General features: G+C 72.8%; 54 protein-coding genes and 1 pseudogene (2 of these 55 running past the window's edge). 35 read left to right on the forward strand and 20 right to left on the reverse strand.

Annotation, left to right across the window (positions count from 1 at the left end):
* Positions 1–114, reverse strand: the 5' portion of a protein-coding gene (locus ACFYL4_RS20295) for a hypothetical protein (RefSeq protein ID WP_357759785.1). It extends 60 nt beyond the left edge of the window; 114 of the gene's 174 nt are visible here — the first part of the coding sequence; it begins with the start codon at positions 112–114; its stop codon lies beyond the left edge, outside the window.
* On the opposite strand from ACFYL4_RS20295, the gene ACFYL4_RS20300 reads away from it, so the two are divergent.
* Both ACFYL4_RS20300 and ACFYL4_RS20305 read left to right on the forward strand, forming a co-directional pair.
* The gene (locus ACFYL4_RS20300; RefSeq protein ID WP_387519935.1) at positions 113–853 is read left to right on the forward strand and encodes a maleylpyruvate isomerase family mycothiol-dependent enzyme; all 741 of its coding nucleotides are present in this window, start codon (positions 113–115) and stop codon (positions 851–853) included. The two genes, ACFYL4_RS20295 and ACFYL4_RS20300, sit on opposite strands and share 2 nt — an antisense overlap.
* An 84-nt stretch (positions 854–937) precedes the next feature.
* Positions 938–1,912, forward strand: coding sequence for a phosphotransferase (locus ACFYL4_RS20305; RefSeq protein WP_387519937.1), 975 nt, complete (start codon positions 938–940; stop codon positions 1,910–1,912).
* Positions 1,913–1,931: 19 nt separating this feature from the next.
* On the opposite strand, the gene ACFYL4_RS20310 is transcribed toward ACFYL4_RS20305, so the two are convergent.
* On the reverse strand, positions 1,932–3,404 hold the full coding sequence (locus ACFYL4_RS20310; protein ID WP_387519939.1) for a phosphatase PAP2 family protein: 1,473 nt from the start codon (positions 3,402–3,404) through the stop codon (positions 1,932–1,934).
* 318 nt (positions 3,405–3,722) lie between these two features.
* Here ACFYL4_RS20310 and ACFYL4_RS20315 point away from each other — a divergent pair, with 318 nt between their 5' ends.
* From ACFYL4_RS20315 to ACFYL4_RS20340, 6 genes are all read left to right on the forward strand, one after another.
* A complete protein-coding gene (locus ACFYL4_RS20315; protein ID WP_387519941.1) occupies positions 3,723–4,046 on the forward strand; it encodes a hypothetical protein in 324 nt (107 codons plus the stop codon).
* Between the two features lie 196 nt (positions 4,047–4,242).
* Positions 4,243–6,255, forward strand: a complete 2,013-nt coding sequence (locus ACFYL4_RS20320) for a hypothetical protein (RefSeq protein ID WP_387519943.1) — start codon at positions 4,243–4,245, stop codon at positions 6,253–6,255.
* Between the two features lie 119 nt (positions 6,256–6,374).
* A complete protein-coding gene (locus tag ACFYL4_RS20325; RefSeq protein ID WP_387519945.1) occupies positions 6,375–7,667 on the forward strand; it encodes an NAD(P)/FAD-dependent oxidoreductase in 1,293 nt (430 codons plus the stop codon).
* Complete coding sequence (locus ACFYL4_RS20330) at positions 7,661–8,449, forward strand: DUF1365 domain-containing protein (protein ID WP_387519947.1); 789 nt, start codon at positions 7,661–7,663, stop codon at positions 8,447–8,449. The genes ACFYL4_RS20325 and ACFYL4_RS20330 overlap by 7 nt, the downstream gene beginning before the upstream one ends.
* Positions 8,446–9,705, forward strand: coding sequence for a class I SAM-dependent methyltransferase (locus tag ACFYL4_RS20335; RefSeq protein WP_387519949.1), 1,260 nt, complete (start codon positions 8,446–8,448; stop codon positions 9,703–9,705). The genes ACFYL4_RS20330 and ACFYL4_RS20335 overlap by 4 nt, the downstream gene beginning before the upstream one ends.
* The gene (locus tag ACFYL4_RS20340; RefSeq protein ID WP_387519950.1) at positions 9,702–10,505 is read left to right on the forward strand and encodes a DUF1295 domain-containing protein; all 804 of its coding nucleotides are present in this window, start codon (positions 9,702–9,704) and stop codon (positions 10,503–10,505) included. The genes ACFYL4_RS20335 and ACFYL4_RS20340 overlap by 4 nt, the downstream gene beginning before the upstream one ends.
* Positions 10,506–10,573: 68 nt before the next feature.
* Here ACFYL4_RS20340 and ACFYL4_RS20345 read toward each other — a convergent pair whose 3' ends face one another.
* The 7 genes from ACFYL4_RS20345 to ACFYL4_RS20375 form a co-directional block, all read right to left on the reverse strand.
* The gene (locus tag ACFYL4_RS20345; protein WP_387519952.1) at positions 10,574–12,052 is read right to left on the reverse strand and encodes an aldehyde dehydrogenase; all 1,479 of its coding nucleotides are present in this window, start codon (positions 12,050–12,052) and stop codon (positions 10,574–10,576) included.
* 1 nt (position 12,053) lies between these two features.
* Entirely contained in the window at positions 12,054–12,305 is a 252-nt protein-coding gene (locus tag ACFYL4_RS20350) for a 4-oxalocrotonate tautomerase family protein (RefSeq protein ID WP_387519954.1), read from the reverse strand.
* Positions 12,306–12,384: 79 nt separating this feature from the next.
* On the reverse strand, positions 12,385–13,365 hold the full coding sequence (locus tag ACFYL4_RS20355; protein ID WP_387519956.1) for an ABC transporter substrate-binding protein: 981 nt from the start codon (positions 13,363–13,365) through the stop codon (positions 12,385–12,387).
* A gap of 75 nt (positions 13,366–13,440) precedes the next feature.
* Entirely contained in the window at positions 13,441–14,259 is an 819-nt protein-coding gene (locus tag ACFYL4_RS20360) for an ABC transporter ATP-binding protein (protein ID WP_357759748.1), read from the reverse strand.
* Between the two features lie 10 nt (positions 14,260–14,269).
* Positions 14,270–15,190: an ABC transporter permease gene (locus tag ACFYL4_RS20365; RefSeq protein WP_387519958.1), complete on the reverse strand. Its 921-nt coding sequence runs from the start codon at positions 15,188–15,190 to the stop codon at positions 14,270–14,272.
* On the reverse strand, positions 15,187–16,014 hold the full coding sequence (locus ACFYL4_RS20370) for an ABC transporter permease (RefSeq protein WP_387519960.1): 828 nt from the start codon (positions 16,012–16,014) through the stop codon (positions 15,187–15,189). Before ACFYL4_RS20370 ends, ACFYL4_RS20365 begins: the two co-directional genes overlap by 4 nt.
* Positions 16,015–16,129: 115 nt before the next feature.
* On the reverse strand, positions 16,130–16,867 hold the full coding sequence (locus tag ACFYL4_RS20375) for a FadR/GntR family transcriptional regulator (RefSeq protein WP_387519962.1): 738 nt from the start codon (positions 16,865–16,867) through the stop codon (positions 16,130–16,132).
* Between the two features lie 168 nt (positions 16,868–17,035).
* On the opposite strand from ACFYL4_RS20375, the gene ACFYL4_RS20380 reads away from it, so the two are divergent.
* Positions 17,036–17,716, forward strand: coding sequence for a class II aldolase/adducin family protein (locus ACFYL4_RS20380; RefSeq protein ID WP_387519964.1), 681 nt, complete (start codon positions 17,036–17,038; stop codon positions 17,714–17,716).
* Positions 17,713–18,609 (forward strand): VOC family protein, encoded by an 897-nt coding sequence (locus ACFYL4_RS20385; protein WP_357759734.1) that lies wholly within the window; start codon positions 17,713–17,715, stop codon positions 18,607–18,609. Before ACFYL4_RS20380 ends, ACFYL4_RS20385 begins: the two co-directional genes overlap by 4 nt.
* Before the next feature lie 47 nt (positions 18,610–18,656).
* Here the strand turns inward: ACFYL4_RS20385 and ACFYL4_RS20390 are convergent, their stop codons facing one another.
* On the reverse strand, positions 18,657–19,442 hold the full coding sequence (locus tag ACFYL4_RS20390) for an SDR family oxidoreductase (protein ID WP_357759730.1): 786 nt from the start codon (positions 19,440–19,442) through the stop codon (positions 18,657–18,659).
* 301 nt (positions 19,443–19,743) lie between these two features.
* Here ACFYL4_RS20390 and ACFYL4_RS20395 point away from each other — a divergent pair.
* Positions 19,744–20,073 (forward strand): annotated as a pseudogene (locus ACFYL4_RS20395) (aminoglycoside phosphotransferase family protein); the annotation flags it as partial.
* On the opposite strand, the gene ACFYL4_RS20400 reads toward ACFYL4_RS20395, so the two are convergent.
* Positions 20,074–21,123, reverse strand: a complete 1,050-nt coding sequence (locus ACFYL4_RS20400) for an NAD(P)-dependent alcohol dehydrogenase (RefSeq protein ID WP_357759726.1) — start codon at positions 21,121–21,123, stop codon at positions 20,074–20,076.
* A gap of 233 nt (positions 21,124–21,356) precedes the next feature.
* Between ACFYL4_RS20400 and ACFYL4_RS20405 the strand changes: the two genes are divergently transcribed.
* Entirely contained in the window at positions 21,357–21,740 is a 384-nt protein-coding gene (locus ACFYL4_RS20405; RefSeq protein WP_357759723.1) for a VOC family protein, read from the forward strand.
* Between the two features lie 85 nt (positions 21,741–21,825).
* On the opposite strand, the gene mgrA is transcribed toward ACFYL4_RS20405, so the two are convergent.
* Positions 21,826–22,821: an L-glyceraldehyde 3-phosphate reductase gene (gene mgrA, locus ACFYL4_RS20410; protein WP_357759720.1), complete on the reverse strand. Its 996-nt coding sequence runs from the start codon at positions 22,819–22,821 to the stop codon at positions 21,826–21,828.
* A gap of 272 nt (positions 22,822–23,093) precedes the next feature.
* On the opposite strand from mgrA, the gene ACFYL4_RS20415 reads away from it, so the two are divergent.
* The 3 genes from ACFYL4_RS20415 to ACFYL4_RS20425 all read left to right on the forward strand — a co-directional run bounded on the left by ACFYL4_RS20415 (position 23,094) and on the right by ACFYL4_RS20425 (position 26,319).
* Positions 23,094–24,827, forward strand: a complete 1,734-nt coding sequence (locus ACFYL4_RS20415; protein WP_387519967.1) for an MFS transporter — start codon at positions 23,094–23,096, stop codon at positions 24,825–24,827.
* Positions 24,824–25,222 carry a VOC family protein gene (locus tag ACFYL4_RS20420; protein ID WP_387519969.1) on the forward strand — a complete coding sequence of 133 codons (399 nt, stop codon included), beginning with the start codon at positions 24,824–24,826 and terminating at the stop codon, positions 25,220–25,222. Before ACFYL4_RS20415 ends, ACFYL4_RS20420 begins: the two co-directional genes overlap by 4 nt.
* A 95-nt stretch (positions 25,223–25,317) precedes the next feature.
* Positions 25,318–26,319: a sigma-70 family RNA polymerase sigma factor gene (locus ACFYL4_RS20425; RefSeq protein ID WP_387519971.1), complete on the forward strand. Its 1,002-nt coding sequence runs from the start codon at positions 25,318–25,320 to the stop codon at positions 26,317–26,319.
* Here the strand turns inward: ACFYL4_RS20425 and ACFYL4_RS20430 are convergent.
* Positions 26,316–26,960, reverse strand: a complete 645-nt coding sequence (locus ACFYL4_RS20430; protein ID WP_387519973.1) for a PadR family transcriptional regulator — start codon at positions 26,958–26,960, stop codon at positions 26,316–26,318. The genes ACFYL4_RS20425 and ACFYL4_RS20430 overlap by 4 nt on opposite strands.
* Positions 26,961–27,043: 83 nt before the next feature.
* On the opposite strand from ACFYL4_RS20430, the gene ACFYL4_RS20435 reads away from it, so the two are divergent.
* The 10 genes from ACFYL4_RS20435 to ACFYL4_RS20480 all read left to right on the forward strand — a co-directional run bounded on the left by ACFYL4_RS20435 (position 27,044) and on the right by ACFYL4_RS20480 (position 38,058).
* The gene (locus tag ACFYL4_RS20435; RefSeq protein ID WP_387519975.1) at positions 27,044–28,255 is read left to right on the forward strand and encodes an FAD-dependent monooxygenase; all 1,212 of its coding nucleotides are present in this window, start codon (positions 27,044–27,046) and stop codon (positions 28,253–28,255) included.
* A gap of 191 nt (positions 28,256–28,446) precedes the next feature.
* Entirely contained in the window at positions 28,447–29,622 is a 1,176-nt protein-coding gene (locus ACFYL4_RS20440) for a glycosyltransferase (protein WP_387519977.1), read from the forward strand.
* 349 nt (positions 29,623–29,971) lie between these two features.
* Positions 29,972–30,754, forward strand: coding sequence for a type I-E CRISPR-associated protein Cas6/Cse3/CasE (cas6e, locus tag ACFYL4_RS20445; RefSeq protein ID WP_387519979.1), 783 nt, complete (start codon positions 29,972–29,974; stop codon positions 30,752–30,754).
* 128 nt (positions 30,755–30,882) lie between these two features.
* Entirely contained in the window at positions 30,883–31,236 is a 354-nt protein-coding gene (cas2e, locus tag ACFYL4_RS20450) for a type I-E CRISPR-associated endoribonuclease Cas2e (RefSeq protein ID WP_387519981.1), read from the forward strand.
* A 263-nt stretch (positions 31,237–31,499) separates the two neighbouring features.
* Complete coding sequence (locus ACFYL4_RS20455; protein WP_387519983.1) at positions 31,500–32,345, forward strand: endo alpha-1,4 polygalactosaminidase; 846 nt, start codon at positions 31,500–31,502, stop codon at positions 32,343–32,345.
* 224 nt (positions 32,346–32,569) lie between these two features.
* Positions 32,570–33,217, forward strand: a complete 648-nt coding sequence (locus ACFYL4_RS20460) for a VOC family protein (RefSeq protein ID WP_357759694.1) — start codon at positions 32,570–32,572, stop codon at positions 33,215–33,217.
* A gap of 79 nt (positions 33,218–33,296) precedes the next feature.
* Entirely contained in the window at positions 33,297–35,156 is a 1,860-nt protein-coding gene (locus ACFYL4_RS20465; RefSeq protein ID WP_387519986.1) for a hypothetical protein, read from the forward strand.
* A gap of 171 nt (positions 35,157–35,327) precedes the next feature.
* A complete protein-coding gene (locus ACFYL4_RS20470; RefSeq protein WP_387519988.1) occupies positions 35,328–36,497 on the forward strand; it encodes an SDR family NAD(P)-dependent oxidoreductase in 1,170 nt (389 codons plus the stop codon).
* Positions 36,498–36,518: 21 nt separating this feature from the next.
* Entirely contained in the window at positions 36,519–36,725 is a 207-nt protein-coding gene (locus ACFYL4_RS20475; protein ID WP_357759685.1) for a hypothetical protein, read from the forward strand.
* Between the two features lie 241 nt (positions 36,726–36,966).
* On the forward strand, positions 36,967–38,058 hold the full coding sequence (locus tag ACFYL4_RS20480) for a glycoside hydrolase family 5 protein (protein ID WP_387519990.1): 1,092 nt from the start codon (positions 36,967–36,969) through the stop codon (positions 38,056–38,058).
* Positions 38,059–38,160: 102 nt separating this feature from the next.
* Here the strand turns inward: ACFYL4_RS20480 and ACFYL4_RS20485 are convergent, their stop codons facing one another.
* Positions 38,161–40,653 (reverse strand): ATP-dependent Clp protease ATP-binding subunit, encoded by a 2,493-nt coding sequence (locus ACFYL4_RS20485; protein WP_387519991.1) that lies wholly within the window; start codon positions 40,651–40,653, stop codon positions 38,161–38,163.
* Between the two features lie 227 nt (positions 40,654–40,880).
* On the opposite strand from ACFYL4_RS20485, the gene ACFYL4_RS20490 reads away from it, so the two are divergent.
* Both ACFYL4_RS20490 and ACFYL4_RS20495 read left to right on the forward strand, forming a co-directional pair.
* Entirely contained in the window at positions 40,881–42,197 is a 1,317-nt protein-coding gene (locus tag ACFYL4_RS20490) for a bifunctional o-acetylhomoserine/o-acetylserine sulfhydrylase (protein ID WP_387519993.1), read from the forward strand.
* Entirely contained in the window at positions 42,194–43,426 is a 1,233-nt protein-coding gene (locus ACFYL4_RS20495) for a homoserine O-acetyltransferase (RefSeq protein ID WP_387519995.1), read from the forward strand. The genes ACFYL4_RS20490 and ACFYL4_RS20495 overlap by 4 nt, the downstream gene beginning before the upstream one ends.
* Before the next feature lie 30 nt (positions 43,427–43,456).
* Here the strand turns inward: ACFYL4_RS20495 and ACFYL4_RS20500 are convergent, their stop codons facing one another.
* Together ACFYL4_RS20500 and xylB are read right to left on the reverse strand one after the other, a co-directional pair.
* Positions 43,457–44,404, reverse strand: a complete 948-nt coding sequence (locus ACFYL4_RS20500; protein ID WP_387519997.1) for an aldo/keto reductase — start codon at positions 44,402–44,404, stop codon at positions 43,457–43,459.
* A 120-nt stretch (positions 44,405–44,524) separates the two neighbouring features.
* Positions 44,525–45,937 (reverse strand): xylulokinase, encoded by a 1,413-nt coding sequence (xylB, locus tag ACFYL4_RS20505; protein WP_387519999.1) that lies wholly within the window; start codon positions 45,935–45,937, stop codon positions 44,525–44,527.
* Between the two features lie 161 nt (positions 45,938–46,098).
* Here xylB and ACFYL4_RS20510 point away from each other — a divergent pair, with 161 nt between their 5' ends.
* On the forward strand, positions 46,099–46,518 hold the full coding sequence (locus ACFYL4_RS20510) for a hypothetical protein (RefSeq protein WP_387520001.1): 420 nt from the start codon (positions 46,099–46,101) through the stop codon (positions 46,516–46,518).
* Positions 46,519–46,549: 31 nt separating this feature from the next.
* Here the strand turns inward: ACFYL4_RS20510 and ACFYL4_RS20515 are convergent, their stop codons facing one another.
* The 3 genes from ACFYL4_RS20515 to ACFYL4_RS20525 all read right to left on the reverse strand — a co-directional run bounded on the left by ACFYL4_RS20515 (position 46,550) and on the right by ACFYL4_RS20525 (position 49,280).
* Positions 46,550–47,026 carry a flavin reductase family protein gene (locus ACFYL4_RS20515; protein WP_387520073.1) on the reverse strand — a complete coding sequence of 159 codons (477 nt, stop codon included), beginning with the start codon at positions 47,024–47,026 and terminating at the stop codon, positions 46,550–46,552.
* A 94-nt stretch (positions 47,027–47,120) separates the two neighbouring features.
* The gene (locus ACFYL4_RS20520) at positions 47,121–47,663 is read right to left on the reverse strand and encodes an NADPH-dependent FMN reductase (RefSeq protein ID WP_387520002.1); all 543 of its coding nucleotides are present in this window, start codon (positions 47,661–47,663) and stop codon (positions 47,121–47,123) included.
* 366 nt (positions 47,664–48,029) lie between these two features.
* Entirely contained in the window at positions 48,030–49,280 is a 1,251-nt protein-coding gene (locus tag ACFYL4_RS20525; RefSeq protein ID WP_387520004.1) for an SfnB family sulfur acquisition oxidoreductase, read from the reverse strand.
* A gap of 610 nt (positions 49,281–49,890) precedes the next feature.
* On the opposite strand from ACFYL4_RS20525, the gene ACFYL4_RS20530 reads away from it, so the two are divergent.
* The 4 genes from ACFYL4_RS20530 to ACFYL4_RS20545 all read left to right on the forward strand — a co-directional run bounded on the left by ACFYL4_RS20530 (position 49,891) and on the right by ACFYL4_RS20545 (position 52,357).
* Complete coding sequence (locus ACFYL4_RS20530; protein ID WP_387520006.1) at positions 49,891–50,433, forward strand: cysteine dioxygenase; 543 nt, start codon at positions 49,891–49,893, stop codon at positions 50,431–50,433.
* Positions 50,430–50,828, forward strand: coding sequence for a rhodanese-like domain-containing protein (locus tag ACFYL4_RS20535; protein WP_357759656.1), 399 nt, complete (start codon positions 50,430–50,432; stop codon positions 50,826–50,828). Before ACFYL4_RS20530 ends, ACFYL4_RS20535 begins: the two co-directional genes overlap by 4 nt.
* Positions 50,829–51,002: 174 nt before the next feature.
* Entirely contained in the window at positions 51,003–51,143 is a 141-nt protein-coding gene (locus ACFYL4_RS20540; RefSeq protein WP_387520008.1) for a hypothetical protein, read from the forward strand.
* Complete coding sequence (locus ACFYL4_RS20545) at positions 51,140–52,357, forward strand: YeiH family protein (RefSeq protein WP_387520010.1); 1,218 nt, start codon at positions 51,140–51,142, stop codon at positions 52,355–52,357. The genes ACFYL4_RS20540 and ACFYL4_RS20545 overlap by 4 nt, the downstream gene beginning before the upstream one ends.
* Before the next feature lie 157 nt (positions 52,358–52,514).
* Here the strand turns inward: ACFYL4_RS20545 and ACFYL4_RS20550 are convergent, their stop codons facing one another.
* A complete protein-coding gene (locus tag ACFYL4_RS20550; RefSeq protein WP_357759646.1) occupies positions 52,515–53,054 on the reverse strand; it encodes a winged helix-turn-helix domain-containing protein in 540 nt (179 codons plus the stop codon).
* Positions 53,055–53,294: 240 nt separating this feature from the next.
* On the opposite strand from ACFYL4_RS20550, the gene ACFYL4_RS20555 reads away from it, so the two are divergent.
* The 3 genes from ACFYL4_RS20555 to ACFYL4_RS20565 form a co-directional block, all read left to right on the forward strand.
* Positions 53,295–54,164, forward strand: a complete 870-nt coding sequence (locus ACFYL4_RS20555) for a MetQ/NlpA family ABC transporter substrate-binding protein (protein WP_387520011.1) — start codon at positions 53,295–53,297, stop codon at positions 54,162–54,164.
* Positions 54,165–54,397: 233 nt separating this feature from the next.
* On the forward strand, positions 54,398–55,447 hold the full coding sequence (locus ACFYL4_RS20560) for an ABC transporter substrate-binding protein (RefSeq protein WP_357759640.1): 1,050 nt from the start codon (positions 54,398–54,400) through the stop codon (positions 55,445–55,447).
* A gap of 120 nt (positions 55,448–55,567) precedes the next feature.
* Positions 55,568–56,230 carry the 5' portion of an ABC transporter substrate-binding protein gene (locus ACFYL4_RS20565; RefSeq protein WP_387520013.1) on the forward strand. Its footprint extends 387 nt past the window's final position, so the window shows 663 of its 1,050 coding nt (coding positions 1–663); it begins with the start codon at positions 55,568–55,570; its stop codon lies off the right edge, out of view.

Raw genomic sequence — 56,230 nt, forward strand, 5'->3', positions numbered from 1 at the left:
CAGGGGCGGAAGGAGACGGCCCAACGGTGCGTCTTCGAACCCGACCGCGCCCGCCCCGCCGCCGAGGTTCCCGGTCCCGCCGTTGTCGTCACCGGGTGCTAGCGTCCCCGTCATGGACACCCCTCGATACCTCACCGTCCTCCGCGAGAGCGGTACCCTGCTCGCCGACGCCGCTGAGGGCCGCTTCCACGCGCACGTTCCCACCTGCCCCGAGTGGAACGTCGCCGACCTGGTCTGGCACGTCGGCGAGACGCACCACTTCTGGCGGTCGATCGCCTCGGGCGAGATCCAGGACCCCGATGACGGGTACGTCCAGCCGGAGCGCCCCGACGAGGACACGCTCCTGGACTGGTACCGGGAGGGGTTGGCCGAGACACTCACCGTCCTCACCGCGCTGGACCCCGAGGCACCGCGCTGGACCTGGTCCGCGCGTCAGGACGGCGGGTTCATCCACAGGCGCATGGCCCAGGAGACGGCGGTGCACGCCTGGGACGCGCTCCGCGCGATCGGCGGCCCGGCCGCGCTGCCCGTCGACGTCGCCGTCGACGGCGTGGACGAGTTCCTCGCCTACTTCCTCGGACTGGCCGAGGCCCTGGACCTGCCCCGTGAGCCGGTCGGCCCGGTCGGCGTGGTCGTGCTGACCGCCACCGACGCCGACCTGTCGTGGACGGTGGACCACACCGGCCAGCACTGGCGGGTCGCCCACGGCGCGCACCGGGCCGACACCACGGTGGAGGGCACCGCCTCCGACCTGCTGCTGGCGCTGTGGCGGCGCATCGGGACCGACACCCTCAGGATCGACGGGGACGGTGAGGCCCTCGCGCGGTTCCTCAGCGTGGCCGAGACCGAGTGAACCCGGTGCCCTGTGCCGGTCGGCCGGGGCACCGTACCGAAAACCCCGTGCCGGTCGGCGGCCTCGCATGTTAGCGTCGCCGCCATGTTGGACAGGCCCGCGAACGTCGACGAACACCACCTCCGGGACGCGCTGGCGGACTGGGGCATCCACACGGAGGCGCTGGCGCACCTACCCCTGGGGTTCGGCGACCACCACTGGAGCGCCACCGACACCTCGGGTCGGCGCTGGTTCCTCACCCTGGTCGACCTCGAACACAAACCCTTCCTCGGCGGGGACGCCGACACCGTCCTGCGGAACCTGCGACGGGCCATGGACACCGCCGCGGACCTGCACGACGGACACGGCCTCGGTTTCGTCGTCGCGCCGCTGCGCTCGGGGGAGGGGGCCACGGCCGTGCGGATCGGCGACCGCTACGCCCTCAGCGTCTTCCCGCACACACAGGGCACTCCCGGCGACTTCGGGCAGGAACTCACCGCCGACCAGCGCGGGCGGGTCCTGGACACCCTCGCCCGCCTGCACCGGCGCACCCCGCCGAGCGGCCTGCGGGCCACGCCGCCGACCCTGGAGGGCGCCGACCGGCTGGCGGAGCTCGCCGCGGACCCCGACGCGGTCGGTGACCACGGGCCCTTCTCCGCGCCGACCGCCGAACTCCTGGCGGAACACGGGGCTCTGCTGGGGGCGCGCCTGGACGAGTTCGGCCGACGCGCGGCCCGGGTCACCCCCTCCCGGAAGGTCACCACGCACGGCGAACCCCACCCGGGCAACCTCCTGTGGCGTTCGGCCGGACCGCTCCTCGTGGACTGGGACACGGTGGGGCTGGCCTCCCCCGAACGCGACCTGTGGCTGGTCACCGACGACCCCGACGAGCTCACCCGCTACACCGAGGCCACCGGCTACCGGCCCGACCCCGGGCTCCTGGCCCTGTACCGACTGCGGTGGGACCTCCAGGACGTCGTGGAGTTCGTGGACTGGTTCGCCGCCCCGCACCAGCGCGGCCCCGACACCGAACAGGCCTGGCGGGACCTCGGCTCCCTCGTACGGGGGCTGGCGGGCTGAGAGCCCGGCAGCGGCCCCGTCAGCCGCCCACCAGCGGCACGAACACCCGCAGAGCTCCAGGGCGTTTGCGGAAGACCACCTCCGGCGCACCCTCCACGACCTCGCCGTCCACGGCGAGCAGGCGCGGCTCGTCCGGGATCGCCAGGGTCAGCGAGCCCGTCAGGCGCTCCGAGTAACCGGCCCCCGACGCGGTACGCGCGAACAACACGTCCGCCACGGCCCGGAGCCGGGGGAACGGTGACCGCGCGCACAGCACCCGCACGTCCAGGCGCCCGTCGTCCAGGCGTTCGCGCAGCCCCGGCACCCGGGCGTGCGTCCGGTACCGGCAGTTGCCCACGAACGCCCACCAGACCTTCACGGGCCGGCCGTCCACCAGCGCGGGGGTGGGGCGCACCTCCCGCAGGTCGCGCCAGAGGGCGAGTGCGAACGCGGGCCACTTGCCGATCCGTTCGGCCCACCGGTCCCGGCGCTCCACCATGCGCGGGTAGGACCCGAACGACGACGTGTTGAGAAAGACGCGTCCGTTCACCTCTCCGACGTCCACCCGCCCCAGCCGGGCCCCGGAGTAGGCGCGCAACGCGGTCTCCACCGAGGTCAGGCCCAGGGTGCGCGCGAAGTTGTTCAGGGTGCCGTCCGGCAGTACCAGGAGCGGCCGGTCGTGCCTCAGGGCCGCGACGGCCCCGGCGTTCACCGTGCCGTCACCCCCGGCCACGGCCAGGACGGCGCTGTCGCGGGCCGCCTCGTCCATCACGGCGGCGACGTCGTCGTCGGCGGACAGCGGCACGATGCGGGCTCGGGGCAGCTGGCGCGCGACCCGGGTGGTGGTGTCGGCGGTGGTCAGTGAGGGCACCCCGGTGTCCCCGCCGCGCGGGTTGACGACCACGGTCACGCCCGCGCCCTCCGGGTCCGCGTCGGCCTCGCCCGCGGGAACGGTGTCCGCGCCGAAGACGAGCTCGGGGCGCGGCGGGAGCAGTGCCCGGGCGAGCAGCGCGGAGGCGGCGCCGACCGCGACCCCGCCGAGGACGTCGCCGGGATAGTGGACCCCGCTGTGCACACGGGAGAAGGCGACCGCGCCCGCGATCACCGACACCAGGGCGGACAGCGGAGCGGGGGCGTCGGAGATCACCCCGCCCGCGTAGCCCGCCGCTGCCGCGGTGTGGCCGGACGGGAACGACGAGCTGGTGTAGGTGCGGTAGGGGACGCGGGCGGCGGGCACTCCCGAACTGTCCGGTCGGGGGCGGCGCGCCAGGTACTTGATCGCGGTGGCCCCGGCGTTGGCCAGCCCGGCGGCGACGATCGCCCGCAGCGCGGTGCGGCGCAGGCGTGGCCCGCCGGTGACCGCGAGGGTGGCCGAGACCAGGACCCAGGGAGCCATGTTGTCGGTGCTCTGGACGAACTTCGGCGTGTGGCTGTCGAGGGCGGGGACACCCACTCGCGTCACCCGGTCGTACACGCGTCGGTCGATGCGGTGGAGTCGAGGGAGGAACGGCATGGGGCCAGCCTGACCCTTTGGGGGTGAGATGTCGATCAGGCGCGCTTCGTCCCCTCCGGACCGGCGTCAGCGCGGGCGGGGCGGAACCCGGGGATGACGACTGGGGAAGGGCCGTCGCCCCCGGGTACCGCGGCCCGGTCGCCGCCGTCACCCGTGTGGGTCCTCTCTGAGGTTAGCCTGTCCTACTCGGCTGGGGGTGGGATTCTCGTCACTGTCCGAGTTCGCCCCTGTGTGGCCGGTTCCGGCCCTGGGGAAGACGTTTCGGAGGGGGCCACGGAGAGTACGTCCATGGGCGTTCCCCCCACAGGAAGGGCACCCATGTCCACCACCGAGACCCCCGACCCGATCCACGTCGTGGTCCTGCACTCCGAACAGCCGATCACCGAGGACCTCGCCGAGCTCCACCCCGACCGCAGGGTCACCGTGCTCACCGACGGCGCGCCCGGTGAGGTCGGCGACGGTGCCGAGCTCGTCGACGTCGTGTCCATGCCGCGTGCGGAGTGGACCGACCAGCTCGCCCGCTGGGCCAGGGGCGGTGAGGTGGACGTGGTGAGCGCCGACGCGACCTGCCAGGAGGAGTGCGCCGCGCTCCGGGCCGGTCTCGGGCTGGAGCCCCGGCCCGCCGCTCCCGCGGACCGCTGAACCCCGGCCCCTCCCACACCCCCGGGGTACCAGCCGGGGGCCCGAGCCGCCACTGCTAGGTTGTCGTGGCGCGACGGTCGGCCGTGGCGAACGAGGCTCGGCCCGGTGCCCCGCACGGAGCCGGGGCGTCGAACCCGCCGGGCCGCGCGACATCCGGCGCGCCCCCTCCTCCGCCGCACACCCGTGGGAAGTACGCGTGAGCACCACCTCCACCCCGAAGCCCTCCGCCGAGACGGGGGCCGGTTCCACTCCCGCAAGACGGGCCGACCGCGTCTGGGAGGTGGTGGGCTGGGTCGGGTTCGGCCTGGTCGTGGGATCGTTCCTGGCCGCGTTCCTCGTGCTCCGGCGGGTGGAGGGCGACGACTTCGGTTGGGCGCTGCTGCTCCCCGAGGAGGGACGCGGAGTCTGGCAGTTCCCGCTCTTCCTGGCCGCGGTGGTGGCCTACGCGCTCGTCCGCCGGAACCTGCGCGAGCCCGACCCGGACGGGCTGGTCACCCCCGGGTTCTTCGCACTCCTGTTCTCCGTGCTGGCGCTCCTCCAGTTCACCCTCTGGACCAACCTGCCGCAGTCCTCCTTCGTGTTCACCGCCGAGCTGTTCGACAAGCGGTACGGCGTCCGGCCCGGCGACGTGGCGTTGTGGGGGATCGCCCTGCCGCTGTTGTTCGGCCTGATCCTTCTGCTGGCCTCTCACCGCTGGCCCCGGACCGGGGCCAGCACCCGGCGCTGGTGGCTGGCCCCGTTCGTGATCGGTGTCGCGCTCTCCCTACTCGCCGACCCCGCGGCGCGGGCCCTGTCCGAGTACGTGCCCACCCGACACACCTCCCTGGGCCAGGTCCCGGACGCGGCCCCCTACCCCGACTCGGTCACGCGACTGGGCTGGGAGTGGCGGCCGCCCGAGGGAGTCTCCGTGCGGCATGTCGAACGCGGGCCCCTCGGACCGGTCGTCGCGATCTCCGACGGCGTGGTCGGCCTGGACGGCGGGACGGGAGAGGAGCTGTGGAGCTACCGGCGCCCGGGCGGTGACGTCCAGGTGACCCTGCACCCGGGGTCGGACCGCGCCCAGGTGGTCCTGCGGTCGAACGAGACCGCCGTTGGCTGGAACGAAGGGGGCGACCACCTGCGCGGCGGCGTGGTGGTCCTGCTCGACACGTCCACGGGCCGGATCGAGGAGGAGTTCGACGCGGACTCCCTCGGCTCGAGCGACGACACCGAGCGCCTGCTGCCCGGGTTCGTGCTCGCGGCCGGTGAACGTTTCGGTGACATGGAACTGGGCGTGAGCGCGACCGGCGACTCCGACCGCCTGTGGTCGTTCCCGGTCCCCGGTGGCCGGGACGAGGTCGAGGACGGCATGGTGTGCGGCACCGTCGAGCTGCGACTCGACTCCGGGACCGGGGGGAGCAATCTGCTGGTGCGGGGCGACCAGGTCCTGGTCTCCTACCGGTGCGCCGACATGGGCGACTTCGAAAGCGAGTGGGAGGCCCGTGACCTGGTCAACTCCTCCGACGAGCGGTTCGTCACCCACCTGGTCGCCCTGGACCTGCGCACCGGTGAGGAGCGGTGGCACCGCACCTGGGACGCCTCCGACGGGGCCTACGGCCAACGCGTCTACCTCAGCGACGGCGGCCCGGTCCTGAACCCCGGGGCCGCACCGGTCGTCGTGGTGGGGAACATGCTGGACGAGGGGTCCGTCATCCTGGACGCGCGGGACGGCTCGGACGTGCTCACCAACGAGGACAACGCTCGGTTCACGGGGGTCGTCCAAGCCGACACCGAGGGTGCGGTCACCGCCGAACTCGACCAGAGCCCGGACCGGGAGGAGGACTCCGACCTCGTCGTCGAACGGCGGGACTCCTCCGGAGAGGTCGTCGGAACGGTCCGCCTTCCCGCGTCGATCCGGCCCACCAAGAACTCCGGGGCCACCGAGGGCAGCACGGTGGGCCTCACCGGCGGGGTGGCCCAGGCGGCCCTGGACGCCCGGGAAGCGCAGAAGCGGGGTGCCCTCGTGCTCACCGCCGCGGACTTCCGGGTCACCGACCCCGGGTTCGGTGAGCCGACCGCCGGCACGGGTGTGCTGACCGGACAGGTCGAGCGCTGGGAGAGCTCCCTCCGCCTGAGCGACGGTCCCCGGCCGCGTGCGCTCGCGGTCCCCGGAGCGGTGGTCTCCTACCTGAGCCGGGAGGGCGGGCACGTGTACGGCTGGCAGTCCTGACCCACCCGAAGCAGCTGCCCTCTCGGTTTCCGTGAAACTTTTCCGAAAGGGACCCATCCGCTCCGCGACCCGCTCCGAATCACCGGTACCAGCCACACACCGGTTTCGCGAGAGGGCACATGAGCACACACCACACGGGGCGCCGCCGGGTCGCGGTCATCGGCGGCGGGGTCTCCGGACTGACCGCCGCCCACGTCCTGGCCCGCCACGACGACGTCACGCTGTTCGAGGCCGACGACCGCCCCGGCGGGCACGCGCACACCCACCGGATCGCCGCGCCCCACGGCACCGAACTGGGCGTGGACAGCGGCTTCATCGTGCACAACCGGCGCACCTACCCCCACCTGCTGCGGCTCTTCGACGAACTCGGCGTGACCACCCGGCCCACCGAGATGAGCCTGTCGGTGAGCTGCGGGGGGTGCGGCCTGGAGTACGCGGGCGCGCGCGGGCCGCGCGCCCTGTGGCCGTCCGGGTCCCGGCGCCGCGTCGCCCACGTCCGGATGCTGCTCGACATCCCTCGGTTCCACGGGGCCGCCCGCCGCCTGCTCTCCGTCGCGCGCAGGGCCGACCCCGAGGGCACGGCGGTCGGCCCCACCCTGGGGGAGTTCGCCGAGCGCCACCGGTTCGGACCGTACTTCACCGGGCACTTCCTCCTGCCCCTGGTCTCGGCGGTCTGGTCCTGTCCGGCCGGGACCGCCCTCGACTACCCGGCCCGCCACCTGTTCACCTTCCTCGACCACCACGGCATGCTCGGAATCTGGGGCTCACCGCGCTGGCGCACCGTGGAGGGCGGCTCCCACACCTACGTGGAGCGCGTGCTCAAGGGCCTGCACACCGTCCGCCTCGGCACTCCGGTGCGCGGCCTGGCCCGCGACGGCGACAGAGTGCGGCTGCGCACCGACACCGAGGAGCTGCTGTTCGACGCCGCCGTGGTCGCCACGCACGCCGACCAGGCCCTGGCACTGCTCGACGCCCCCACGGACGACGAGCGGGAGGTGCTGGGCGCCTTCACCTACGCCCGCAACCGCGTCCTGCTGCACACGGACACCTCGGTCCTGCCCTCGGACCCGGCCACCTGGGCCTCCTGGAACCACCGGCTGGCCACGTGCGAGCCGGGCCGCGCTCCGGTACGCGTCAGCTACCACATGAACCGCCTCCAGGGGCTGCCCGGCGACACCGACTACGTGGTCACGCTCAACGACGACGACGGCGTCGACCCCGACCGGACCGTCGCCGCCATGGACTACGCCCACCCCGTGTTCACCCCCGAGTCGGTCGCCGCGCAACGACGCCTGCGCACCCTCGACACCCCACTCGTGGCCTTCGCCGGAGCCCACCACGGCTGGGGCTTCCACGAGGACGGGTGCCGGGCCGGGGTCGAGGCCGCCGCGGCCCTGGGGAGGCGGTGGTGACCCCCGCTCTCTACGAGGCGGAGGTACGGCACACCCGTGCCGCACCCCTGCGGTACGCGTTCGCGCACCGCACCCACTACTGGCTGGTCGACCTGGACGACCCGCCCCGCCTCCCGTGGCCGTTGCGCGCGCTGGCCGGGTTCCACCCCGCCGACCACGGGGACGGCCGCTCCGCCACCCTGAGGTCCGACATCGTCGCCCACCTGCGCGCGCACGGGGTCGACCTGGAGGGCGGGCGGGTGCTCATGCTGGCGCACGCGCGCGTGTTCGGCCACGTGTTCAACCCGCTGACCGTCTACTGGTGCCACGACCCCGACGGCGCGCTCCGCGTGGTGGTCGCCGAGGTCCACAACACCTACGGCGACCGGCACCGGTACCTCCTCCATCCGGACGAGCACGGGCGGACCACCGTGCCCAAGGCCCTGTACGTGTCCCCCTTCAACGCGGTGGACGGAGAGTACCGGCTGGCTCTGCCCGTCCCCGGGGAGCGGCTCGCGCTCACCGTCGCGCTCCACCGCGAGGGCCAACCGCCCTTCACCGCGTCGGTACGCGGGCGCCGCCGACCCGCCACACCCGGCCAGCTCCTGCGCCTGTCCCTGCGCCACCCGCTGGCACCGCTGGTCAACGCCGTGCGCATCCGCCTTCACGGCGTGCGGCTGTTCCTGCGCGGCCTCCCGGTGCGGCCCCGTCCCGCCCCGGGCGCCCGCACCGCCCCCGCACCGTGCCCGGAACCGGTCCCGCACGGTCCCGGACACCCACGACGACGAGGAAAGCGACCATGACCACGACCCACCCCCGCCCGACCGGCCCCGCCGACCCGCACCGTTGGCCCGACGTCGCCCGGGTCCCGTCCGGCGCCCTGCGCACCGCCGTGGCCCGTCTGCTCGCCGACCGCGCGCTCCCCGCGGCCGGGGTCCACCGGCACGAGGGCCCCCAGCCGCCGCCCGCGGCCCTCACCCGGGACGGCGCTCCGGTGCTGTGGCTGCGCGACCCGGACGCCTTCCACGCGCGCCTGGCCCACGACGGCCTGATCGGGTTCGGCGAGTCGTACATGGCGGGGGAATGGGACTCCCCTGACCCCGTCACCGTGCTCACCCGACTCGCCGAGCGCTACGAGGACCTCGTCCCCCGGCCGCTCCAGCCCCTGCGCCACCTCACCCTGCCGCGTCGACCGGCCTCGGACCGCAACACCCGCGACGGCGCCCGCCGCCACATCAGCCACCACTACGACCTCTCCAACGAGCTCTTCGCGCTCTTCCTCGACCGCACCATGACCTACTCGTCGGCGCTGTTCACCGACGACGACCCGCGCGACTCCGAAGGCCTGGCCCGGGCACAGGAACGCAAGACCGACCGACTGCTGGACGCGGCGGGGGTCACCGACGGCACCAGCCTGCTGGAGATCGGCACCGGCTGGGGGGAGCTGGCCGTGCGCGCCGCGCGCAGGGGCGCCCGCGTCACCTCCCTCACCCTGTCCACCGAACAGCGCGACCACGCACGCGCGCGCGTGGCCGCGCTGGGACTGTCCGACCGGGTGTCCGTCGAACTGTGCGACTACCGGGACGCCACCGGCAGCCACGACGCCGTGGTCAGCTGCGAGATGGTCGAGGCGGTCGGCGCCCGCTACTGGCCCGCCTACTTCCGGGCCCTGGACCGGCTGGTCCGGCCGGGCGGGCGCGTCGCCCTCCAGACCATCACCATGGAGCACCGGCTCATGCGGGCCTCCCGGGGCTCCTACACGTGGATGCACAAGTACGTGTTCCCCGGCGGGCTGATCCCCTCGGTCACCGCCATCCGCGAGCGGATCGCGGACGGGACCGGCCTGCGGATCACCGACCGCCTCGCCTTCGGCCACGACTACGCCGACACCCTCAGGGTGTGGCGGGAGAACTTCACCGGGGCGGCCGAAGAAGTCCGCGCCCTCGGGTTCGACGACACCTTCCGCCGTATGTGGTCCTTCTACCTGGCCTACTGCGAGGCGGGCTTTCGCTCGGGGATCATCGACGTCGAGCAGATCACCATGGAGCGTGCCCGATGACCGCCACCGCGCCGCTGCTCAACCTCGCCGTCACCGCCGCCGTGGTCGGCGCGGTCATGCTCACCGCGTTCGCCTTCGGCGTGCGGCTGGGCCGCCACAGCGTGGTCGACGTCGCCTGGGGGCTCGGCTTCGTGGGCGCCGCCCTGTCCACGGCGGTGCTGGCCACCGCCTCGGGCGCGGGCGACCCCGCTCGGACCTGGCTGCTGGCCGCCCTGACCACCGTGTGGGGCGTGCGCCTGGCCGCGCACATCGGGCTGCGCGCCCGTGGGAAGGGGGAGGACCCCCGCTACGAGCGGTTCCTCGCCCGGGCGCCCGGGAACCCGCACCTGTACGCCCTGCGCGTGGTCTACCTGCTCCAGGGTTCCCTGGTGGTGCTGATCTCGCTCCCCCTCCAGGTCGCGGCGTACACCGCGGGTCCGCTGGGATGGCTGGCCCTGCTGGGGGTGCTCGTCTGGCTGGCCGGATTCCTCTTCGAGTCCGTGGGAGACGCCCAGCTGGCCCGGTTCAGAGCCGATCCCGCTCACCGGGGCCGGATCATGGACCGGGGGCTGTGGGCCTGGACCCGGCACCCGAACTACTTCGGGGACGCTCTCGTGTGGTGGGGTCTGTTCCTGGTCGCGTCCGGGTCCTGGTGGGTGCTGATCACCCTGCCCGCGCCCCTGGTGATGACCTACCTGCTCACCCGCGGCTCGGGACAGCGCCTGCTGGACGAACACATGAAGGGCCGCCCCGGCTGGGCGGAGTACGCGCGACGCACCAGCGCCTTCCTGCCCCGGCCCCCGAGGCGGGCCGACGGGTGACGGAAAGGAGCCCCCGGCCGACAGGTGTGGAGTGGCCCGGCCGGGGGCGGTTCGTGCGGCGGGAGCGCTCAGGCGCCCGCGCCGGTGTCCGTGTCGTCGCCGATCCGCACGACCACGGCCTTGGGCTCGGTGAAGAACTCCCGGCTGTAGGTGCCGCCCTCACGACCCAGTCCGGAACGCCCGACCCCGCCGAAGGGCGCGCGCAGGTCGCGGACGAAGAAGCAGTTGACCCACACCGTGCCCACCCCCAGCGAGGCGGCCACACGGTGGGCCCGGGACAGGTCCTCGGTGAACAGCATCGCGTTCAGGCCGTAGGGGCTGTCGTTGACCTCCGCCACCACCTCGTCCTCGGTGTCGAACGGGGTGACCGTCACCAGCGGGCCGAAGATCTCCTCCGTACGGTGGGGGGCGTCCTTCGGCAGGCCCGTGACGACCGTGGGCCGGACGAACAGCCCCGAACCGGCCCCGCCGGTCTCCACGGAGCCGCCCCACGCGGTGACGGTGTCCAGGTACCCGGTCACCTTGTCGTGGTGGGCTTCGGAGGAGAGCGGACCCAGCAGGGTGCCCGGGTCCTTGGGGTCGCCCGGCACCAGCCGTTCGGCCGCCGCGCACAGGCGCCGGGTGAACTCCCCGACCACCGACCGGTGCGCGTACAGGCGCGACCCCGCCAGGCACACCTGTCCGGCGTTGGTGAAGGCGGCGCGCACCGACCACTCGACGGCCTGGTCGAGGTCGGCGTCGGCGAACACCACGTTGGCGCCCTTGCCGCCCAGTTCCAGGCTGACCGGGGTGAGGTGGGTGGCGGCCGCCCGCGCGACGGCCACCCCGGTGGAGCTCTCGCCGGTGAAGGTGATCCGGTCGACCCCCGGGTGGGCGGTCAGCGCCGCGCCCGCCGAGTCGGGGCCGTAGCCGTGCACCACGTTGAGCACCCCGGGCGGCATCCCGGCCTCCAGCGCCAGCCGGGCCAGGATCGTCACCGAGACGGGGGAGTCCTCCGCGGGCTTCAACACGACCGTGTTCCCCCAGGCCAGCGCGGGCGCGATCTTCCAGCTCGCCAGCATGAGGGGGAAGTTCCACGGCGCGATCGCCACCACGACCCCGGCCGGTTCGTAGCGTGTGTAGGCGTGGTGGCCGGTGTCGGAGGGGTAGACCTCGGCGGGGGTGAGACAGGCGTGGTCGGCGAAGAAGCGCAGATTCTCGGCGGTGCGCGGAACGTCCTTGGTGAGGCTCTGGGTCACCGGTTTGCCCATGTCACGGGTGTCTGCCAGGGCCAGGAGCTCGCGGTTCTTCAGGACCAGATCGGCCAGGCGGTGCAGGATCGTCCGCCGCTCGGCGGCGCCCATGCGGGGCCAGGGGCCGGTGTCGAACGCGCGTCGGGCGGCGGCCACGGCCAGGTCGGCCTCGGCGGCCCCGCCCAGGGGCAGGCGTGCCCAGGCCGTGCCGGTGTAGGGGTCGACACTGTCGAAGTGCGCGCCGTCCCCGGCGGTGACCTCCTCACCGCCGATGACATGACCGAACACCTCGACGTCCGGATGTTGCCCGGCCATGTCAGTTCCCCTTCGACGTGTGTCTGTCGACGGCGTCGCCCGCGTCGGTGCCGGGCGTTTCCAGGCCGCGCCGCTCGGCCAGGGTGGTGCCCCCGGCCGACCACAGGGCGGGCGGCACCTCGCGGACGATGACGCGGACGCTGCTGGCGGGGGTGTCCAGGCTCGTCTCGACCGCCTCGTGCACCGCCTTCATGAGCGCGCGCAGCCGGGCGGGGTCCCGGCCCTCGGTGAGGGTCACTTCGATCAACGGCAAGGGAACTCTCCTGTGCGGGGGTCGGGCCGGTGCAGGGCCGGGTCGGGGACGGCGCGGCCGCCGCCCCCGACCGGCCGGGTCAGTCCTGGAGGGTCAGCTCGGACATCTCGATCGGTTCGTGCAGGACACCGGTGGCCAGCAGCAGGTCGTTCCAGCGGGCCAGTTCGTCAACGTCCACCGCGCCCTCGGTCCACACCGGCAGCTCCATGGCCTCGGCCTGCTCCTCGGTGGTCTCGGAGTAGGTCTGCACGATCTCGGCGGCGATGGCCGGGTCCTCGGCGAGCATGCCGTTGGCGCGCTCGATCGCCCGCGCGAAGCCCTCGACGGTGGTCGGGTTGGCGGCCACGAACTCGTCCGCCATGCCGATGCCCGAGACCGGGATGGCCTCCGCGACGCCGGTGTAGGAGGAGAACACCTTGCGGGCCCCGTCCTTCTCGGCGCCGCTGCGGAACGGCTCGACCAGCCAGACCGCGTCCACCGCGTCCGACTCCAGGGCGGGCAGCATGTCCGGGAAGGGGTACTCCACGAACTCGATCCCGGCGGTCTCCACCCCCTGCTCCTCCAGCGCGGCGGAGATGCTCACGTCACCGATGTTGTTGAGGGTGTTGACCGCGATGGTCGTGCCGGCGAGGTCGGCGGGTCCCTCGATGGACGAGTCGTCGTTGACGTAGATGCCCGCGGTCTCCTCGGTGCCGCGCACGCCCTCGGCGACGATGGTGACGCCGATGTACTGGCTCTCGGCGAGGAAGAAGGACGGATAGCTCGCGAAGGCCGCCTGGAGGTCGTCGGAGACCATCGCCGGAACGGCCGCCGCTCCGCCCTGGACGGGCTGGGCGGAGACGTTCAGGCCCTCCTCGTCGAAGAAGCCCTCCTCGATGGCGATGAAGACGGAGGCGTGGTCGATGATCGGCGTGATGCCCACGATCAGGGTCGTGACCTCGTCGGTGGGGCCGTCGTCGGACTCGGCGGAGGAGCCGGAGCAGGCGGTGGCGGCGAGCGCGAGGGCGGCGCCCGCGCAGGCGAAGGTCCAGCGCCCGCTCTTCGGGGTGTTCTCGGTCATAATCATCATGATGGATAAGCGCCTAGGGGGTTGGCAGGGCACGGCCGGGGGCCGCGCTCCCGGCGGGTTGCTCGGTCAGTGGTTGCTGGGCTGGTGGTGGAGGGGTTCCGGCACCCGCTCGGAGGGGCGCCGGATCAGGCGTGCGACCTCGCCGCGCAGGGCGACGAACTCCCGTAGTTCCTTGGTCTCGATCTGGTCCCTCGGCTGGGGGAGCGGCACGTCGATGGTGGTCACGACCGTCGTGGGCGGGCCCGAGAGCACGACCACGCGGTCCGCGAGATAGACGCTCTCGTCGATGTCGTGGGTGACGAAGACGATGGTCATGTCGTAGCGTTCCCGCACCTTCAGGACCAGGTCCTCCAGGTCCTCGCGGGTCTGCGCGTCGATGGAGGCGAACGGTTCGTCCATCAGCAGGACCCCCGGCTGGTAGGCCAGGGCCCGGGCGATGGCCACCCGCTGCTGCATGCCGCCGGAGAGCTGGCTGGGGTACCTGCCGGTGTGGCCCTCCAGCCCGACGGCGGCCAGCGACTCGCGCACCCGCCGTTGGGCCTCCGCGCGCCCCAGACCCAGGTGGCGCAGGGGGAAGCGGACGTTGCCCGCCACCGTCTGCCACGGGTACAGGGAGCGGGCGTAGTCCTGGAAGACCATCGCCAGCCCCTCGGGGACCCCCTTCACGGGCCGTCCCTGGAAGGAGACCTCGCCTCCGGTGGGACGCTGGAGCCCGGAGAGGATGCGCAGCAGGGTGGTCTTGCCGCAACCGGAGGGCCCCACCACGGAGACCAGCTCGCCCTCGGCGACCGAGAAGCTGATGTCCGCGAGCGCGGTGTGCGCCGTGGCACCGCTCCCGTAGGTGTGCGTCAGACCGCTGACGTCGAGCATGGGTGTGGTCCTCAAGGTCGGGGCCTCACGGGCCCACGGGTTCGGAACTGGGGCGGTTGGCGATCCGGTGCCAGGCCAGCAACCGGTGCTCCACCGCGGTCAGTGCGAGGTTGAGCAGGTAGCCGAGGACCCCCAGGAGAGCGATCCCGGCCCACATGTCGAGGATCTGGAAACCGCGTTGGGCCTGCACGATGTGGTAGCCGATCCCCCCGGTCGCGGCGACCATCTCGGAGATGACCATCAGGATCAGGCCGAGCGCGAGGGCCGTACGCACCCCCGCGAGGATCTTCTGCGAGGCGCCCGGGAGGACGATGCGCGTCAGCCTGGTGTGGAACGGAACCCCGAACACCCTCGCCGTCGCGTGCTTGAGGGGGTCGATGGAGCGCACCCCCTCGATGGTGTTGATCAGGATCGGCCAGGACGCTCCGAAGCCGATCAACAGGACCCGCATCAGGTCGTCCCGACCGAACAGGACGAGGAACAGCGGGATGAGCGCGGGCGGCGGCAGGGCGCGGGCGAACTGGATGACCGGGTCGACGTAGTCGCCGACCCGCCGGTTCAGGGCGATCGCCACCCCGAGCGCGACCGCCGTGACGGTGGCCAGGGCCAACCCGGTGAGCATGCGCCCCAGGCTCGGCAGGACGTCGTCGCGCATGCCGTCGCTCAGCCAGGCCTCGGGGGCGGGCAGCCACAGTTCGCCCGCGCGCGCCAGGAACTCGGTGGGCGGTGGGAAGAACGGCGAACGCGCGTTGAGCGCCGCCAGTTCCCAGACCAGCAGCAGCCCGGCCAGGACCGCCCACCGCAGGAGGAACGACCCCAGGGCGCGTCCGGTACGACCGGCGCGGGCCGGTGACCGGTGTCCCCGGCCCCGGTCCACCGGGGCGGGCCGCACCACACCGGGCCCACGTGTATCCGAGGGGGGTTCGGTGGTCGGGAACGTCTTCACGTCTGTGCCTCCATCAGGCGCTTCCAACGGAAGAGCCGGTGCTCACCGGCGCGCAGGAGACCGTTCACGGCCACACCCAGCAGACCGGCCACGATCGTCCCCGCGTAGACCATGTCGGTGTTGGCGCCGCCCGAACTCATGCGCAAGATCCAACTGCCCAGCCCCTCGGCGGCGCCCGCGAGCAGTTCGGCGCTGACGGTGACGATCAGCGCGATCGCCGCCGAGATGCGTACCCCGGCGGCGACGAAGGGGGCGGTGGACGGAAGGACCACCCGGGCCAGGACCGCCAGGCGAGGAACGCCGAACACCCGCGCCGACTCCCGGGCCAGGGGCTCCACGGCGCGCACCCCGTACAGGGTGTTGAAGAGGATCGGCCACAGGGCCGCGTAGGTCACCAGGGCGACCTTCATCTCGGCGCCCTGGCCGAACACGAGGATGGCGACCGGGATGAGGGCCACGGAGGGGATCGGGCGGAGGAACTCCACCACCACCGAGGAGGCGCGCTCGACCCAGCGCAGTGAGCCCAGGAGCAGGCCCAGTCCGACACCGGCGAGCGTGGCCAGTCCGAGCCCGGTGAGGGCGGCGGTCAGCGTCGCGGCGACCTCGGCGAGGAAGACGGGGTCGACGACCAGCGCCGCGGTGTTGGCCAGCACCACCGAGACGGGGGGCAGCGCCGAGGAGTCCACGCCCCAGCGGGCCAGGGCCTCGGCGATGCAGAGGGCGGCGACCACGCCGACCAGCCCGCGGCGTAGGGTACCCAGGGTCGACGTGCGCGCACTGTGGACCCTGCGGTCACGGTACGTGATGGTGCTCTGAGGGGTCACGTCGGAACGCTCCAGGGGGATGACGGAATGCAATCACTCTATTGATTATGGTTAATATGTCAACGTGTGCCCCCCGAACTCCACGAAGCCCGCCTCGTCGGCCCTCCCGTCCGGTTCAGCCCCGCGGGGCGGGGGCGCTGCTGCGCGGTGGAGTGTGCGCCTCTGCCGCACGTCTGGCCAGTCGCGCGTCCCCCGAGGCGATCGCGTCCACCAGGTCGCGGTGGAGCTGGAGGTTGGCCTCGAAACCCGCCGCGAAGCCGGGGTCCGGCGCGATCTCGCGCACCGACTCGCGGGCGGTGTCCAGCAGCGACACGTAGAGGGTGCACAGCAGCCGGTTGGGCGAGATGCGCGCGATCGCCTCGTGCAGTTCCCAGTTGCGGGCCAGGTAGCCCGCCGGGTCGTCCCTGAGGTCGGCCATGAGCGCCACGATCTCCCGCAGACGCCCGATCTGCTCCTCCCCGGCCTCCCGGGCCGCGTGCTCGGCGATGGTCACCTCCAGCGCCTCGCGGACCTCCAGGCTGTTGGCGACCGACAGCGCGTCGTCACCCAGCCCGAGGATGAGGTGGCTCAGCCGGATGTGCGCGCTGGGGGAGCTCACGAAGATCCCCCCGCGCGGTCCCGGGCGCGCCTCGACCAGGCCCCGCGTCTCCAGGAGCCGGACCACCTCGTTGAACGTCCCCACCGAGACCTCGAAGCGCTGGCGCAGCTCCTCCTTGGTGCCGAGGCGGTCACCCGGTTCGACCTGCTTGTTCATGATGATCTCACTGATGTGGCGCACCACGCCCTCAGCCTTGGACATGCGCTCGGGAAGAGGGCCGCCAACGGTGGGCCAGTCGCTGAAACGATTCGCCATAATGATCATAACTATAGGACCTTCCCGCGAATCACCCTGGTGAGCGGCCTGCGACCAGGTCCGACGCGTACCGCGCGCGCCCCGCGGCACGCGCGCGGCCCGTGCCGCGGCCCCCCTTCCCCGCACGCCGCCGCCCCCACTCCCACCCCCACCCCCGCAGGAGATCCCGTGGACCCCACGACGACCGACGCGCTGATCACGGCCGGGTCCGCCCTGTCCCGGCACGGTCTGGTCGACGCCTTCGGACACGTGTCGACCCGCACCCCCGACGACGGCTGGGCCATGACCCGTGGCGTCCCCCTCGACTCACTGGGCCCCGAGGACGTTCGCCCCTTCGACCCCGGTGCCGACACCCTCGGCCCCGACCTGCCCAAGGAGGGGTGGATTCACCGCGCCGTCGTCCGCGCCCGCCCCGACGCGGGCGCCGTCTGCCGCGCCCAGCCGCCCACCGCCACCGCGCTGGCCTCGGCCGGCGTCCCCATCGTGCCCCTGCACGGACAGGGGGCCTTCCTGGGGCCCGAGGTACCCGTGCACGAGGACCCCCGCCTGGTCCGCGACCCCGGCCACGCCGAACGCCTCGCCCACGACCTGGGCGGGGCCCCGGCGGTCCTCATGCGCGGCAACGGCGCCGTCACGGTCGGGGCCACCGTCGCCGAGGCGGTCGCCCTCATGTGGGTGCTCGAACGCTCCGCCGTCATGAACGCCACCGCCTCTGCCGCCGGAACCCCCCGCCCCCTCGACGAGGACGAACAGCGGGCCTGGCGCGAGGCGGCCCCGGAACTCTGCCGCCGCATCTGGCTGCACCTCGCCAACGAGGAAACCCCCCGAAGGAGACTCACGCGACCATGATCGAACTCAAGGACATCGCTTACGTGCGCTCCGGCGCGGCCGACCTGCGCGCCGCCGTCGACTTCGCCACCGACGTCGTCGGCATGGAACTGGTCCAGGAACAGGACGGTGTCGCCTACCTGCGCGTGGACCACCGACACCACTGCCTGGCCTTCGTCGAGGGCGAGTCCGGGGTGATCAGCTCCGGCTTCACCGTCGCCGACCTCGACGCGCTCGCCGCCGCCGAGACCGAGCTGGAGGCGGCCGGACTGCCCGTCCGCCGCGGCAGCAAGGAGGGCGCCCGCTCCAGGAAGGTCCACGACTACCTGACCTTCGAGGACCCCTTCGGCAACCGCATCGACCTCGTCGTCGGCCAGACGCACCTGACCACCCCGGTCGCCTTCTCACGGCCCGCCGGGATCACCGAGTTCGGGCACATCTGCTTCGACGCCCCCGACATCTACGAGGCCGGGCGGTTCTGGACCACCCGGTTCAACGCGAAGGTCTCGGACTGGGTGAGCGACGTCGCCTGCCTGATGCGCATCGACCCCGTGCACCACAAGCTCGCGGTCTTCCACGGCGAGCGGCCGGGGCTCTGCCACATCAACTTCCAGGTCGAGTCGATCGACGACGTCATGCGCTCCTGGAACTTCCTCAAGAGCAAGGGCGTGGAGATCGAGCAGGGGCCGGGCCGCCACCCGCAGTCCACCGCGATCTTCCTCTACTTCAAGGGGCCCGAGGGTCTCACCTACGAGTACTCCTTCGGTGTGCGCCGCATCCCCGAGGACCAGGACTGGCAGCCCCGCTGGTTCGACCTCAACGAGCCCGGCGCGATCGACATGTGGCTGGGCGAGAACAAGCGCGTGAGCACCCAGCCCCAGGTGTCGACGGACAGCGTGCCGCTGTCCGAGTGAACCCGGCGCCCGGGCGGGGGCCTCGGCCCCCGCCCGCGCCCGCGGGCTCAGACGGACGGGATCTGCCCGCCGTCGACCCGGATGATGGAACCGTTGACGTAGGCGGCCTGCCGGCTGGCCAGGAACGCGGCCACCGCGCCGTACTCCTCGGGGTCGCCGTAACGGCCGGCGGGGACGCTGGCCCGGCCCTTGGCCCGGGTCTCCTCGAACGACAGCCCCTCCCGCTCGGCGCGGGCACGGTCCAGGGACTCCACACGCGGGGTGGCGATCCGGCCGGGAACGATGACGTTGGCGGTCACCCCGTCGGCGGCCACCTCGTTCGCGACCGTCTTGGACCAGGAGTGCAACGAGGCGCGCAGGGTGTTCGACACCCCCAGGTTCGCGATGGGCGTGATGGGACCGCCCGAGGTGCTGGTGATGATCCGGCCCCAGCCGCGCTCGCGCATCCCGCCGACCACGGCGTCGGTCAGCTCGATCACCGGGAGCACCATCGCCCCGTACATGGCCTCCCACAGGGCCGGGTCCTGCCCGAGCGCGGGGGTGGGCGGCGGACCACCGGTGTTGTTGACCAGGATGTCCACCGGCCCGAGCGTGTCGGCCACCCGCGCGGCGACCTCGCCCGCGCGCCCGTGCTCGGCCAGGTCCCAGGCGATCCCGGCGGCGTCCGCGCCGTGCGCGCGGCAGGCCTCGACCGTGGAGGCCAGACGTCCCTCGTCACGTCCGGTCACGGCCACCCGGACGCCCTCGGCCGCCAGGGCGACGGCCATCGCCCGGCCCAGCCCGGAGCTGGCCGCGGTCACGAGCGCGACCTTGCCAGCGATTCCCAGATCCATGGTTCTCCTCAGGTTCCTACGACTGCTGACGGCATCCTGGCAGGCCGGAGGAGATCACGGAGCACCCGGGGCCTGGTCAGCGGGGATCGGTCGGCCCGCCCGGCCCCGCCAGGCTCGGCGAACGGACCCCTCCTCGCCCTGGCCCGCCATGGTCGGCCCACTCCCCGAAGGACGCCCACCCATGACTGATCCGCAGGTCATCGAGGTCCCCGACGCCCTGGTCTCCTCCCACACCAAGAACGGTGACGACGCCGGACGGGCCTGGATCGCGGGCCTGCCCGCACAGGTGACGGACCCGCTCGACCACTGGGACCTGCACTACGACAACGTGCTCGCCGCCGAACGGGAACCGTGGCTGGTCATCGATCCCGAACCTTTCGTCGGCGACCCGGGGTTCGACCTGTGGCCCGCGCTCGACACCGGCTGGGAGGGCGTCCGCGCCGACGCCGTACCCCGGTTGGTGCGACGCCGCTTCGACCTCCTGACCGAGGCGCTGGGGCTGGACCGCGAGCGCGCGGTCGGATGGACCCTGGCCCGGCTGCTCCAGAACACGCTGTGGGACGTCGAGGACGGACGAACCACGATCGACCCCTCCCAGACCACCGTGGCCGAGGCACTGAGCCGCCGGTGATCACGCCTCGTTGGGCACCACGACCGCGCGGCCGTTGACCTCGCCCGCCTCCAGCCTCCGGTACGCCTCCAGGGCCTCGTCCATGGAGAACCGCTCGACGTCCGGTCGGATCTGCCCCGCCCGGTACATGTCCACCACGTCCCACAGCTCCCCGACCGAACCCCAGTAGGTGTTGGTCACGTATGACTCGTACGGGTTGGTGAAGAACGAGAACTCGTGGGTGCCGCCCGCGATACCGACCACGCTCACCCGGCCGCCCTGGGCCACACAGGCGGTCGCCGTCGCCACGGTCGGGCCCGCGCCCACGAAGTCGAACACCGCGTCCACGCCCCGGCCCCCGGTCAGCTCCCTGATCCTCTCCACCTGGCCCTCTCCGGCCTCGACCGTGATCGCCCCGTTGATCTCCGCCCGCAGGCGCGCCTCCTCCTTGACGTCCGTGGCGATCACCGTCGCGCCGCTCAACGCGCGCAGGATCTGCACACCGATCTGGCCCAGGCCGCCCAGCCCGATCACCAGAGCGGACCGGCCGCCCCCGGCCAGGTGCGGCAGGGCCGCCCGGATCGCGTGATAGGGGGTCAGCCCGGCGTCGGCCAGCGGAGCGGCGGCGACCGGATCGGCGTCCCCCAACGGGATGAGGTGCCGCTCGGGCACCGTCATGTACTCGGCCATCCCGCCGTCGCGGCCCAGACCCACCGCCAGGTAGGGCATGGTCGCCGCGTTCTCGCAGTAGGTCTCCAGACCCGACGCGCACCTGCGGCAGTGCTGGCAGCCGATCGGCCCGTACACGAGGTAGGCCGCACCGAGCTCCACCCGGTCGCTCACCCCGACACCGACAGACTCCACCCAGCCCGCGCTCTCGTGACCCAGCACGAACGGCGGCTTCTGCGCCCCCGGCTGGCCCTCCTCGAACAGGCGGTACACGCTGATGTCGGAGTGGCAGGCGCCCGAGCCCGCCACCCGCAGGAGGACCTCACCCGGACCGGGCCGAGGCGTGGGAACCTCCGTGAGCGAGGGAAACTCCCCGTAGTTCTCGAACACCACTGCGCGCATGTGCCGTCTCCCCCCGCGTGAGTTCCGGCACCCCACGGGGTCACCGGGACCGGACACGCCGCGTGCCCGGCCGTCCACGCGAAGCTAACACCGGTCCGATCCGCCCGTCACCCAAGGGGCGTGCACGGAACCGTCCTGATTGTTTGACCCCGTTCCGCCGGTCCGGGCGACGAGTTTCGGGAACGACCGAGGTCAGTACGGGTGAACACACCGCATCCCTGAGGGAGGACACCATGTTCGACAGCACCCGCGCCTTCGGCTCCTTCGCCGTCCCCGACAGCGGACGGGCCCGCGCCTTCTACCAGGACACCCTCGGCCTCACTGTCAGGGACGTCCCCGGTATGGAGGAGGAGGGCCTGTGGGAGATCGACCTCGGCAACGACCGGGCCGTCCTCGTCTACCCCAAGCCCGACCACCGGCCCGCCGTGTTCACCGTGTTCAACCTGACCGTCGACGACATCGACGCCGCCGTCGACGCGCTCGCGGAACGGGGGGTCACCATGCTCAGGTACGACGGCTTCGACCACGACGAGAAGGGGATCGTCAGGGGCGGCAGGCCGCTGGTCGCCTGGTTCACCGACCCTGCGGGCAACGTCATCGGCCTCGTCCAGGAGTGAGCCCGGGCCCACCCGAGGGGGAGGACACCCTCGGGTGGCATCGCCCGGATGTCCCCCGCGTCGGGTGCGGCCACGGGAGCGGTCCCTACCCGGCCACGGCGTAGCGGTCGATCTCGGCGATCTCGTCGTCGGAGAACCCCAGCCCGCCGACGGCGGCCACGTTCCCCTCCAGTTGCGCCACACTGCTGGCGCCCACCACGGCGGAGGTCACCCGCTCGCCGCGCAGGACCCAGGCCAGTGCCATCTGGGCCAGGGTCTGGCCGCGCCGCCCGGCGATCGCGTTCAGCGCCCGGACCCGTTCCACCACCGTGTCGGTGATCCCGTCCCGGCTCAGGAAGGGGCTGTCCCCAGCCGCCCGGGACCCCTCCGGCACACCGTTCAGGTACCGGTCCGTGAGGAGCCCCTGGGCCAGCGGCGAGTACGCGACCGATCCCGCGCCGACCTCGTCCAGGACGTCCAGCAGACCGTCCTCCACCCACCGGTCGAACATCGAGTACGAGGGCTGGTGGACGAGCAGCGGGGTGCCCATCTCCCGCAGCAGGTGGGCGGCCTCCAGGGTCTGCTCAGGGGAGTAGTTGGAGATCCCCGCGTACAGCGCCTTGCCCTGGCGCACCGCCGTGTCCAGCGCGCCCATGGTCTCCTCCAGGGGCGTGTCCGGATCGGGCCGGTGCGAGTAGAACACGTCCACGTACTCCAGGCCCATCCGCTCCAGGCTCTGGTCGAGGCTGGCCAGCAGCCCCTTGCGCGAACCCCACTCGCCGTACGGGCCCGGCCACATCAGGTGCCCGGCCTTGGTGGAGACGACGAACTCGTGCCGGTACCGCCGAAGGTCGGAGGCGACCACCCGCCCGAAGTTCTCCTCGGCCGCGCCGGGCGGCGGACCGTAGTTGTTGGCCAGGTCGAAGTGGACGACACCGAGGTCGAAGGCGCGCAACAGGATCTCGCGCTGGGTCTGGAGCCCACGGCCCCCGCCGAAGTTGTGCCACAGCCCCAGGGAGAGGGCGGGCAGGCGCAGACCGCTGCGGCCGCAGCGCCGGTAGGGCATGGTGTCGTAGCGCGTGGGTGCGGCGACGTAGGTCATGGCGGGTCCCTCATGGCTGGTGGGAAGGGGTCACTGCGCCACATTCTGGCACGTCGGGCCCGGCCGTGACGGCTGTCCACAGGCCCGCATCCGCGGCGGTCGAGTCCGGCGGCGACCGCGCGACGAGGCGCCCCCCACGTGGACCCGGGTCCGGCGCGCCCCCGCCGGAGACCGGAAGAATTCTCCCCCCGCCGATGAGTTCCCCGCGCCTTGGTGGTCCGTACAGGTGAACGAATTGGCTCGTTCGACCACCCATCCGAGGAACGGACCCGATGAACACGACACCCTCCCCGCCCCCGAACACGCGCCCCCGCGCCACCAGACGCGAGTGGCTCGGGCTGGGGGTGCTGGCCCTGCCCACCCTGCTGCTGTCGCTGGACATGAGCGTGCTCTACCTGGCGCTCCCGCACATGGCCGCGGACCTGCGGCCCACGGGGGCGCAGACCCTGTGGATCATGGACGTCTACGGGTTCATGCTCGCCGGGTTCCTCATCACCATGGGCACCCTCGGCGACCGGATCGGCAGACGGCGGCTCCTCATGATCGGCGCCGCGGCCTTCGGGCTGGCCTCGGTCGCCGCGGCCTACTCCACCAGCGCCGAGATGCTCATCGCCACCCGGACCCTCATGGGACTTGCGGGGGCCACCCTCATGCCCTCCACCCTGGCCCTGATCAGCAACATGTTCCGCGACCCCACCCAGAGGGCGGTGGCGATCTCCCTGTGGACCAGCTGCTTCATGGGCGGAACCGCGATCGGCCCCCTGGTGGGCGGGCTCTTCCTCCAGTGGTTCTGGTGGGGAGCGGTGTTCCTGCTCGGTGTGCCGGTGATGCTCCTGCTCCTGGTCTGCGCGCCGCTGCTCCTTCCCGAGTACCGGGACCCGGACGCGGGCCGCCTCGACCTGTTCAGCGTCGCCCTGTCCCTGGCCGCCATCCTGCCGGTCGTCTACGGGCTGAAGACCGCCGCCGAGGGCGGTTCCGGCACCGCCTCCCTGGCCGCCATCGCGATCGGCGCCGCCATGGGTACGTGGTTCGTGCGCAGGCAGCTGCGCCTGCGCCACCCGCTCCTGGACCTGACCCTGTTCCGGTCGCGCCCCTTCAGCGCCGCGCTCGGCGTCATGCTGGTCGGCGCCGTGGCCATGGGAGGCATGAACTTCCTCCTCGTCCAGTACCTCCAGCTGGTCGCGGGCAACTCACCGCTGGCGGCCGGAGCCTGGATGCTGCCGCCGATCCTGGTGATGATCGCCGCCACCCTGTGCTGCGCGTCCCTCGCCCGGAAGGTCGGCCGGGCCACGGTGATCGGCGGAGGCATGTTCGTCACCGGCGCGGGCTTCCTCGTCCTGGTGTTCGTCTCCGCCGACAGCGGCACGGTCCCGGTGGTCCTCGGCCTGCTCCTCGCCTCCGTCGGCCTGGGCCCGGGGTCCGCCCTGATCACCGACATCGTGGTGGGTTCCGCGCCCCCCGAGAAGGCCGGGTCGGCGGCGGCCATGTCCGAGACCAGCGGTGAGTTCGGCATCGCGGCGGGGGTCGCCCTCCTGGGAAGCCTCGCGGCGGTCGTGTACCGGACCCGGGTGGAGGTCCCCGGGGAGGTGTCGGTCGGTGCCGCGGCCGAGACCGCCGGCCAGACCCTGCCCGGCGCCGCCAGCGTGGCCGACGACCTGCCCCCGGCGGTGGCGGCGGAGCTGTTGACCTCCGCACAGGAGGCGTTCACCATGGGAATCAACGTCATCGCGGTGGGCGGTGTGATCGTGATGGTGGTGTTCGGTTCCCTGGCCCTGTGGCTGCTGCGCGGCGCCGACACCGCCCAGCCCACCGAGGCACAGGGGGAACCGGAACCCGCAGCCCGGGAGATGGGGGACCCCGGCGCGGCGGATCTCACGCCGGTCGGCGCGGCCCCGCCCGCGCAGACGGGCGCGACCGGGTTCGCCCGGACCGACGAGTCCGTGTCCCCCTCCGAGCCGGTACGGCCGCAGGCAGGCTCGGACGACACCACAGGGAGAACCCGATGAAGCGCCCCAACCTGGACAGCATGCTCCTCGCGAGCACCGACCCGGACCGGTTGCGCGACTGGTACGCCGCCGTGCTCGACCCCTCGGCCAACGATCGGATGGACGGCTACCGGGTGCTGCGCTTTGGCACCTTCCACCTGCTGATCGACCAGCGCGACGACGTCGGTTCCGAAGCCGCCGACCCCACCCGGATGATCCTCAACTTCGACGTCGGGGACGCCCGCGCCGTCGCGGCTCTCATGGACGAGCGGGGCACCGAGTGGGTGGCGCCGCTGGAGGACCGCGACGGGAGCCTGTTCGCGACCGCGAAGGACCCGGACGGCAACTACGTCCAGATCATCCAGATGAGCGAGGAGCACCTGGCCGCCATGGAACGCGGCGACCTGGGCGGGTGACCCCGCACCCGGGGGCGGCGGGGAGGAACCCGCCGTCCCCGGCGGCACTGACGGGGGCAGCCGGGGGCCGCGTTCTGTCGTAGGGGAGGCGTAGCGTGGCGACCGTGGTGCAACACGCGATCGGTACGACCGACCAGGACTTCGAGCGGCTCGTGGCCCCCTATCGCAGGGAGATCTACGCGCACTGCTATCGCATGCTGGGCTCGGCGCACGACGCCGAGGACCTCGTCCAGGAGACCTACCTGCGGGCCTGGAAGGGCTACGACCGCTTCGAGGGGCGTGCCAGCCTGCGCACCTGGCTGCACCGGATCGCCACCACGGCCTGTCTCACGGCCCTGGACAGACGGGGCCGCCGACCCCTGCCCACCGGGCTGGGCGGCCCGACCGCGCGTCCCGAGGGCCCGCTCGCCGAGCGCACGGATCTTCCGTGGCTCGAACCGATGCCGGACGTCCTCGGCGGTACCGACCACGCCGCGGACCCCGGAACGGTGGTGACCGCCCGGGAGAGCGTGCGGCTCGCCCTGGTCGCCGCGCTCCAGTACCTCCAGCCCCGGCAGCGCGCCGTGCTCATCCTGCGCGACGTGCTCCGGTTCAGCGCGGCCGAGGTCGCCCAGGCCCTCGACACCTCCGTCCCGGCCGTGAACAGTCTCCTGCAACGCGCTCGCGCACAGCTGGGCCGCGTCGCCCCCGAGGAGGACACCGTCCCCGAGGTGCGGCCCGACCAGCGCGAGATCCTCGACCGCTACGTCGCCGCCTTCGAGACCTACGACATCGGCGCGCTCACCGAACTGTTCACCGCCGAGGCGGTCTTCGAGATGCCCCCGTTCACCACCTGGGTGCGCGGCCCGCGCGCCATCGGGCGGCTCATCGGGACCCACTGCCCGGCCCGCGCCGCGGGGGACCTCGCCCTGGTGCCGACCTCCGCCAACGGACAACTCGCCTTCGGCATGTACCGGCACGCGGGGGAGGGGACGTACCGGCCGTTCGGCCTCCATGTTCTCGACCTCGGCGCGGAGGGCGTCAACCACTGCGCGGTCTTCTTCGACACGGGGCTCTTCCGCCTGTTCGACCTCCCGCGGACCCTGCGCCGACCCTAATCCGCCCCCGGGGCCTCCGGCCCGGAGTCCTCGGGTTCCAGGCGCGTGGCCACCTCCTCCAGCCAGGCGGCATCCCAGGTCAGGCGCCCGGAGCGCAGGTCGTCCACGAGTCCCTCCACCCACCGCAGTTCGGTCTCGGCGAGGGCCCGCTGGTACTCGTCCTCCAGGGTGAACAGCCGGGGGAGCCCCATGGCGCCGGCGTGCCCGGCGTCGGCGTCGGCCTCACCGATCCGTTCCCGGAGCGCCTCGCACCGCAGTTCCAGGTATCCGGCCGCCGCCTCGGGCGCCAGATGGGCGAGCGAGGCCAGCGCCACGGGAAACTCGGGGAACTCCCGTGCGGGGGCGGTGAGCATCTCCCGGAGCCACGTGTCCAGGGTGCCGCGTCCCGGCTCGGTGAGCCGGTAGACGGTGCGTTCGGGGCGGCCCGCCGCGCGCTCGCGGTCGGCCACCTCGACCAGTTCCGCCCGGAGCAGCCGGTCCAGTGTCTGGTAGACGCTGTTGCGCTGCGCGATGTTGACGATGCGGTCCTTGCGCCGGTCCCTGATCATCCGTTGCATCCGGTAGGCGTGCATGGGCCGCTCCGCCAGCAGGAGGAGGATCTGTACCGCCAGGGGCGAGCGCCGTGGGGTCCGAGGTGCCACCCGATCTCCTTCGTGGTCTTCCGTCACCACGTCATTGTATGTATAGTCATTTTATAACTAACGGCATTGAGGGGGGAGCGGACATGACGAGGGCACTGGTCATCGGAGGAGGGATCTGCGGTCCGGTCACGGCGGTGGCGCTGCGCCGCGCCGGAATCGACGCCCGGGTCCACGAGGCGCACCCGGGCCCAGGTGCGGGGGTCGGCGCCTTCCTGACACTCGCCCCCAACGGCCTGGCCGCGCTACGCACCCTCGGCATGCTCGGCGCCGTGCGCGCGGCGGCCGGATGCGCCACCACCGGCATCGAGTTCGTCAACGGCGCTGGCCGCCGCCTGGGCCTGCTGCCCGACGGCTCCGCGAGCGGTCCCGAGGAGCTGCGCACGGTCACCGTCGAACGGGACGCGCTCCAGCGGGCCCTGACCGACGCGGCCCGGGAACAGGGCGTGCCCGTCGAGTACGGCAAACGGTTCGTCGGGTACACCGAGAACGCCACCGGGGTGGTCGCCGAGTTCTCCGACGGCACCACCGCCGAGGCCGACGTGCTGATCGGGGCGGACGGCATCCACTCCCCGGTACGCCGTCAGATGGACCCCGAGGCGCCCGGCCCCGAGTACACCGGGCTGCTCAACGTCGGAGGCAGGGTCGGCGCGGTGGCTGTGGCACCCACCCCCGAGGCGACCGCCCGGATGCTCTTCGGAGCCAGGGCCTTCTTCGGCTACCAGACCGCGCCCTCCGGTGACGTGTACTGGTTCGCCAACTTCGGTCACGAACAGCACGCCCGCGAACGGCTCGCCGCGCTCGACGACGCCACCTGGAAGAAGCGCGTCCTGGAGTTGTTCGCCGACGACCACCCGGACGTGACCGCCATCCTGGAGGCCGCCGCCCCGGCGCGCTTCCGGCCCCTGGGCGTGTACGACCTCGCGTCCCTGCCGCGCTGGAGCCGCGGGCGCGTCGCGCTCGCCGGGGACGCCGCGCACGCCGTGTCCAGCTCCAGCGGCCAGGGTGCCTCCCTGGCGGCGGAGGACGCCCTCGTCCTCGCCGCGTGCCTGCGCGACCTGCCCTCGCACGAGGAGGCCTTCGCCGCCTACGAGCGCCTGCGCCGGGACCGGGTGGAGCGCGTCGCCAAGGAGGGGCGCAGACGCGGCAACCGCAAGGCGGGCTCCTCGCACCCGGCGGCACTGTTCGCGCGGGACCTCACCCTCCGGGTGGTGTTCGCGCTGATCGCGAGGTTCGGCGGCCACTCCTGGATCAACGACCACCGCGTCGACTTCGACCAGCGGGTCACGCTCCCCTGAGACGGCCGCGAGAACTCGGCCACCACCCGTGTGTGACCAGGGCTTCGGTCTGATTTGTCATGATTCGCCCCGCCCTCTGGCACAAAGGGCTCCCGAACACGACTACCGTGCTGGTGGGCCGCGTCAGTGCGCGGCCCCTCCTTCTGACCATTTCTCCCACCCGCGCCAGCGGGCAGCCAGATGGGACACGTGTGAACAGCACCCAAGACCGATCGCCCCGGGACCTGCGCCTCATCGTCACCGGAGGGGGAACGGGCGGCCACACCTACCCGGCACTGACCGCGGTCAACGCCCTGCGCGCCCGCCTGGCGGCGACCGGCCACTCCCTGGAGGTGCTGTGGGTCGGGGCCGCCGACAGCCTGGAACAGCGCGTGGCCACCAGCAACGGCATCGCGTTCCAGTCGGTGGCGACCGGCAAGATCCGCCGGTCCAAGAACCCGATCAAGATGGTCTCCCCGGCCAACGTCAAGGACATGACCAACGTCCCCCGAGGGGTCGCGCAGGCCCGGTCCCTGGTCTCGGACTTCGCCCCCGACGTGGTCCTGGCCACCGGCGGCTACGTCGCGGTGCCCGTCGGGCTCGCCGCTCGCATGTGCCGCCGCCCCCTCGTGGTGCACGAGCAGACCGTCCGCCTCGGCCTGGCCAACAAGGTCCTGGCGCGCGCGGGCGCCCAGATCGCCGTGTCCGCGCAGTCCTCCGTGGCGCTCCTGCCCGAGGCGTCGCAGCCCACCGCCGTGGTGACCGGCAACCCGGTCCGCCCCGAGGTCCTCACCGGCAAGCCCGAACTGGCCGCCCAGGGGCTGGGGTTCGAGGGCCACGACCCGCAGCTGCCCACCGTCTACGTGACCGGCGGAGCCCAGGGCTCGGCCCAGATCAACACGAACGTGCGCGACATCCTCCCGTGGCTGCTCACCCAGGCCAACGTGGTCCACCAGTGCGGCGCGAACAACGTCGACGCCCTCCGGGGGAGCGCCCAGAACCTGGACCCGGCCCTGGCGCGGCGCTACCACCTGACCGCCTTCGTCGGCCCCGAACTGCCCGACGTGCTCGCGCTCGCCGACGTGGTGATCTCCCGAAGCGGCGCCGGAACCATCGCCGAACTCACCGCCCTGGGCAAGGCCGCGGTGTTCGTCCCGCTCGCCTCCTCCGCGGGTAACGAGCAGGCGCACAACGCCCGCCACCTCCAGGAGTCCGGCGCGGCCGTCGCCCTCCTCGGCGAGGTCAACCCCACGACCCTCCGGGCCGCCGTCGAGCCGCTGCTCGCCGATCCGGCCACCCGTGACGCCATCGCCTCCCGGGCCAGGTCGCACGGCATGCCCGACGCCGCCGAACGCCTCGTGGACGTCCTCCTGGCCGCCGCCAACTGAGCCCCGGCATCGCCGAGCCATGTCTGCATCTGTTGTGTCCAACTTTCGAGAAGTTGGAAAAACAGCCCATTGCCACTGGTAAGTTCCCTGTTCGGGAAGTCTGCTCCCCGCGCACGCGGGGATGGACCCCAACCGTCGGCGCGCCTCGTGGCTCCTTTTCGCTGCTCCCCGCGCACGCGGGGATGGACCCCCGGTAGCTGCCGGGCACCAGGTGCGGGATCACTGCTCCCCGCGCACGCGGGGATGGCCGCAGCCCCTTCCCGCCCCCGGTGCCTGATCCCAGCTCCCCGCGCGGGCGCGTTGCCACGCCACCGAACCACGAACCCCTCTTGGCGTTGGAGGAAAGCTGATGCACCTCACCCGGTTCCGTTTCCACACCCACCGGTCCGGTGCGCGCAGGTTGCTGTCCTCGCCGCAGTCCCTGCACGCCGCCGTCATGGGTGCCTTCCCCGACCTACTGCCCGGCTCCCCGTCTCCGCACGATCCCCTGGCGGGGATTACCGACGCCGCCACGGTACGGAAGGGTGACACCACACCACCACGGGTGCTGTGGCGGGTCGACCGCAACGCCAGCGCCGAGGTGTTCCTGTACGTGGTCAGCCCGAGCAGGCCCGAACTCTCGCACCTGGTCGAGCAGGCGGGCTGGAACGACGGCGACGCGGGATGGCAGACCTACGACTACACCGGGTTCCTGTCCCGTCTGGAGGCAGGACAGACCTGGGCCTTCCGGTTGACGGCCAACCCCGTGCACAGCATCAGGCGCAAGGACGGGGAGGAGACCAAGCCGACTGCGCACGTCACCCCCCGGCACCAGGCCGGGTGGCTTCTCAAGAAGCAGGACCGTTGCGGTTTCGAGGTGCTGCGCCGCCCGGACCACGACTCCGACATGCCGGAGGTGGACGGCTACGAACTCCTCGTGCACGACCGCAACAGCGCCGGGTTCGACAAGCGCGACCCCCGCCCCGGCCGCGAGGGCAAGCGCATGCGGGTGCCGGTGGTGACCGCGACCTTCGACGGGAGACTGACCGTCACCGACCCCGACGCGTTGCGCTCGGCCCTGACCGCGGGCATCGGCCGGGCGAAGGCCTACGGTTGCGGTCTCATGACCCTGGCCCCGGCGGGCGAACGATGAGACGGTCGGGAGGAGGCGCACGCTCTCACCCGTGAGCTGACCAGGACGCGGGACCGGGTGTCGTTCGTCTATCTGGAGCGGGACCAACTGTTGGAGGCTGGACGGCACCATCCGGACGAGGTGGTGTGGTGACCGTCATCGTTCTGGCCAAGTGCCCCAAGGGACCGAGGGGGTTCCTGAGCCGCTGGCTGATGGAGATCTCGTCGGGGGTGTTCATCGGTAACCCGTCCCGAAGGGTCAGAGAGGCACTCTGGGCCGAGGTTCAGGAGTACGCGAACAACGGCAGGGCCCTGCTTGCCTATGGGAACGATTCGGAACAGGGATTCTCGTTCGAGACTTTCGACCATGCCTGGGAACCTAAGGACCACGAGGGCTTGGTCCTGATGCACCGACCCAAGGAGTCCCGGGCCAGACGGAACCCGGCCAGCCCGAAGACCGGCTGGAGCAAGGCATCCAAACGACGCAGGTTCGGAAAGCACTGAATCCCATGGTGATTATCGACTGTATGTTCCGAGTGTCCGATTTTCGAGAAGTTGGAAAAACAGCCGCTTGCCACTGGTAAGTTGCCAGGTCGAAGAGTCTGCTCCCCGCGCATGCGGGGATGGGCCCAGGGTCCACGACCTGACCACCTGTGGCGAGAACTGCTCCCCTCTCGCGGGGCGAGAATCTACGACGTAAAGGCGGCCGACACGTTCGTCTCCATCCACGACGGGGCCACCCGGCCTCCACTGTCTCCGTGGCCTGCTTGACTGACGGGAACAACGGGACGGGGGATGCCGTGGGTGGTCGGGGTTGGTGCGTGGTCGGCTTGGCCGTGGTGCTCACGGGGTGCGGTGCTCAGGCCGGGGAGGTCGACGCAGCCCTGCCCGAGCGCGGGTTCGACTACCAGTTGGGTGGCGCCTACCCGCCTCCCGAAGAGGCGACCATCGTGGTTCGTGACTCCTCGGCGGAACCCGCTTCCGGCACCTACTCCGTCTGCTACGTCAACGGGTTCCAGACCCAGCCAGGGGAGGAAACCGCCTGGTTGGAGGACGACCTCGTACTGCTGGACGAGGACGGAGCACCGGTCGCCGACCCCGGCTGGCCGGACGAGATGCTCCTGGACACCTCCACCGGAGAGAAACGGAAGCGGATCGCCCGCCGCCTGGGTGAGACCGTCGACGGCTGCGCGCGGGCGGGGTTCGACGCCGTCGAGTTCGACAACCTCGACTCCCACCTGCGTTCCGACGGGGCCCTGACCGTGGACGACAACCTGGCATTGGCGGTGGAGATCGTCGCCCTGGCCCACGGGAGCGGGCTCGCGGCCGCGCAGAAGAACGCGGCCGAGGAGGCCGAGCGCGGCAGGGACGAGGCCGGGTTCGACTTCGCCGTCACCGAGTCGTGTGCGGCCTGGTCGGAGTGCTCCGCCTACACCGACGTCTACGGCCCGGACGGGGTGCTCGACATCGAGTACCCGGAGGACCTGGACGCGGCGGGGACCACCTTCGACGCGGTGTGCGACGACCCGGCGACCCCGCCCCGAACCCTGCTCCGGGACCTCGAGCTGGTACCCCGGGACCAGCCCGGCCACGTGTACGAACGGTGCCCCTAGGAGGCGGCCTCACCGACGTCGTCGGCCGCGCGGGGCGGAGAGGCGGATCGGCCGTACCCCGCCGAGACCGGCAGCTTCACGCTCTGGCGAGGGCGCGGCGGACCCGGTCCGGTGGCGTGCTCCGGCCCTGGTCAGCGTGCTCGGGAGGGTGGATGCCATACTGCGCTCGACCGGTCCGGGCACCGCGCGTGGTGCGTGCGGGGCCGGTCGACAAGGAGGGTTGGATGAGTTTTCCGAGCACGTTGGACCACCTCGTGTACGCCGTTCCGGACCTCGCCGAGGGGGTGGCCGACGTCGCCCGGCGGACCGGGGTACGGCCCGCGCCCGGCGGGGCGCATCCGGTGGGGTCGGCCAACGCCCTGCTGGCGCTGACGGTCGCGGGCCGTCGAGCGCCCCACTACCTGGAGGTCGTCGGACCCGACCCCGAACGGGACGACCCCGGCCCGGTGCGGGTGTTCGGGCTCGCCGACCTGGCCCGCCCCCACCTGGCGACCTTCGCGGTGCGTGTGGACGAGGACCTCGCGACGGTCGTCGAGCGGGCCCGCGCCGAGGGGCACGACCCCGGCGACGTGGAACCGTGGTCCCGGACCACACCGGACGGAAGGGTCCTGCGGTGGCGTTTGGCCAAGCGCGAGCCGGACGCGTATCCGGAGCCGGTGCCCTTCCTGATCGACTGGGGGAGCACACCGCAGCCCGGTCTGGGTGACCTTCCCGCGCTCGAACTCCTGGGCCTTCGCGCCGAGCACCCCGACCCCGCGTCGTTGGCTCCGGCCCTGGCCGCCCTGGGGGTCGACCTCGACCTCCGGCGTGGTCCGCGCCCGCTGTTGGAGGCCGATCTGCGTGGTCCGCACGGGGAGTTCGTCCTGCGCTGACCCCGGGCTCGTCCGGCGGCCCGGTCCATACGCCCCCGGTCACCACGCTGACGCACCGCGTTCCTAGGATACGAGTCGCATGGGCGACGACCGGGACACGAGGGGACTTCGAGGACGCATGGGCGGGCGATGGGGAGGGGTCCTCGGTTGGGCCGGGATCACGGTGCTGGCGGGCGGCGCGGTGCTGACGGTGGTGTGCCTGGACGGGTACACCGCTGACGGGACCCCGACCCCGGCTCTCGCCTGGGTGGCGGGGTCGGCCGCGCTGTTGGCCCTGATCACGGTCGTGGCCCTGTTGTTGGGCGCGGCCGATCGCGACGGGGACCCCGAGCGTCCTCCGGGACGCGGGCGGTTGGTGTCGCGCGCCGCCTCGGCGGTCCTGGGGCTGGGTATGGCGGTGGCCGCGCTGCCCGCCTGGTACCTGGGTTCCGACGCGGGTTCGAGCGTGCGCGACCTGCCCACCCCGATCGCGGAACTGTGGATCGCGGTCTGCTCGATCTCCCTCGGGCTGTTCCTCGTGCTCGGTGCCTCGCGTGCCCTCCAGGTCCGCGAGTGGCGCCGCGCACTCCTGGGGGCGGGGGGCGGCGCGCTCATGGTCGCGCTCATCGTGACCCAGACGCCCGCTCTCACCCGGCTGGCCACGGTCGAGCACACCACGGCCGCGCGGGTGCTGGAACCCGCGCCGGTTCCCGCCGACGTCACCCGTGTGGGGTGGACCTGGCAGCCCGAACACCCGGTCGTCGGTGTGGGGCGCGGGCCGCTCGGCCCGGTGGTGCTGTACCAGGACGGGCTGGTGGGCCTGGACGGCGCGACCGGGGCGGAGCTCTGGAGCTACCGGCACCCCCTCGCCAGGAACGTGGAGACGGGCTTCCTTCCCGGGGACGACGGCCACGCCCGCCTCGTCCACCGGGCGCGCCAGGGGGAGGACCCGACCGTGGTCGTGCTCGACACCGCCACGGGGGCGGTGGTCGCGGACGCCGTCATGCCCGAGCTCCCGGACGCTCCGAAGGGCGGCCCGGACCACCTCACCCCGGAGGGCCGCTTCCACCTCGAGCGCGGAAGCGGCGGTGACCGGGTGGTCGCCCACGCGACCGACTCCGTGCGGCGGCTGTGGGAGTTCCCGCTGGAGGTCGGCACGGCGCCGGGGCTGGTCTGCCTCGAGCCCGACAGGGACGCGGTCGTCGGGCACGGCGACCGTCTGCTGGTGACCCGCGTCTGTCTCGACGAGGACGAGCACTCCGACCGGGGCGCGCCCGCCGTGTCCTCCGGCGGGGACGTCGCCGAGAGCGCGCGGGTCGGCGTCGTGGTCCTGGACACCGTCACGGGTGCGCGCCTGTGGAGCCACGAGTGGCGGCCACGGGGCGCCAGTCCGATCGGGGCCGCGACGGTCCGGGAGGGCCGCCCCGGTACGGACGGCGAGGCGGTGGTGGTCACCGGTGACGGTGTTCTCGCCCTGGAGACCGGGGAACCGGTGGCCGGAACGGGTTCGGGCGTCGACGCCCCGGCCGGTACCGGGGTGCTCGCCGTCGACACCGCCGGTGCCGTGGTCCTCACGGGGTCGGATGAGGGGGAGGCGGTCCTCGTCGAGGAGACGGACGCCGAGGGCGGGGTGGGGAGGCGGACCGAGGTGGCCGCGCCCGGCGCCGCCGACGCCCTGGGTGCGCCGCTGCTCCTGGCGGACGCCCTGGTGGCCACCGGTACCGGGACGCTCATGGCGGGTGAGGGGCCCGGGGGCCGGTCGGTGCTGGTCGCGCCGCTCGACGGCGGCACCGTCACCGAGCAGGACCTGAGGTGGCCGCGGTTCGACGAGGAGTCCGCCCCCCGGTCCGGCGACGCCGACCACCGCCTCCTGGCGGTTCCGGGTGCTGTGGTCTCCTTCGTTCTGGACGCGGACGCCGACGGCGGCCGGACCGCTCCGGTGTACGGGCTCCTGCCCTGACCAACGGGTGCTCCCGGATTCCCCCATCTCTTCGTCCGCGTCGTTTTCGGCCGTCGAATGCCGGGTACCGCAGCACCCACATCCTCACGCCAGCCGACGTCGACGAACAGGGGAGCACATGCCGCAGGCCCAGCACGGGCGTCACGGGTGCGAGGGCACCGGTGGTGCGCCGTGAACGGTTGGAAGGCGCCCCTGGCGCTGGCCGGTCTGCGTTGGGCGTGGTCCAGGGCCCGTCGTCGTCGCCTGCCCGAACCCCCGCCGCCCCGTGACGGTCTCGAACTCCTCGCCTGGGGCGCGGCGGGGGCGGTGCTGGGTGTTGGCGCCTCCGCGTTGTCGGAGCGCCGCCGGTCCGGTCTGATGAACGGCAGGGTGGTGCTGATCACCGGGGGCTCCCGGGGGCTCGGCCTCCAGCTGGCCCGTGAGTTCGGCGCCAGCGGTGCCTCCGTGGTGGTCTGCGCCCGGGGCCGGGAGGATCTGGACCGCGCCGTCGCCGAGCTCAACGGCAGGGGTGTGACCGCCCACGGCGTGGTCTGCGACGTCACCGATCCGGACGCGGTGGAGAAACTGCTGGACGAGGCCGAACGGCACTTCGGGCGGCTCGACACGGTGGTCAACTCGGCCGGGATCATGCGCGTCGGACCGATGGAGAGCCTCACCGAGGAACACTTCCGACAGGCCATGGACGTCATGTTCTGGGCGCCGTTCCACCTGTCCCGCGCCGCGACGGAGCGTCTGCGCCGGACCCGGGGCGGCATCGTCAACGTCACCTCGATCGGCGCCTACCTCTCGGTGCCGCACATGCTGCCCTACTCGGCGGCCAAACACGCCTGGGCGGCGCTGTCGGAGGGCATGGCGGCCGAGAGCGCGCGCGGCGGAGTCAGCGTCACCACCGTGGTGCCGGGACTGATGCGCACCGGTTCTCACCGGGGTGTGGTCTTCAGTGGTGACCCCGAACGCGAGTACGCGTGGTTCGCCCTGGCCGCCGGGTTGCCGCTGGTGAGTGTGAGCGCCGAGCACGCGGCCCGGCGCATCGTGCGCGCCACCGCCGGGCGCCGGGGGTTCCTGGTGATCTCGCCCGTGGCCCGGTTGGGGATGGCGGTGCACGGAGTCGCTCCCGGGTTCACCCAGGCGTCGATGCGTGTGGTCGGCCGTCTGCTGCCCGCCATGCCCCGGGACGCGCAGGAGCGGCCCGGGTCGGAGGCGGGGCAGGGCGCTCTGGGGCGCCTGGTCGGCGCCCTCACCGTCCTCAACGAACGGGCGGGCCGCCGTATGAACCAGCGCTCCGCTGCCGAGGGCCGGGGCGACGAGAGGGCAGCGAGGAACCCCCGACGAGACGAGTAAGGACGAAGAGGAGGGCACCCCATGAACCCCGACAGCGTGGCCCCGAGCGCCGGAGGACCGGTGCAGCGCCAACCCGATCCGATGCCGCCCGATCCGTTCCCGCCCGCACCGATGCCGCCCGAGCCGATCCCGCCGGAGCCGAGCCCGGAACCCGACCCGGTCCCGGAGCCGGGCCCGTTGCCGGTTCCGGAGCCGCCCGGCCCCGACCCGCAGCCCGAGCCCGCCTGATCCCGCCGGTCCCGGCGCCCTGCCCGGCCCGCCGGGTCCTGCGGGCCGGGCAGTCCCGGACCCGGGCGCCGGGTCGTGTGCGCGCCGTCGTGCCCGGCCGCGGGGCCCGTCGATCACCGTGGGTCACGGCCCTTGACGTCTGCGCTACCGGAGCCTAGCTTTTTCAGATAACACTCCTTCCGGATACGGACCGCGCGAACCCCGTCGCACGGGCCGGTCCGCACCCCGCTGGAGGTCCTCCATGGCGCGTCACCGCACCACCCCCGTCCCCGGTTCCCCCCGCAGGCACCCCTTCCGCACTCTGGGGGTGGCCGCCCTGGGAGCGCTCCTGATGGGCGCCGCCCTCTTCCCCGGGGGTTCCACGGAGGGGGCCGTCCCCGTCTCCGGGGAGACCGCGATGAGCGCCGTCGGCGAGCACGGACAGCTGGAGGTGTGCGGCCTCAAGCTCTGCGACGAGAACGGCCAGCCGATCCAGCTCACCGGGATGAGCTCGCACGGGCTCCAGTGGTTCGACCACTGTCTGACCGACGCCTCGCTCGACGCCCTGGCCCAGGACTGGCGCGCCGACGTCCTGCGGGTGTCCATGTACATCCAGGAGGGCGGTTACGAGACCGACCCGCGCGGTTTCACCGACCGGGTGCACGAACTCATCGAGGAGGGTACCGAGCGCGGCCTCTACGTGATCGTGGACTGGCACATGCTCACACCCGGCGACCCCAACCACAACACCGCGCGCGCCAAGGAGTTCTTCGCCGAGATCGCCTCCGAGCACGCGGACAAGGACAACGTCCTCTACGAGATCGCCAACGAGCCCAACGGGGTCTCCTGGAACTCGGTGAAGGGCTACGCCGAGGAGGTCATCCCGGTGATCCGGCAGCGCGACCCCGAGGCGGTGGTCCTGGTCGGTACCCGCGCGTGGTCCTCGTTGGGTGTCTCGGAGGGCTCGGACCACACCGAGATCGTCGACAACCCGGTCGACGCCGACAACATCATGTACGTCTACCACTTCTACGCCGCCTCGCACGACGGTGTGCACTTCGACGTGTTCCGCGAGGCGGCCGGGGAACTGCCGCTGTTCGTGACGGAGTTCGGCACCCAGGAGCACACCGGCGACGGTCCCAACGACTTCGCCTCCGCCCAGGCCTACCTCGACTTCATGGCCCAGGAGCAGATCAGCTGGGTGAACTGGAACTTCTCGGACGACTTCCGTTCCGGGGCGGTCTTCGAGACCGGCACCTGCGCGGCGGGCGGGCCGTTCGCCGGGACCGACGCGCTCAAGCCCGCGGGGGAGTGGATTCGCGAGCGTATCCGCACCAGCGGACTGTCCGTCTGAGCGGTCGGCTGACCGGCGGTCGACCGTTGCGGCCGCCCGGCGCGCGGGCGGCCCCGGGCCGGGTCGGGGAGGTCTCCTCCCGGACCCGGCCCCTCCTCACTCCTAGGGAGAGGTGGTGAAGACCAGATCGTCCGCCTCGCCGACGTCGACCACCACCCGGTCGCCGGAGAGCACCCGACGGTCCAGCACCATGCGGGAGAGCTGGTTGCCCACGTTGCGCTGGATCGTCCGGGCCAGGGGGCGGGCGCCGAACTCGGGTTGGTAGCCGTGTCGGGCCAGCCAGTCCACGGCCTCGTCGGTGAAGCGCACCCCGATGTCCTGGGCGCGCAGCCGCTCCTCGGTGTCCTTCAGCATCAGGAGGGTGATCTGCCTGATCTCGTCCTCGCCCAGCTGGTGGAAGACGATGATCTCGTCCACCCGGTTCACGAACTCCGGGCGGAACTCCTCCTTCAGTCGGCGCATCACCCGGCGTTCGGTGTCGGGGTCCATCTGTCCGCCCGAGGTGAAACCCATGGGACCGCCGCCGGTGATCGCCTCCGATCCCAGGTTGCTCGTCATGATCACCACGGTGTTGCGGAAGTCCACGGTCCGGCCCTGGCCGTCCGTGAGCCGCCCGTCGTCCAGGAGCTGCAACAGCAGGTTGAACACGTCCGGGTGGGCCTTCTCGACCTCGTCGAGCAGCAGGACCGAGTAGGGGTGACGCCGTACCGCCTCCGTCAGCTGCCCGGCCTCCTCGTAGCCCACGAACCCGGGCGGCGCCCCGGTGAGCCTGCTCGTGGTGTGCCGCTCCTGGAACTCGCTCATGTCGATCCGCACCATGGCGTCCTCGGAGCCGAACAGCGCCTCCGCCAGGGCGCGCGCCAGCTCCGTCTTGCCCACACCGGTGGGTCCCAGGAACAGGAAGCTGCCCACGGGCCGGTCGGGGTCGCCCAGTCCGGCGCGGTTGCGGCGGATCGCCTCCGAGACCGCGGTGACCGCCTCGTCCTGGCCGATCACCCGGTCGTGCAGCACCTCCTCGAGGTTGACGAGCCGGTCCCGCTCCTCCTGGGTCAGTTGGGAGACGGGGATACCGGTGCTGCGTGAGACGACCTCGGCGATGTCGGCGGGGCCCACCTCGGGGACGGCGGAGCCGGTCCCGCGCGCCTGGTGCACGTTGCCCTTGGCCGCGTTGATCTCGTCGCGCAGCGCGGAGGCCCGTTCGTAGTCCTCCTCCTGGACCGCCTTCTCCTTGCGCTCCTCCAGGTCCTTGAGGCGGCGTTCCAGCTCGCGCAGGGCCGAGCTGGAGGTCTTCAGCCGCAGCCGCACCCGGGCTCCGGCCTGGTCGACGAGGTCGATGGCCTTGTCCGGCAGGAAACGGTCGGTGACGTAGCGGTCGGAGAGCTCCGCCGCCGCGACCAGGCTGTCGTCGCTGAAACGCACCTGGTGGTGGGCCTCGTAGCGGTCGCGTAGGCCCCGCAGGATCTCCACCGTGTCCTGCACGGACGGTTCGGGCACCTGGATCGGCTGGAACCGGCGCTCCAGGGCGGCGTCCTTCTCGATGTTCTTGCGGTACTCGTCGACGGTGGTCGCGCCGATGATGTGGAGTTCGCCTCGGGCCAGGGCGGGCTTGAGCATGTTCCCGGCGCTGGTCGACCCCTCGGAGGCGCCCGCCCCGACCAGGGTGTGCATCTCGTCGATGAAGATGAGCAGCTCGTCGGAGCGTTCGCGGATCTCGTCCACGATGGCGTTGAGCCTTTCCTCGAAGTCGCCCCGGTAGCGGGTGCCCGCGACAATACCGGACAGGTCGAGCTGGACCAGTCGGCGTCCGCGCAGGGTCTCGGGGACGTCGTCGTCGAAGATGCGCTGGGCGATGCCCTCGACGATGGCGGTCTTGCCGACACCCGGGTCGCCGATGAGCACGGGGTTGTTCTTGCGTCGCCGCGCCAGCACCTCGATGCACTGTTCGACCTCGTCGTCGCGGCCGATGACCGGGTCCAGGCGGCCCTCGCGGGCGAGCGCGGTCATGTCGGTGCCGAACTCGTCCAGGTGCGGGGTGTCGGAGGGCGCCCCCTCGCCGGGCTCTCTCGCGGGCACCGCTCCGGCGGCCTTCTGGAGTGTCTGCGGGGTGACCCCCGAGTCGCGCAGGAGCTGGCCGACGGGCGCGTCGGGGTTGACGGCCAGCGCGAACAGCAGGTGTTCGGGCGTGATGCTGGCGCTGCCGGTGGCGCGGGCGATCTGGAGGGAGTCGAGGAAGGTGCGTTTGGCGGCGGGTGTGAGCCGGGCCGCGCCGCCGCGTACAGCGCGGGGCGTCTGGGCGACGGCCTGGTCGACGACGTCGTCCAGGGATGTCAGGTCGGTGTCGGCGCGGCCCAGGAGTTCGCGCACGGGCGGGTAGCGCAGCAGTGACCACAGCAGGTGGACGGAGTCGACGTCGGACCCGCCGCTCTCCACGGCGCGCCGGACGGCGGCGTCGGCCACCCTGCGGGCCTCGGGGTCCATCAGTTGGGAGAGGTCGACGCGGCGGACGGGGCCCCGGGCCCCGCCGAGGAACCGCGCCAGGAACTCGTCGAAGGAACCGGGGTCGTCGCCGGGACCGTCGGGAAAGTCGGTGCTCATGTCGTGTCGTCCCCCGTGGTGTTGACGAACGGGCGCGGCGGCCCGTCGGAGTCGCACCATCACCCTAAGTGAAACCACCCGAACTGGTCGGTACCACCCGCCCGGGGGCTCGGGCGGGTGGGGTGCGGGTCGGCGGGGAGCGGGTCTCTGGTCAATCCCGGTGGTCGGTGCTAGCCTCGTGCCTATTCCCTACTTTTCCGGTCGGATTTAGATTGAAGGGGCGTTCGTTGAGCACCGACACCACCCGCATCCGGTCCTGGTCGTTCGAGACCCAGCAGATCCACGCCGGGGCCGAGCCCGATCCCGCCACCCAGGCGCGGGCCACACCGATCTACCAGACCACCTCCTATGTCTTCCGCGACACCCAGCACGGCGCCGACCTGTTCAGCCTCGCCGAGCCCGGAAACATCTACACCCGCATCGGCAACCCCACCCAGGACGTGCTCGAACAGCGCGTCGCCGCCCTGGAGGGCGGAGTGGCGGCGGTCGCCTTCGCCTCCGGGTCCGCCGCCGTCACCTCGGCCCTGCTCAACCTCGTCGGCGCCGGGGACCACCTGGTGGCCAGCCCGCTGCTCTACGGCGGCACCCACAACCTCCTCCACCACACCCTGCCCAGGCTGGGCGTCCAGGTGTCGTTCGTGGAGGACCAGGACGACCCCGAGTCGTGGCGGGCCGCCACCCGCCCCGAGACCAAGCTGTACTTCGCCGAGACCCTCGCCAACCCCGGCGGCAACGTCCTGGACGTGCGGACGGTGGCCGACGCCGCCCACGAGGCGGGGGTCCCGCTCGTCGTGGACAACACCGTCCCCACCCCCTACCTGCTGCGCCCCGTCGACTTCGGGGCCGACGTCGTCGTGCACTCCGCCACCAAGTACCTCGGCGGCCACGGCACCACGGTGGCGGGGGTCGTCGTGGACGCGGGCACCTTCGACTTCGGCGCGCACGGGGACCGCTTCCCCGGGTTCGTGGAACCCGACCCCAGCTACCACGGGCTCCGCTACTGGGAGGCCCTGGGCCCCGGCGCCTACGCGGCCAAACTCCGGGTCCAGCTGCTGCGCGACACCGGTGCGGCCATCGCGCCCTTCAACTCCTTCCTGGTTCTGCAAGGTGTGGAGACCCTCTCCCTACGCCTGGACCGGCACGTGAGCAACACCCAGGCGCTGGCCGAGTGGCTGGAGGGGCGCGACGAGGTCGATCGCGTGCACTACGCGGGCCTGCCCTCCAGCCCCTTCCACGCCGCGGCCCGGAAGTACCTGCCGAAGGGGGCCGGAGCGGTCCTCTCCTTCGAGCTGCACGGCGGGGTGGAGGCCGGTCGGGCCTTCGTCGACGGCACCGAGCTGTTCAGCCAGCTGGTCAACATCGGCGACGTGCGCAGCCTCATCGTGCACCCGGCCAGCACCACCCACAGCCAGCTCTCCCCAGACGACCGTGCCGCCGCCGGAGTCGCATCGGGGCTGGTGCGGCTCGCGGTGGGCCTGGAACACGTCGACGACCTGCGCGCCGACCTCGAACTGGGCTTCCGAGCGGCCAGGGCCCACCAGTGACCGCTCCGCCGAGACCGGCCGGTCCGGACCGTACCCACGGGGGCGGTCCGGACCGGTCCCACCGCGACGGGACCGCCGACGCCCCCGGCGGTTCCGGCCCCGCCGGTTCCGGCCCCGTCCGGGGCGGCTGGCGCGAGGGCGACCCCGAGGCCGGGCGCCGCTGGCTCCGCCTCGACCGCCCCCTGCCGCTGGAGTCGGGGGAGGAACTGCCCGGTGTGCGCCTGGCCTACCAGACCTGGGGACGGCTCAACGCCGAGGGCACCAACGCGGTCCTGGTCCTGCACGCGCTCACCGGAGACGCCCACCTGACCGGACCGCCCGGCCCCGGCCAGCCCAGCCCCGGCTGGTGGGAGGGGGTGGTCGGCCCGGGTCTGGCACTGGACACCGACCGCCACCTGGTGGTGGCCCCCAACGTCCTCGGCGGCTGCCAGGGGAGCACCGGCCCCTCCTCGGACGCACCCGACGGACGACCCTGGGGGAGCCGGTTCCCGCGCGTCACCGTGCGCGACACCGTTCGGGCCGAGGAGGCCCTCGCCGACGCCCTCGGCGTGCGGGCGTGGGCGGCGGTCATCGGCGGTTCCATGGGAGGGATGCGCGCCCTGGAGTGGGCGCTCACCTTCCCCCGCCGGGTGCGTCGCGCACTGGTCATGGCCTGCCCGGCCGCCACCACGGCCTGGCAGATCGCCTGGGCCGCGCCGCAGCTGCACGCCGTGCGCGCGGACCCGGACTGGTTCGGCGGCGACTACCACTCCACCGGCCGGGCCCCGGTCGACGGGCTCGGGGTGGCGCGCCGGATCGCCCACGTCACCTACCGGGGGGCGGCGGAGTTCGACGCCCGGTTCGGCCGGGCCGCCCAGAGCGGAGAGGACCCGGCCGCGCAGGGCCGGTACGCGGTGGAGTCCTACCTCGACCACCAGGCGTGGAAGCTGGTCCGCCGTTTCGACCCGGCCAGCTACGTGCTGCTCACCGAGGCGATGAACGGGCACGACGTCGGACGCGGGCGCGGGGGAGCGGCGGCCGCGCTGGCGGGCCTGCCGGAGCGGACGATCGTGGCGGGTGTCGACAGCGACCACCTGTACCCGCTCGCGCAGCAGCGGGAGATCGCCCGTCACCTGCCCAGGCCCGGCCAGGTGCGGGTGATCCGGTCCGCGCACGGGCACGACGGCTTCCTCGTCGAGACCGACCAGGTGGCCGCGCTGGTCGAGGAGCTGCTCACCGGCTCGGAATGAGCGCGGGACCGGCGCACCCGCGCGGTCGCGTCAGGCGGAGGCCGCGTTCAGCAGGGCGGTCTCCTCTGGACCCAGACGCAGGTCCGTCATCGCCACCAGGGCCTCCAGCTGCTCCAGGTCCCGGGCGCTGGACAGCACCGAGGTCACCCCGGGGCGCTCGGCCAACCAGGCCAGCGCGACCGTGGCCGGGCGCACCGAGCGCTCCGCCGCGACCCGGTCCAGGGCCGCCAGCACCCGTTCGCCGCGCGGGTCGTCCAGGTAGACGCGGGCCCCCGCCGCCCGGGGGCTGTCGACGTCGGCCGCGCCCCGCCGGTACTTGCCGGTGAGGAAGCCCCGGGCCAGGCCGAAGTAGGGGAGCAGGGCCAGACCCTCCTCGCGGGCCAACGGCGCCAGGTCGCGCTCGATCCCGCGTTCCACCAGGTTGTACTGGAGCTGGAGGCACACCGGCCGGTGCCACCCGTGCCGGTCGCAGGCGTCGAGCCAGGCGCGGACCCGTTCGGGGGAGTGGTTCGACAGGCCCGCGTACCGGATGCGCCCCTCGTCCACCAGCGAGGAGAAGGCCTCCGCGCTCTCCTCCACCGGGGTGTGGGGGTCCTCGAAGTGCGCGTAGTAGAGGTCGACGGCCTCCACGCCGAGCCGTTCCAGGGAGGCCGCCGAGGCGGCCCGGACATTGGCGGCGGACAGCCCGGTGAACTCCGGGTGTCCGCCGACCTTGGTCGCGATCACGGTGTCGGCGCGGCCCCGGCTGGCCAGCCACCGGCCGATCACCCCCTCCGACTCCCCTCCGCCGTGTCCGTCGACCCAGGCCGAGTAGGAGTCGGCGGTGTCGAGGAAGTTCCCGCCCGCCGCACGGTAGGCGTCCAGGACGGCGAAGGAGGTGGCCTCGTCGGCGGTCCACCCGAAGACGTTGCCGCCCAGGTTCAGGGAGCCGACCCGAAGGTCGGAGGCGCCGATCCGGCGCCGCGCGGAGTCGTTCATGTCCACCGTTTCCGTGTGTCCCAGGGGTGCGCTTGCCCGCCCCACGCTAGGACAGCCGGGGGCGGCGGCCAACGGGCAGCGCCGGGAACGGCGCAGCGTCCCGCTACCGAGGAGACCGGCTCAGCCGCCGTGGAGGGAGCCACGGTACTCCGCGTAGGCCTCCCGGACCCGGGCTCCGACACCCGGGTCGGCGGCCGGTCCCCCCGCTGTCCCGGAGGTCGCGGCCCCGGGGGCGCCGAGCGGCCACTCGGGCGGTTCGGTTCCGCCGGACAGGGCCCAGGCGGCCTGGCGGGCGGCGCCGCGCGCGACGTACTCCGCCGCCGGGGGTACCTCGACGGGGACGTCCAGCAGGTACGGGGCCACGGCACGGACGGCGGCCGAGGCGGCGCCTCCGCCCACCAGGAGGACGCGTTCGATCCCCACCCCGTTCGCCGTGAGCGCGGCCAGCCCGTCCGCGAGACCGCACAACATGCCCTCCACGGCGGCGCGCGCGATGTTCTCGGGGCGCATGTTGGCGCGGCGCAGGCCGTGGAGGGAGCCCGTCGCGTGCGGCAGCTCCGGGGTGCGTTCTCCGTCCAGGTAGGGCAGGAGCACCAGCCCGTCCGCGCCGGGGCGGGCCGCCAGGGCGAGCGCGTCCAGACCGTCCGCGTCGGTGCCGAGCAGTGTCGCGGTGGCGACGAGTACGCGGGCGGCGTTCAGCGTGCAGACCAGGGGGAGGTAGCGCCCGGTGGCGTCGGCGAACCCGCAGACGGCCCCGCCGGGGTCGTGGGTGGCCCGCTCGTGCACGGCGAACACGGTGCCGCTGGTGCCGAGGGAGAGGACGGCGTCGCCGGGGCGCAGGCCCAGACCGAGCGCCGCCCCCATGTTGTCGCCCGTGCCGGGGGCGATGACGGTGCCCTCCGGTGTGTGGCCCACGGCTTCGGCGGGCGCCGCCACACGGGGCACGTCGATCTCGCGGCCCAGCGCCAGCGCCAGCAGGTCGGTGCGGTAGGCGCCGCTCGCGGGCGACCAGTAGCCGGTGCCGGAGGCGTCGCCCCGGTCGGTGGTGGGCGCGTGTCGAGCGCCGCCGAGCCGCCAGGTGAGCCAGTCGTGGGGCAGCATGACGCCGTGCGCTCGGGCGGTGTTGGCGGGTTCGTGCTCGGCGAGCCAGCGGAGCTTGCTCACGGTGAGGCTGGCCACCGGGACGTTGCCCACGGCACCGGCCCACGCCGCGGGGCCGCCGAGCTCGTCGACGAGGTCGCGGGCGGCGCCGGCGGACCGCGAGTCGTTCCACAGCAGTGCGGGGCGGACGACGTCGCCGTGTTCGTCGACCACCACCATGCCGTGCTGCTGGCCCGCCACCGACACCGCCGCCACGTCGTCCAGGAGGCCGGAGGACGCTCTGACCAGCGCCGACCACCAGTGCGCGGGGTCGGTCTCGGTGCCATCCGGGTGCGGGGCGCGGCCCTCGCGCACGACCTCGCCGGTGGCCGTGTCGCAGACGACGACCTTGCAGGACTGGGTGGAGCTGTCGATTCCGGCGACCAGGGCCATGGGGGCTCCTTCGGGGTGGGGGCGAGCGCGGCGGAGCCCATTCTCGCATCGCGGTGACGCCCGTCACGGTGGTGGGAGCGGAGTGGAAACCCTCTTGCTCCCGCCTAAACGCATCAATAAACTTGAGCGCAGACAACTCAAGGACGAGGGGAAGTGGTCCGATGCGTGGCACGGATGTCTTCGCGGGTACCGGCGAGTGGATCGACGAACACCTGTGGGCCCAGTTCGCCGCGGGACCGGTGGCCCGGGTGGACAGCGGACGTAGTGGGGGCCACCTCGTGGTCGAGGTGGAGCTGGCCCCGGGCACGGACCCCCGGCAGGTCCGGGTCCTCCACGAGGAAGGCGCCCTCGTCCTCGTCCGGAGCGCTGACCACGCACCCCTGCACCGGGTGGCGCTGGACACCGGGGTCGGGCGCCCCGCCCTGCGCCGTACTCCGCGCGGGTTGACCGTCACCGCGCCCCTGAGCGGACCGGCCCCGGTGACGGTGCGGCCCGGGTTGCGCCCGGTCGCCCGCTCCCGCCGCCCGCTCCGCGCCCTGGCCCGGTTCGCCGCCCGCGTACGCTCCCTCTTCGAACGCTGACCCCGGCTCCTGGAGGGCACAGCGGCGGCCCCTACCGCTCCCGGTGGTGCTCCGCTTCGCGGGAGGCGACCGTGGTGAACCCGCCCCGGTGGTACAGCAGCGGAGGGCGCGGGTCCGCCAGGACCAGGGTGTGCGTCACCTCGCCGATGACCAGCCAGTGGTCGCCGACCATGCGCGCGTCGTGGCGGGCGCACACCAGGTGCGCCACCGCGCCGTCCAACAGCGGTACCCCGTCCGGCCCCGGGCTCCAGACGGTGGGAGGGGCGAAACGGTCCGCGCCACGGCTGGCGAAACGCGTCGCGACGTCCTCCTGGCCCGCGCCGAGGAGCTGCACCCCGAACACCCCCGCGCGCCGCAGTGTGGGCCACGTGGTGGAGGAGTCGGCGACGTAGAACGACACCAGCGGCGGGTGCAGGCTCACGCTCGTGAACGACGTCGCGGTCAGCCCCACGGGGCGGCCGCCGACGTCCGCGGTGATGACGACGACCCCGGCCGGATGGTGGCGCATCGTCGCGCGGAACCGGTCGGCCTCGATCCGCGCGCCGGTCGGCGACGCCTCGGTCCCGGTGACACCCAACGGACTCTCCCTTCGACGGCTGCGGTCACACGGTGGTGCCGGAACGCACGGCCGCGCGCAGACCGCGGGCGGCCGCGTCGGCCCACGGGGCCAGTACCGGGTCCAGCAGGTGGGCGTGTCCCGGGTCCTCGGGCACGGTGTCCCGCAGCAGCGCCAGCCCGGGCGCGGGCACCGTGGCCCCGAGCTCCAGGAGCAGCGGACGCAGGTGCGCGTCCACGGCCAGCGTGTGCGGGGGTGAGGCCGTCAGCAGGACCGGGACGGCCGTCACCCCCGCCAGGCCGCGGTGCGGCAGCAGGTCGAGGAACACCTTCAGCAGGCCGCTGTAGGTGGCCTTGCGGGTGGGGCTGGCCACGACCAGCAGGTCGGTGCCGCTCACCCGGTCCAGCGCGGACCGCACGTCCAGTGTGGGGCCGGGGCTGAGCAGCAGCGGTGCGAGGTCCGCCAGCTCGACCACCTCGGCGTGGGGCGGCAGACCCGCGGCCCGTGCGGCGTGGCGGGCCACGGCCCCGGCTGCGGTGGAGGTGCGCGAACCCGGGCGCGGGTTCCCGACGAGGACGGTGGTGCTCATGACGACTCCGGATCGGACGAGGGACGGTCTTCAGGGGGCCGCGGGACCGGCGGCGCGTCCGGCCACGGCGAAGGGGACCCGTGCCGGGGCGCGGCGTCGGTGCCCTCCGGCCCGTCCGGGTGGTGCCACAGGCCGCGCTCGCGTAGCAGGGGCGGCACCCCCTCGCCGAACCAGTGCGTCTCCTCAAGGCGTGGGTGGCCCGACTGACGGGGGTACTCCGGGAAGGGCTCGCGGGTGCGCCGGACGGAGGAGGACACGACGTCCGCGCCGTGGCCGACGCCGACGACGCCTCCGCTGTCTCCCCGTGTGGGAGGGAACCAGTGGAAGGTCAGGGGCATGGGGGTGTCAGTCCTTGTTCTCCGGGTGCTAGATCTGTCCGTGCCGGGGAGGGCGCTGGCGGTTGAGCGAGTACGCGCCGATGTGCTGGACCTTCCAGCGCACCGGGTCGTGGACGGTGTGGGTTCGGGCGTCGCGCCAGTGCCGGTGCAGGTTGGCTTCGTCGGCCGTGGCGCGGGTGCCCGCCACCTCGAACAGGGCGGAGGAGACCTCGACGGCGGCCCGACCGCCGACCACCTTGGCGGCGGCGACGGCCACCGAGGCCTCCGCGGTGGCGTCCTCGGCCCCGGCTCGGGGAGTGTCCCCGGCCAGGACCGCGTCGGCCGACTCCACCTTGGCGGAGGCGGTGTCGAGCAGGGCCTCGGCCGAACGGACCAGGAGTTCCAACTCGCCGAAGCGGTGGACGAGCAGGGGGTCCTCGGCGGCGGTGTCCGTGCCGCTCTCGAACCAGGGGCGGCTCTTGGTGCGGACGAACTCGGCGGCCTCCTCCAGGGCTCCGCGCGCGGCGCCGACGTCGACGGCGGCGTGCAGGAGCTGGGCGAAGGCACCGTAGGTGGTGGGTTCCTCGAAGGTCCGATACTGGTCCAGCACCAGGTCGGGTTCGACCTCCACCCCGGTGAGGCGGACGGTGCCGCTGGCGGTGGTGCGCTGGCCCATGCCCGCCCAGTCGTCCTCGACGCTGACGCCGGGGTGTCCGGCGGGGACGAACGCCAGGTGCGGGCGCGGTCCGGCCGGGGTGTCGGCGGGGGCGACGACGGCGATCCAGTCGGCGAACAGCGAACCGGTGGCGTAGTACTTGGTGCCGTCGATCCGGTACCCCGGGCCGTCGCGTTCGATCCGGGTGGCGTGGGTGTGCGCCGTCGTGCCGGAGCGTTCGGCCTGGGCGTTGCTCACCAGGGAGCCCGCGAGGACGTCGGCGTACACGCGGTGCGCGGCCCGGGGGCCGCCGCGCAGCCGCAGGGCGTTCAGGAACGCGAAGTGGGGCTGGAGGATCTGGGCCAGGCTGAGGTCGGCGGAGCCGAGGAGGCGCAGGACCTCGGCGACGGTGGCGGCGCCGACGGCGGCCCCTCCGAGGTCTCGGGGGACGGTGACGCCCAGCAACCCGGAGCGGGCGACCGCGTGGATCTCCTCGTGGGGCAGACGGCGCTCCCGGTCGCGGGCGGCCGCTCCGCTCGCGACCAACGGCGCCAGGGAGCGGGCGGCGCGGAGGGCGTCGTCCGCGTGGGCGAGGACGGGGACCAGGGGAGTGCCGGGGACGGTGCCGGTGATGGTCTCGGACAAGGGGAACCTCCTGAGCTGGGGCGCGACCGACACGCCCGGTAATCCGAAATGCCTACTGGAATTACCTGGAATCAAAGCACGGGTGGGTCGGCTCGGCCGTGAGGAGTCGATCGTCGGTGTGGCGCGGCGGCCCCGGTGAGGCCCGGTCCCCTGTGGGTGTCCGGGCCGAGGGTTCGGGCGGCTCCGCGCATGGCAGCCCCCTCGGCCCGGAACGTGGACCGGCCTCGCGCTCGTGAGTCCGTCCGACGGGGTGGCCCGGACGGCGCGAGGGTTCGGCGGGTCCACGCCGACCGGCTCCGCGATTCCGGTCGGCGTGGTGTCCACTGTGGTCTCCGTAACCCGATTTTGTCAACCAATAAAGTAGGGATTTCTTGTATCAGCTGGTCAGGGGGTTGGGGGCGCATGGTGCCCCTGGGGCGGGTGTTGCGCGTGTCGATCCACAACTACCGACTAAACCTGTAGGGAATATGGTTAACTGCGGTCATGGCAGTCAGCACAGCACCACGCCCCCGGCCCCGGTGGCGGCCGTACACCTTCGACGAACGCTGTCAGGACGCCCCTCTCCCGACCGACCACTGACGCCCGCCGCCCGAAGAGAGACACGAAGACCATGACCGCCGACGACGCCGCCACGCGCACCACCGCGCCGACCCCGCTCACTCTGGACCGCCTGTCCGCGCTGACCGCGAGGATCGCCGAGGAGGTCCGGCAGGGGATTCACGAGATCCGCTTCGACGCCGAGAACCGCTGGTCGGTGCGGCTCCACGCCGACGACTACACCGACGTCTGGCTGATCTCCTGGACTCCGGACCAGTCCACCCGGCTGCACGACCACGCGGGCTCCCTCGGCGCCCTGACCGTCGTCACCGGAACACTGGTCGAGCGCTACTGGGACGCGGGCCTGCGCGAGCGGGCTCTCCCCGAATCCGGGGGCGGCCGCTTCCCGCTCGGCCACGTGCACGACGTCGTCAACGCCTCGGACCGCCCGGCCGTGAGCGTGCACGCCTACTCGCCCCCGCTCACCGCGATGCACTACTACGAGGTCACCGGAGACGACGCCCTGCGACGCACGGGCAGCGTCCTGACCACCGACCCCGAACCCGACGTGCCCACGCTGGCGTCGGTCCCCGCCTCGGGGAGGGCTGGGCGGTGAGCGCCATCGACCGGGTGCTCAACAGCAGGCGCGCCCTCCTGGAACGGCTCGACCCCGGCGAGGCCCTGCGCGCCCAGCGCGCGGGTGCGCTCCTGGTCGACACCCGTCCGGTCGCCAACCGGGTGGAGGAGGGGCAGATCCCCGGTGCCCTGGTGATCGACCGCAACGTCCTGGAGTGGCGACTGGACCCCACCAGCCCGGACCGGGTGCCCGAGGCGGACTCGCCCGACCTGCGCGTGGTGTTGTTCTGCAACGAGGGGTACGCCTCCAGCCTGGCCGCCGCCCAGCTCCAGGAGCTGGGCCTGGCGCGTGCCACCGACCTGGTGGGTGGATTCCGCGCCTGGCGCGAGGCCGGACTTCCGGTGGTCGGGGCGGCGTCCTCCGCCGCCTCCTGATCGGCCCTGGGGCGGCCCTTTGTGGTCGCTTCGGGTCGGTGCCGCCCCGTACGCGTGATCTATACTAAATAAGTAGGTTTAATATGAAAGGGCCGCCGTCGCACCGGTCCACCGCAGGGCCCACCGCTCCGTCCCCCCGACCAGGGCGCCCCCGGCGCCCGGAGGAGAAGCACCATGAGTGAGACACCCCCGCCCTCCACCACCCCCGCGCGGACCCGCCCCCGGATCAACGAGGACTGGGCCGCCACCCTGACCGGTCTGGTCCTGCTCGGGCTGTGCCTGCTCGGCGCGATCCCCGAGGGGTTGATCCCGTGACCGCGCCGACCCCCGGCCCCCGCACGCCCGGCGACGGTGACGCGGCGGAGCCGGCCGAACCGACCACCACCGGCCCGGAAACCGCCCCCGGCGCCGACCCCGCCGACCGGACGCAGCCCTCGGCCCCACCGCCCGCCCCGCGCGCGTGGGCCGCCCTCGGCCTGCTCGTCCTCCTGGCGCTGGCCGCCGCCACACGGTTCCTGGAGTCCTGGGTTCCCGAGGCCGCCCAGGGAACGGCCCTGGCCGGGTTCGCGAGCGCGGTCGAGTACCCCGTCTACGCGATCCTCCTGGGGCTGGCGGGGAACCTGGTCCTGTCCCTGACCGGACTCCTGGACCGGCTGTCCCCGGCCTTCAGGACCGAGTTCCTCATCAAGACGGGCCTGGTGCTCCTGGGCTCCACGGTCCTGTTCGACGTCATCGTGCGAGCGGCCGGACCGGCCGTCCTCCAGGCGCTGGTGCTGGTCACCTCGGTGTTCCTGTTCACCTGGTGGCTCGGCGGCAGGCTCGGGCTGGACGACCGCCTGCGGGCCCTCCTGGCCTCGTCGGTCTCCATCTGCGGTGTCAGCGCGGCCATCGCGGCCGCCGGCGCGGTCCAGGCCAGGAAGGAGCAGCTGGCCTACACGGCGAGCCTGGTCATCCTCTTCGCCGTGCCCTCGATCTTCCTGTTGCCGTGGCTCGTCGAGGTGATCGGGCTCAGCGACGCCCAGGCCGGGGCCTGGATCGGCGGCAACATCGACACCACGGCCGCGGTCGCGGCCGCCGGGGCGATCGTGGGAGAGGACGCCCTCCAGATCGCCTCGATCGTCAAGGCCACCCAGAACGTCCTCATGGGTGTGGTCGCGGTGCTGCTCACCGCCTACTTCGCCTTCCGGGTGTCACCCGAGGGCGCGGGACCCGCCGAGGGCCGACCCGGCGTGCGCACCCTGTGGGACCGCTTCCCCAAGTTCGTCCTGGGCTTCCTGGTCGCCTCGGTGGTGGCCACGCTCTGGGCGGGTAACGCGCCCGAGGACGCCCAGGCGGGCCTGGACACGGCCAAGGCGCTGCGGGACTGGTTCCTCATCGCGGCGTTCACCAGCATCGGACTCGAGTTCCGGCTCTCGTCCCTGAGGGAGGCGGGGTGGCGCCCGATCGGAGTCTTCGGTGCCGCGACCGTGTTCAACCTGCTGGTCGGCCTGTTGCTGGCGATCCTCCTCTTCCGGGGGTTCTCCTTCTGACGCCCCGGCCGGTCGTCCTGTCCGGTCGTCCCGGCCCGTGACGGGCGAGGGGCGCGGCGCCTCCCCCCCCCCAGGGAGCGCCGCGCCCCTCGCGGCACACGGGTGCGGTGCGGTCCGCCGCGCGTTCTCCGAGAACCCCGCGCGGCGGACCGCCGGGTCAGTCCCCCCGCTCGGGGACCGACGTCGGGGGGCCGTGGTAGATGTAGCCGACCTTGCGCACCGTGGCGATGCGGCCCCCGGCCCGGCCGAGCTTGCGGCGCAGGCGGTGGATGTGCACGTCGATGGTGCGGGAGTGCAGCTCTCGGCTGGTGCCCCAGACCCGCTCCATGAGCTCGCCCCGGGTGACCGCGCGGCCGGGGGAGGCGGTCAGGCACTCCAGGAGCTCGTACTCCTGGAAGGTCAGCTCGACTTCGGCGCCCCGCGACCACACCCGGCGGGAGTCGCGGTCCAGGAGGAGGTCTGCGCCGGTCTCGGGGGCCGGGGGCGCTCCGGGGTGCGGTTCGTCGACGACGACGCCGTACACCAGCATGTACCGACCGCTCTCGGGTAGCGGGAGCACCCCGAGGAGCGAGTGGTCGCCGTCCGGCGCCTCCGGACCGGAGGAGGCGGGGGGCGCGACGGCGGCCAGGGCCGGGTGGCTCCGTGTCGGTGCGGGGCGGGCGGCGGCTCGGGGAGGTGCGGTGTGTGCGCTGAGCATGGGTCCATCATGCTTCTGATTTCAGGCAAAAGCTACCGGATTAGTGGGTAATTTTCGCCGCTGTGGGAAAGACCACGGATGGCCTGGTGTGAAACGGATATTTCCTACCAAGAAGGTGGTCTAGTCTCTGGTACCAACACGCCCGCGCCCCACCAGGGCGCCGGCACCCGCCGGCTCCGGGCCCACCGACGCCGGACGCCCCCCGCCATCCTCCGTCCCACGACCACGAAGGAGTGCACCATGCGCTCGACCCCGATCCTCATCGGCGCGGCCACCCTGGCCCTGGCCCTCACCGCCTGCGGGGCCCCCAGCGAGCAGTCCTCCGGGTCCGCGGAGGCGGGGGAGTCCGGGAAGGGCCCGCTCCGGGTCGGTGTCAGTCCGGTGCCGCACGGCGACATCCTCGCCTTCATCGACGAGAACCTCGCCGAGGAGGCCGGGCTGGAGTTGGAGATCGAGGAGATCGCCGACTACAACACGCCCAACGCCGGGCTGGTCGAGGGCGACCTGGACGCCAACTACTTCCAGCACCGCGCGTTCCTCAACGAGTGGGTCGAGAACGGGCCCGACGCGGAACTCACCTACGTCACCGACGTGCACATCGAGCGACTGGGTCTGTACTCCGAGGCGGTGGAGGACGCGGCCGACCTGGCCGACGGTGCCGAGATCGCCGTCCCGAACGACCCGGCCAACCTCTACCGGGCGCTGACGATCCTGGAGGCCGAGGGTCTGATCACCGTGGACCCCGACGCCGGTGAGACCGCGACCGAGAAGGACGTCACCGACAACCCGGGCAACCTGAGGATCACGCCGATCGAGGCCGCCCAGATCCCGCGCGCGGTCGGCGACGTCGACGCGGCCGTCATCAACGGCAACTACGCGATCGAGGCCGAGGTCGCCGAGACCGCCAACGTCCTGGCCTGGGAGCCCGAGGGCGACGACTACGTCGAGAAGTACGCCAACGGCCTGGTCGCCCTCGCCGAGAACGCGGACGACGAGCGCGTCCAGCTGCTGGCGGAGCTGCTGCACGACGAGCGCGTCCTGGAGTACATCCAGGAGACGTGGCGGGGCGTGGTGCTGCCGGTCGACGCCGACGGCGCCATCGCGGAGTAGCGGTCGCGGGGCCTCGGCCCGACGCGCCGCCCGGCGCCCGTCCACCCCTTCGGGGCGGTGGAGCCCTCCGGCTCCGCCGCCCCTTTCGCGTGCTCGTGGGGTCACCGTCCGTGGTCAGCGGTGGGTAAAGTGGGCCGGGTCACAGGAATCGGCCCTGCCTGCTGTTCCACAAAACCTACTTATTAAGTAGAGTTTGGCCCGTTCTCCTCTCTGATCACCCGAAAGGGGCCCCCATGAGCCTGCGTAAGCCCGTACTTTCGGTCGCCGCCACGGTACTGGCGATCGGGATGACCGCCACCGCCTGCGGAGCGTCGGGTGGTGACACGGGAGACGGGGTCGACACCCTCACCCTGGGCTACTTCCCGAACATCACCCACGCTCCCGCCCTGGTCGGCGTGGAGAACGGCACCTTCGCCGAGGCCCTGGGCGACGTAGAGCTGGCCACCCAGACCTTCAACGCGGGCCCGGACGCCATCAACGCGCTGTTCGCCGGGGAGGTCGACGCCACCTTCATCGGCCCCAACCCGGCCATCAACGGCTGGTCGCAGTCGGACGGCACCGCCCTGCGGGTCATCGCGGGGTCCACCTCACGGGGTGCGGGCCTGGTGGTGCGGCCCGGAATCGACTCCGTCGACGACCTGCCCGGTACCACCCTGTCCACGCCCCAGCTGGCCAACACCCAGGACGTGGCGCTGCGCTGGTTCGCCCAGGAACAGGGCTGGGACGTCGACACCGAGGGCGGCGGGGACCTCTCGATCATCCCGCAGGACAACTCCGACATCGTCAACGCCTTCGAGCTGGGCGAGATCGACGGGGCCTGGGTGCCCGAGCCGCACCTGAGCCGACTCCTGGTGGAACTCGACGGCGAACTGCTGGTGGACGAGTCGGACCTGTGGGAGGAGACCGGCGGTGAGTTCGTCACGACGCACCTGATCGTCAACGCCGACTTCCTGGAGGCCCACCCCGACGTGGTCGAGGACCTCCTGCGCGGCCACGTCGAGACCGTCGACTGGATCAACGACAACCCCGAGGAGGCGCAGGCAGCCGCCATCGCCCACCTGTCCGCGGTCTCCGGTAGCGGCCCCAGTCCCGAGGTGGTCGCCTCGGCCTTCGGGAACACCGTCTTCACCGTCGACCCGGTCGCCCCCTCGCTCCGGGGCGGAGCCGAGCACGCGGAGTCCGTGGGGCTGCTCGACCCCGTGGACCTGGACGGCATCTACGCCCTGGAGCCGCTCAACAAGCTGCTCGCCGAGAACGGGCACACGGAGGTCGCCGGACTCTAGGTCCCGGGCGCGGATTCGACGGGGTCCGCGCCCGGATCGCCGCCCCCGGTGCTTTCACAAAACCTACTCATTAAGTAGAGTTTTTCCGTCCCTCCGCCACACCCGACAAGGACCCCTGAGATGCGCGTTTCCCCGACCCCGCTGAGAGCCGTCGCGGCCGCCCTGGCCGTGGGGCTGGCCGCCACCGCGTGCGGGGGCGAGGCCGAAGGGGCCGCCGCCGACGCCCTGACCCTGGGCTACTTCCCGAACATCACCCACGCCCCGGCCCTCGTGGGCGTCGAACGCGGAATCCTCGACGGAGCCCTGGGCGACGTCGAGCTCTCCACCCAGACCTTCCAGAACGGGCCGGACGCCGTCAACGCCGTCTTCTCCGGAGAGGTCGACGCCGCGTTCCTCGGCCCCAACCCGGCCGTCAACGGCTGGTCGCAGTCCGAGGGCGAGGCCCTGCACGTGATCGCCGGCGCCGCCACGCAGGGCACCGGCCTGGTGGTGCGCGACACGATCGAAACCGTCGACGACCTGCCCGGACACACCTTCTCCACACCCATGCTCGGCGGTACCCAGGACGTGGCGCTGCGCTGGTTCGCCCAGGAACAGGGCTGGGACGTCGACACCGCGGGCGGCGGGGACCTGTCGATCATCCCGCAGGACAACCCCGACACGGTCGACGCGTTCCGGCTCGGCGAGATCGACGGCGCCTGGATTCCCGAACCCCACCTGAGCCGGGTCCTGGCCGAGGACGACGCCCACCTGCTGGTCGACGAACCCGACCTGTGGCCGAGG

The organism is Nocardiopsis sp. NPDC006938, from assembly GCF_042869555.1.
GTDB lineage: Bacteria > Actinomycetota > Actinomycetes > Streptosporangiales > Streptosporangiaceae > Nocardiopsis.

Coding starts and splice junctions, on each gene's coding strand:
- ACFYL4_RS20300 (WP_387519935.1), top strand. CDS start 113: ATGGACACCCCTCGATACCTCACCGTCCTCCGCGAGAGCGGTACCCTG.
- ACFYL4_RS20305 (WP_387519937.1), top strand. CDS start 938: ATGTTGGACAGGCCCGCGAACGTCGACGAACACCACCTCCGGGACGCG.
- ACFYL4_RS20310 (WP_387519939.1), bottom strand. CDS start 3,404: ATGCCGTTCCTCCCTCGACTCCACCGCATCGACCGACGCGTGTACGAC.
- ACFYL4_RS20315 (WP_387519941.1), top strand. CDS start 3,723: ATGTCCACCACCGAGACCCCCGACCCGATCCACGTCGTGGTCCTGCAC.
- ACFYL4_RS20325 (WP_387519945.1), top strand. CDS start 6,375: ATGAGCACACACCACACGGGGCGCCGCCGGGTCGCGGTCATCGGCGGC.
- ACFYL4_RS20335 (WP_387519949.1), top strand. CDS start 8,446: ATGACCACGACCCACCCCCGCCCGACCGGCCCCGCCGACCCGCACCGT.
- ACFYL4_RS20340 (WP_387519950.1), top strand. CDS start 9,702: ATGACCGCCACCGCGCCGCTGCTCAACCTCGCCGTCACCGCCGCCGTG.
- ACFYL4_RS20345 (WP_387519952.1), bottom strand. CDS start 12,052: ATGGCCGGGCAACATCCGGACGTCGAGGTGTTCGGTCATGTCATCGGC.
- ACFYL4_RS20355 (WP_387519956.1), bottom strand. CDS start 13,365: ATGACCGAGAACACCCCGAAGAGCGGGCGCTGGACCTTCGCCTGCGCG.
- ACFYL4_RS20375 (WP_387519962.1), bottom strand. CDS start 16,867: ATGGCGAATCGTTTCAGCGACTGGCCCACCGTTGGCGGCCCTCTTCCC.
- ACFYL4_RS20385 (WP_357759734.1), top strand. CDS start 17,713: ATGATCGAACTCAAGGACATCGCTTACGTGCGCTCCGGCGCGGCCGAC.
- ACFYL4_RS20390 (WP_357759730.1), bottom strand. CDS start 19,442: ATGGATCTGGGAATCGCTGGCAAGGTCGCGCTCGTGACCGCGGCCAGC.
- ACFYL4_RS20400 (WP_357759726.1), bottom strand. CDS start 21,123: ATGCGCGCAGTGGTGTTCGAGAACTACGGGGAGTTTCCCTCGCTCACG.
- ACFYL4_RS20405 (WP_357759723.1), top strand. CDS start 21,357: ATGTTCGACAGCACCCGCGCCTTCGGCTCCTTCGCCGTCCCCGACAGC.
- mgrA (WP_357759720.1), bottom strand. CDS start 22,821: ATGACCTACGTCGCCGCACCCACGCGCTACGACACCATGCCCTACCGG.
- ACFYL4_RS20415 (WP_387519967.1), top strand. CDS start 23,094: ATGAACACGACACCCTCCCCGCCCCCGAACACGCGCCCCCGCGCCACC.
- ACFYL4_RS20420 (WP_387519969.1), top strand. CDS start 24,824: ATGAAGCGCCCCAACCTGGACAGCATGCTCCTCGCGAGCACCGACCCG.
- ACFYL4_RS20435 (WP_387519975.1), top strand. CDS start 27,044: ATGACGAGGGCACTGGTCATCGGAGGAGGGATCTGCGGTCCGGTCACG.
- cas6e (WP_387519979.1), top strand. CDS start 29,972: ATGCACCTCACCCGGTTCCGTTTCCACACCCACCGGTCCGGTGCGCGC.
- ACFYL4_RS20460 (WP_357759694.1), top strand. CDS start 32,570: ATGAGTTTTCCGAGCACGTTGGACCACCTCGTGTACGCCGTTCCGGAC.
- ACFYL4_RS20465 (WP_387519986.1), top strand. CDS start 33,297: ATGGGCGACGACCGGGACACGAGGGGACTTCGAGGACGCATGGGCGGG.
- ACFYL4_RS20475 (WP_357759685.1), top strand. CDS start 36,519: ATGAACCCCGACAGCGTGGCCCCGAGCGCCGGAGGACCGGTGCAGCGC.
- ACFYL4_RS20480 (WP_387519990.1), top strand. CDS start 36,967: ATGGCGCGTCACCGCACCACCCCCGTCCCCGGTTCCCCCCGCAGGCAC.
- ACFYL4_RS20485 (WP_387519991.1), bottom strand. CDS start 40,653: ATGAGCACCGACTTTCCCGACGGTCCCGGCGACGACCCCGGTTCCTTC.
- ACFYL4_RS20500 (WP_387519997.1), bottom strand. CDS start 44,404: ATGAACGACTCCGCGCGGCGCCGGATCGGCGCCTCCGACCTTCGGGTC.
- xylB (WP_387519999.1), bottom strand. CDS start 45,937: ATGGCCCTGGTCGCCGGAATCGACAGCTCCACCCAGTCCTGCAAGGTC.
- ACFYL4_RS20510 (WP_387520001.1), top strand. CDS start 46,099: ATGCGTGGCACGGATGTCTTCGCGGGTACCGGCGAGTGGATCGACGAA.
- ACFYL4_RS20515 (WP_387520073.1), bottom strand. CDS start 47,026: ATGCGCCACCATCCGGCCGGGGTCGTCGTCATCACCGCGGACGTCGGC.
- ACFYL4_RS20520 (WP_387520002.1), bottom strand. CDS start 47,663: ATGAGCACCACCGTCCTCGTCGGGAACCCGCGCCCGGGTTCGCGCACC.
- ACFYL4_RS20530 (WP_387520006.1), top strand. CDS start 49,891: ATGACCGCCGACGACGCCGCCACGCGCACCACCGCGCCGACCCCGCTC.
- ACFYL4_RS20540 (WP_387520008.1), top strand. CDS start 51,003: ATGAGTGAGACACCCCCGCCCTCCACCACCCCCGCGCGGACCCGCCCC.
- ACFYL4_RS20550 (WP_357759646.1), bottom strand. CDS start 53,054: ATGCTCAGCGCACACACCGCACCTCCCCGAGCCGCCGCCCGCCCCGCA.
- ACFYL4_RS20555 (WP_387520011.1), top strand. CDS start 53,295: ATGCGCTCGACCCCGATCCTCATCGGCGCGGCCACCCTGGCCCTGGCC.
- ACFYL4_RS20560 (WP_357759640.1), top strand. CDS start 54,398: ATGAGCCTGCGTAAGCCCGTACTTTCGGTCGCCGCCACGGTACTGGCG.